Annotated in this window: 49 protein-coding genes, 1 tRNA gene and 2 pseudogenes; 34 read left to right on the top strand and 18 right to left on the bottom strand. The window is 36.9% G+C overall.

Annotated features, from left to right (window positions below; translation table 11 throughout):
* The 7 genes and pseudogenes from AC2HW8_RS09510 to AC2HW8_RS09480 all read left to right on the top strand — a co-directional run.
* Positions 1-399 (top strand): annotated as a pseudogene (locus tag AC2HW8_RS09510) (ABC transporter ATP-binding protein); the annotation flags it as partial.
* A gap of 298 nt (positions 400-697) precedes the next feature.
* Positions 698-1072, top strand: a complete 375-nt coding sequence (locus AC2HW8_RS09505) for a sigma factor-like helix-turn-helix DNA-binding protein (protein WP_484327491.1) — start codon at positions 698-700, stop codon at positions 1070-1072.
* Positions 1073-1317: 245 nt separating this feature from the next.
* A complete protein-coding gene (locus AC2HW8_RS09500) occupies positions 1318-1461 on the top strand; it encodes a hypothetical protein (RefSeq protein ID WP_484327490.1) in 144 nt (47 codons plus the stop codon).
* 134 nt (positions 1462-1595) lie between these two features.
* Positions 1596-1721: a DUF3789 domain-containing protein gene (locus AC2HW8_RS09495; RefSeq protein ID WP_301914162.1), complete on the top strand. Its 126-nt coding sequence runs from the start codon at positions 1596-1598 to the stop codon at positions 1719-1721.
* A gap of 15 nt (positions 1722-1736) precedes the next feature.
* Positions 1737-1919, top strand: coding sequence for a hypothetical protein (locus tag AC2HW8_RS09490; RefSeq protein ID WP_301914161.1), 183 nt, complete (start codon positions 1737-1739; stop codon positions 1917-1919).
* 91 nt (positions 1920-2010) lie between these two features.
* Complete coding sequence (locus AC2HW8_RS09485; protein ID WP_484327489.1) at positions 2011-3573, top strand: recombinase family protein; 1563 nt, start codon at positions 2011-2013, stop codon at positions 3571-3573.
* Between the two features lie 69 nt (positions 3574-3642).
* Positions 3643-4506 carry a BRO family protein gene (locus AC2HW8_RS09480; protein ID WP_101028650.1) on the top strand — a complete coding sequence of 288 codons (864 nt, stop codon included), beginning with the start codon at positions 3643-3645 and terminating at the stop codon, positions 4504-4506.
* A gap of 46 nt (positions 4507-4552) precedes the next feature.
* Here the strand turns inward: AC2HW8_RS09480 and AC2HW8_RS09475 are convergent, their stop codons facing one another.
* On the bottom strand, positions 4553-5491 hold the full coding sequence (locus AC2HW8_RS09475) for a tyrosine-type recombinase/integrase (protein WP_484327488.1): 939 nt from the start codon (positions 5489-5491) through the stop codon (positions 4553-4555).
* A 436-nt stretch (positions 5492-5927) separates the two neighbouring features.
* Between AC2HW8_RS09475 and AC2HW8_RS09470 the strand changes: the two genes are divergently transcribed.
* From AC2HW8_RS09470 to AC2HW8_RS09460, 3 genes are read left to right on the top strand one after another with little or no spacing between them, the layout of a single operon-like run.
* On the top strand, positions 5928-8444 hold the full coding sequence (locus AC2HW8_RS09470) for an AAA family ATPase (protein ID WP_484312869.1): 2517 nt from the start codon (positions 5928-5930) through the stop codon (positions 8442-8444).
* Complete coding sequence (gene mcrC / locus AC2HW8_RS09465; protein WP_101028643.1) at positions 8441-9460, top strand: 5-methylcytosine-specific restriction endonuclease system specificity protein McrC; 1020 nt, start codon at positions 8441-8443, stop codon at positions 9458-9460. The genes AC2HW8_RS09470 and mcrC overlap by 4 nt, the downstream gene beginning before the upstream one ends.
* Positions 9461-9473: 13 nt before the next feature.
* A complete protein-coding gene (locus AC2HW8_RS09460; protein WP_101028642.1) occupies positions 9474-10991 on the top strand; it encodes an RNA-directed DNA polymerase in 1518 nt (505 codons plus the stop codon).
* A 50-nt stretch (positions 10992-11041) separates the two neighbouring features.
* Here the strand turns inward: AC2HW8_RS09460 and AC2HW8_RS09455 are convergent, their stop codons facing one another.
* The 3 genes from AC2HW8_RS09455 to AC2HW8_RS09445 all read right to left on the bottom strand — a co-directional run bounded on the left by AC2HW8_RS09455 (position 11042) and on the right by AC2HW8_RS09445 (position 12025).
* Complete coding sequence (locus AC2HW8_RS09455; RefSeq protein WP_181980532.1) at positions 11042-11398, bottom strand: TnpV protein; 357 nt, start codon at positions 11396-11398, stop codon at positions 11042-11044.
* A gap of 139 nt (positions 11399-11537) precedes the next feature.
* Positions 11538-11720 (bottom strand): hypothetical protein, encoded by a 183-nt coding sequence (locus AC2HW8_RS09450; RefSeq protein WP_118102036.1) that lies wholly within the window; start codon positions 11718-11720, stop codon positions 11538-11540.
* Complete coding sequence (locus tag AC2HW8_RS09445) at positions 11717-12025, bottom strand: DUF6809 family protein (RefSeq protein WP_118102037.1); 309 nt, start codon at positions 12023-12025, stop codon at positions 11717-11719. Before AC2HW8_RS09445 ends, AC2HW8_RS09450 begins: the two co-directional genes overlap by 4 nt.
* A gap of 395 nt (positions 12026-12420) precedes the next feature.
* Here AC2HW8_RS09445 and AC2HW8_RS09440 point away from each other — a divergent pair.
* The 17 genes and pseudogenes from AC2HW8_RS09440 to AC2HW8_RS09360 form a co-directional block, all read left to right on the top strand.
* Positions 12421-12734, top strand: a pseudogene (locus AC2HW8_RS09440) (transposase); the annotation flags it as partial.
* A 47-nt stretch (positions 12735-12781) separates the two neighbouring features.
* Positions 12782-13327: a starch-binding protein gene (locus AC2HW8_RS09435; protein WP_484327487.1), complete on the top strand. Its 546-nt coding sequence runs from the start codon at positions 12782-12784 to the stop codon at positions 13325-13327.
* Between the two features lie 94 nt (positions 13328-13421).
* Positions 13422-14432, top strand: coding sequence for a leucine-rich repeat domain-containing protein (locus AC2HW8_RS09430; RefSeq protein WP_101070893.1), 1011 nt, complete (start codon positions 13422-13424; stop codon positions 14430-14432).
* Between the two features lie 97 nt (positions 14433-14529).
* Positions 14530-15345, top strand: a complete 816-nt coding sequence (locus tag AC2HW8_RS09425) for a leucine-rich repeat domain-containing protein (protein WP_484327486.1) — start codon at positions 14530-14532, stop codon at positions 15343-15345.
* Between the two features lie 613 nt (positions 15346-15958).
* A complete protein-coding gene (locus AC2HW8_RS09420; RefSeq protein ID WP_484327485.1) occupies positions 15959-17626 on the top strand; it encodes a histidine kinase N-terminal 7TM domain-containing protein in 1668 nt (555 codons plus the stop codon).
* The gene (locus AC2HW8_RS09415; protein WP_484327484.1) at positions 17623-18930 is read left to right on the top strand and encodes a hypothetical protein; all 1308 of its coding nucleotides are present in this window, start codon (positions 17623-17625) and stop codon (positions 18928-18930) included. Before AC2HW8_RS09420 ends, AC2HW8_RS09415 begins: the two co-directional genes overlap by 4 nt.
* The gene (locus AC2HW8_RS09410) at positions 18908-19546 is read left to right on the top strand and encodes a LuxR C-terminal-related transcriptional regulator (protein ID WP_484327483.1); all 639 of its coding nucleotides are present in this window, start codon (positions 18908-18910) and stop codon (positions 19544-19546) included. The genes AC2HW8_RS09415 and AC2HW8_RS09410 overlap by 23 nt, the downstream gene beginning before the upstream one ends.
* Positions 19547-19731: 185 nt before the next feature.
* Complete coding sequence (locus AC2HW8_RS09405; protein WP_021883621.1) at positions 19732-20133, top strand: hypothetical protein; 402 nt, start codon at positions 19732-19734, stop codon at positions 20131-20133.
* 191 nt (positions 20134-20324) lie between these two features.
* Positions 20325-20711, top strand: coding sequence for a hypothetical protein (locus AC2HW8_RS09400; protein ID WP_117967778.1), 387 nt, complete (start codon positions 20325-20327; stop codon positions 20709-20711).
* A 16-nt stretch (positions 20712-20727) separates the two neighbouring features.
* A complete protein-coding gene (locus tag AC2HW8_RS09395; RefSeq protein ID WP_015524285.1) occupies positions 20728-21312 on the top strand; it encodes a DUF6935 domain-containing protein in 585 nt (194 codons plus the stop codon).
* 13 nt (positions 21313-21325) lie between these two features.
* Positions 21326-22885: a dockerin type I repeat-containing protein gene (locus tag AC2HW8_RS09390; protein ID WP_484327482.1), complete on the top strand. Its 1560-nt coding sequence runs from the start codon at positions 21326-21328 to the stop codon at positions 22883-22885.
* Between the two features lie 12 nt (positions 22886-22897).
* Positions 22898-24031, top strand: coding sequence for a DUF4428 domain-containing protein (locus tag AC2HW8_RS09385; protein ID WP_484327481.1), 1134 nt, complete (start codon positions 22898-22900; stop codon positions 24029-24031).
* A gap of 74 nt (positions 24032-24105) precedes the next feature.
* The gene (locus AC2HW8_RS09380) at positions 24106-24465 is read left to right on the top strand and encodes a hypothetical protein (protein ID WP_147339878.1); all 360 of its coding nucleotides are present in this window, start codon (positions 24106-24108) and stop codon (positions 24463-24465) included.
* Between the two features lie 160 nt (positions 24466-24625).
* The gene (locus AC2HW8_RS09375; RefSeq protein WP_021883627.1) at positions 24626-25000 is read left to right on the top strand and encodes a DUF4186 domain-containing protein; all 375 of its coding nucleotides are present in this window, start codon (positions 24626-24628) and stop codon (positions 24998-25000) included.
* A 17-nt stretch (positions 25001-25017) separates the two neighbouring features.
* A complete protein-coding gene (gene recQ / locus AC2HW8_RS09370) occupies positions 25018-26823 on the top strand; it encodes a DNA helicase RecQ (protein WP_484327480.1) in 1806 nt (601 codons plus the stop codon).
* A 129-nt stretch (positions 26824-26952) separates the two neighbouring features.
* Entirely contained in the window at positions 26953-28068 is a 1116-nt protein-coding gene (locus AC2HW8_RS09365; RefSeq protein ID WP_484327479.1) for an Mbeg1-like protein, read from the top strand.
* 149 nt (positions 28069-28217) lie between these two features.
* Positions 28218-29156, top strand: a complete 939-nt coding sequence (locus AC2HW8_RS09360; protein WP_484327478.1) for a hypothetical protein — start codon at positions 28218-28220, stop codon at positions 29154-29156.
* Between the two features lie 247 nt (positions 29157-29403).
* Here the strand turns inward: AC2HW8_RS09360 and AC2HW8_RS09355 are convergent, their stop codons facing one another.
* From AC2HW8_RS09355 to AC2HW8_RS09340, 4 genes are all read right to left on the bottom strand, one after another.
* The gene (locus AC2HW8_RS09355) at positions 29404-30162 is read right to left on the bottom strand and encodes an exodeoxyribonuclease III (RefSeq protein WP_118102051.1); all 759 of its coding nucleotides are present in this window, start codon (positions 30160-30162) and stop codon (positions 29404-29406) included.
* Positions 30163-30226: 64 nt separating this feature from the next.
* The gene (gene rd, locus AC2HW8_RS09350) at positions 30227-30385 is read right to left on the bottom strand and encodes a rubredoxin (RefSeq protein ID WP_015524278.1); all 159 of its coding nucleotides are present in this window, start codon (positions 30383-30385) and stop codon (positions 30227-30229) included.
* Between the two features lie 97 nt (positions 30386-30482).
* Positions 30483-31022: an NADH peroxidase gene (locus AC2HW8_RS09345; RefSeq protein WP_015524277.1), complete on the bottom strand. Its 540-nt coding sequence runs from the start codon at positions 31020-31022 to the stop codon at positions 30483-30485.
* 25 nt (positions 31023-31047) lie between these two features.
* Positions 31048-31440, bottom strand: a complete 393-nt coding sequence (locus AC2HW8_RS09340) for a Fur family transcriptional regulator (protein WP_021883631.1) — start codon at positions 31438-31440, stop codon at positions 31048-31050.
* A 158-nt stretch (positions 31441-31598) separates the two neighbouring features.
* Here AC2HW8_RS09340 and AC2HW8_RS09335 point away from each other — a divergent pair, with 158 nt between their 5' ends.
* Positions 31599-32462, top strand: a complete 864-nt coding sequence (locus AC2HW8_RS09335; RefSeq protein ID WP_484327477.1) for a polysaccharide deacetylase family protein — start codon at positions 31599-31601, stop codon at positions 32460-32462.
* A 3-nt stretch (positions 32463-32465) separates the two neighbouring features.
* Here AC2HW8_RS09335 and AC2HW8_RS09330 read toward each other — a convergent pair whose 3' ends face one another.
* Positions 32466-34079 (bottom strand): O-antigen ligase family protein, encoded by a 1614-nt coding sequence (locus AC2HW8_RS09330; RefSeq protein ID WP_484327476.1) that lies wholly within the window; start codon positions 34077-34079, stop codon positions 32466-32468.
* Positions 34080-34385: 306 nt separating this feature from the next.
* Between AC2HW8_RS09330 and AC2HW8_RS09325 the strand changes: the two genes are divergently transcribed.
* On the top strand, positions 34386-35036 hold the full coding sequence (locus tag AC2HW8_RS09325; protein ID WP_015524274.1) for an HAD family hydrolase: 651 nt from the start codon (positions 34386-34388) through the stop codon (positions 35034-35036).
* A gap of 593 nt (positions 35037-35629) precedes the next feature.
* Positions 35630-37279, top strand: coding sequence for a sigma-70 family RNA polymerase sigma factor (locus AC2HW8_RS09320; protein WP_484327475.1), 1650 nt, complete (start codon positions 35630-35632; stop codon positions 37277-37279).
* A 335-nt stretch (positions 37280-37614) separates the two neighbouring features.
* On the opposite strand, the gene AC2HW8_RS09315 is transcribed toward AC2HW8_RS09320, so the two are convergent.
* The 6 genes from AC2HW8_RS09315 to AC2HW8_RS09290 form a co-directional block, all read right to left on the bottom strand.
* A complete protein-coding gene (locus AC2HW8_RS09315) occupies positions 37615-38274 on the bottom strand; it encodes a hypothetical protein (RefSeq protein ID WP_484327474.1) in 660 nt (219 codons plus the stop codon).
* A gap of 773 nt (positions 38275-39047) precedes the next feature.
* Positions 39048-40283, bottom strand: coding sequence for a tyrosine-type recombinase/integrase (locus AC2HW8_RS09310; protein ID WP_293642710.1), 1236 nt, complete (start codon positions 40281-40283; stop codon positions 39048-39050).
* 148 nt (positions 40284-40431) lie between these two features.
* Complete coding sequence (locus tag AC2HW8_RS09305) at positions 40432-40611, bottom strand: helix-turn-helix domain-containing protein (protein ID WP_415946969.1); 180 nt, start codon at positions 40609-40611, stop codon at positions 40432-40434.
* A gap of 21 nt (positions 40612-40632) precedes the next feature.
* A complete protein-coding gene (locus tag AC2HW8_RS09300) occupies positions 40633-41802 on the bottom strand; it encodes a Rep family protein (protein WP_484327473.1) in 1170 nt (389 codons plus the stop codon).
* Positions 41803-41941: 139 nt separating this feature from the next.
* A complete protein-coding gene (locus AC2HW8_RS09295) occupies positions 41942-43345 on the bottom strand; it encodes an FtsK/SpoIIIE domain-containing protein (RefSeq protein WP_484327472.1) in 1404 nt (467 codons plus the stop codon).
* The gene (locus AC2HW8_RS09290) at positions 43345-43689 is read right to left on the bottom strand and encodes a hypothetical protein (RefSeq protein ID WP_484327471.1); all 345 of its coding nucleotides are present in this window, start codon (positions 43687-43689) and stop codon (positions 43345-43347) included. Before AC2HW8_RS09290 ends, AC2HW8_RS09295 begins: the two co-directional genes overlap by 1 nt.
* Before the next feature lie 505 nt (positions 43690-44194).
* On the opposite strand from AC2HW8_RS09290, the gene AC2HW8_RS09285 reads away from it, so the two are divergent.
* From AC2HW8_RS09285 to AC2HW8_RS09270, 4 genes are all read left to right on the top strand, one after another.
* Positions 44195-44821 (top strand): hypothetical protein, encoded by a 627-nt coding sequence (locus tag AC2HW8_RS09285; protein WP_484327470.1) that lies wholly within the window; start codon positions 44195-44197, stop codon positions 44819-44821.
* A 172-nt stretch (positions 44822-44993) separates the two neighbouring features.
* A complete protein-coding gene (locus AC2HW8_RS09280) occupies positions 44994-46691 on the top strand; it encodes an Ig-like domain-containing protein (RefSeq protein ID WP_484327469.1) in 1698 nt (565 codons plus the stop codon).
* A gap of 107 nt (positions 46692-46798) precedes the next feature.
* Positions 46799-47050 carry a hypothetical protein gene (locus tag AC2HW8_RS09275; protein ID WP_484327468.1) on the top strand — a complete coding sequence of 84 codons (252 nt, stop codon included), beginning with the start codon at positions 46799-46801 and terminating at the stop codon, positions 47048-47050.
* Positions 47051-47071: 21 nt separating this feature from the next.
* On the top strand, positions 47072-47524 hold the full coding sequence (locus AC2HW8_RS09270) for a hypothetical protein (protein ID WP_484327467.1): 453 nt from the start codon (positions 47072-47074) through the stop codon (positions 47522-47524).
* Positions 47525-48494: 970 nt separating this feature from the next.
* Here AC2HW8_RS09270 and AC2HW8_RS09265 read toward each other — a convergent pair.
* The 3 genes from AC2HW8_RS09265 to AC2HW8_RS09255 all read right to left on the bottom strand — a co-directional run bounded on the left by AC2HW8_RS09265 (position 48495) and on the right by AC2HW8_RS09255 (position 50480).
* Positions 48495-48623 carry a hypothetical protein gene (locus AC2HW8_RS09265; protein ID WP_303693399.1) on the bottom strand — a complete coding sequence of 43 codons (129 nt, stop codon included), beginning with the start codon at positions 48621-48623 and terminating at the stop codon, positions 48495-48497.
* 282 nt (positions 48624-48905) lie between these two features.
* Positions 48906-49685, bottom strand: a complete 780-nt coding sequence (locus tag AC2HW8_RS09260; RefSeq protein ID WP_484327466.1) for a hypothetical protein — start codon at positions 49683-49685, stop codon at positions 48906-48908.
* A gap of 718 nt (positions 49686-50403) precedes the next feature.
* Positions 50404-50480: transfer RNA gene (locus tag AC2HW8_RS09255), tRNA-Pro, on the bottom strand.
* Positions 50481-50743 lie beyond the last annotated feature (263 nt).

The raw sequence follows: 50743 nt of genomic DNA, 5'->3' as shown, positions 1-50743 counted from the left end.
GAGCCGACAGCAGGGCTTGACCCGAAAGAGAGGATAAGAATCCGCAACTTTATAAGCGAAATTGCGGAGGATAAAATAGTATTGATTTCAACCCACGTTGTGTCGGACATTGAGTTTATTGCAAAGGAAATTATACTTTTAAAAAGTGGTCAGCTCGTGTCGCACGATACCTGTACCAACCTTACAAAAGAAATTGAAAATAAGGTATTTGAAGTCGAAATTAATAAGGAAGAACTTAAATATTTTCAAGATAATTACCGTGTGTCAAATCTCTATCATAACGACGAAAAAATCATTGTAAGATTAGTAACTGATATCCCACCTGAAAACTATAAAATACAATCCGTAAAAGCAACCCTTGAGGATTTGTATCTGTATGTGTTTGAGAACGGGAAATAACAAAAACAGAAAAAATAAGAAGATATTTAATATGTGCTTGTTAAATGCCGACAGGTTTTAGCTTTTAATGCTATTACCTGTCGGCATTTTTATGCTCTTTTTTGCATTGAAAGCAGAAAGGACTTTATTGTTATACAAGAGCAGGAGTCCTCCAGTCAATTTGATTTTTTAAATTCAGATTGATTGGAGGACAAAATATGGACAACAAACGTCCCAAAAGAAGAAAGGATAAGTATAATCCTTACACATTACATACAGAAAAGGGAAAGTACTATATCTCATTTACAGATGCTAAAAATTGATTCAAAAAGTTTTAATATCTAAGAAAATATTTGATAGTTTTAATAAATTTGAGCTTGAAGATATTTCTTGGATGAATGAATACGACAGGCATTATGAACACTCTGAAATATACGAAAGCACATTACACGAAAGAGGCGCTATAAATGTTGAATGTATGGAAGAATACTTGGATAATACTCAGAATATGGAAAATTTGCACATGGCGATAAAAAATTTGCCGGAAGTGCAGAAACGCAGACTGAAAAAGTATTATTTTGAAGAAAAAACTTTTGACGAAATAGCGTTTGAAGAAGGCTGTACTTATCAAAGTATTCAAAGATCCGTGTATCGCGCAGTGAAAAAAATTAAAAATATTTTAAAAAATTCATAAATTAGGGGTGTGTTTTAGCTTTTAAGTGAGGAAACAGGTGAAGGGATTATTTCTCTTTTGCCTGTTTTCTATACTCGCCAAAAATAGAGCAGGCATTGTTCTTTGAAAATAAAATATCAGCACATCAGATACATTCCTTCTGCTGTTCGAGCGGACAAGCTAAATGAGCGAACTTCTATACAGAACTTCAGGACTCAGACATTGAAAGGCAAATTCAATGAGGGCGATGACAGGCAGATGGTATAATGATACTTCCGTCAAGTCAAAAGTCGAGCGTGATAAAACCGTCGCAACCAAAGATGGCGGCTGTGGGAGATCCTCACGGTGGTGAAATTCCAATGGAGCTATATGCAAAGCCGTTTGATGTGTTCCTTGTCGCAGGGCATTGAGGATAAATAGCGACAATCGGATAGTGTGAAATTTAGAACTATCCAAAACGATTGATGTTATCCCGACAGCAGAAAATTAAAAATCTTCTGCTGTCGGGCGGTGAAAAATAAACTTTATGAAAGAGGTGTTTTAATTGGGATTTATTATAGGACTTTTTGTCGGTGCTTTTATAGGTGTAGTTTTTATGTGCTTGTGCAATGCAGCGGCAAAAGCTGATGAGCAGATGAAAGATCATATAAATGACAAAAACAAAAAATAAGGAACAGGTGATAATTTGAACGAAAACTATATAAAAGAAAATAACATTGATTCAGAACACAGAATAGAATCTGTTATAAACGACTGCAAGGTCACAATCTGCTTTTCTAAAAACAGAAACTTACTGGTTGAAAGAAATGTTCTGGAAAACCTTTTGGATACATTTGAGAACAGAATGAACGCACAGATTGGATGCTGAATTTCTTTAAGTTCATTTTCAGATTTCGCTGGATATTATAGAAATTATGTAGTATTGTTGGTTTGCAAAAATCGTATGAAAGGGTGATAAAATGAAAAGAGTATACTGCTTGTACAGAGTATCAACCAAAGGTCAGGTTGATAAAGATGATATTCCAATGCAGAAAACCTCGTGCAGAGAATTTGCAGAACGCAACGGCTGGACCATTCTGAAAGAGTTTCAGGAAAAAGGTGTGTCGGGATTCAAGGTTTCGGCAAGTGACCGAGATGCTATTCAGGATTTAAAAGCCGCCGCAGAAAAGAAAGAATTTGATGTACTCCTTGTCTTTATGTTTGACAGAATAGGCAGAATTGATGACGAAATCCCATTTGTCGTCGAATGGTTTATCAAACATGGTATAGAGATCTGGAGCGTTAATGAGGGCGAACAGCGTATGGATAATCATGTGGACAAGCTTATGAATTACATACGATTTTGGCAAGCCAACGGTGAGAGTCAGAAAACGTCAGCACGTGTTAAAACTCGCCTTAACCAAATGACGTTAGACGGCAAATTTACCGGAGGTGTTGCACCATTCGGTTACAAACTTATAAAAAGCGGTGAAGTCAATAAAAAGGGAAAAGAACTTATGGACATAGTCGTTGATGACGATGAAGCTACAATTGTCAAAATGATATTTAATATGACTGTTAAAGAGGGGTATGGTTCATATCGCATGGCTGATTATCTTAACAGTCACGGTATACGAACTCATAACAACAGTAAATTTCAATGCAACACAGTAAATCGTATTCTAAAAAATAAACTATATTGCGGTTATATGATATCAGGCGGTGTTGAATCCCCATACATAGAAAGACTTCACATCATTGATGAAAATGTATATGAACAAGCACAATTTATATTAAGTCAGCGTTCTAACAAAAATGAAGAGAAGAAACAAATTGCAAGAACTACAAAAGGCAGTACATTACTTTCCGGAAATATCTATTGCGCTCATTGCGGTCAGAAGATGGTATCAACAAGCTATATCGACCGATACGACAGGGCAGACGGCAGTCAGTACAGAGTTCGCAGACAGAGGTATATCTGTACGAACAAAGCAATGAAACGAGGTGCTTGTGACGGGCAGTCGGCTTATGTAGCGCACAGAATTGACGGTGCCGTGATTGCAACGCTGAGGGATTATCTCGCTAAAATCAAATCAACACCAAAAGATATAGCACTCGAAAAACGCTACAAATCCGAAATATCGGAGCATAGGAGGAAGCAGACAAAGCTTGAAAAAGAAATTGAAAAGCTTAAAAGACAGGTGGTTGAATTGTCCGCCGAAATAGGACGCTCTTTACTCGGCGAAAGCCGCTTTACTCCAGACATACTGTCAGCTTCTATTGATAATACAAACGATTTACTACATAAAAAAGAAATTGAATTTAGTGATATAAGGTACAAACTTGCCAATCAACAAAATGCGATGGACAAGCTTGATTTTTATTACTCACAGTTCAGAACTTGGGCAGACGAATTCGATAATTCAACAATGGAGCAGAAGAAAATGATAGCTTGCCAACTTATCAAAGAAGTAAAAGTATCACGAGGGTATGAAATTGAGATTATCTTCGACCTTAATTATGAACAATTCTTATCTCTATAAAGACTAATAGATTGAATTTATAAATTCAGTCTGCTATAATATTTTTAGCTTAGAAGTGGGTGAATATATATGAGTGAAGAAAACAAGATACAAATTTTTGAAGATAAAAAGATTCGTACTGCGTGGAATGAGTCGGAAGAAGAATGGTATTTTTCCATAGTTGATGTAATTTCAGTTCTGACTGACAGTAACGAACCTCGTCGTTACTGGAGTGATCTTAAGAGAAAACTTAAGGCTGAAGGAGCAAACCAGTTGTACGAAAATATCGTACAACTGAAAATGCAATCTCCTAAGGATGGTAAAAATTACAAAACAGATGTTGCAAATACAGAGCAACTTTTGAGAATAATTCAATCTATTCCGTCACCAAAAGCAGAACCATTTAAAATGTGGCTTGCAGAAGTTGGCAGAGAAAGAATAGATGAAACTATTGATCCCGAACTTACCATAGAGCGAGCTCTTGAAACATACCTGAAAAAAGGATATAGCAGAGAGTGGATAAATCAAAGACTTCAGGCTATACAGGTAAGAAAAGAGCTTACTGACGAATGGGATTCTCGTGGTGTAAAACAGGGGGTAGAATATGCAATTCTGACTGATGAAATCACAAAAGCTTGGTCAGGAATGACAACACGGCAGTATAAAAATCTAAAAGGATTGAAAAAGGAAAATTTGAGAGATAATATGAGTACGCTTGAGTTGGTACTAAATATGTTGGCGGAAGCTACTACAACCGAGATTTCCAAGGAGAAAAATCCTCAATCATTTTCTGAAAACAGAAGTGTTGCAAAGGAGGGCGGAGAAGTAGCCGGAAATGCACGAAAAGATATTGAGGAAAGAACAGGAAAACCTGTTATTACTTCAAAAAATGCTGTTGATTTTTCAAATCTCATTTCCGATGTAATAGAAAATGATTTTGATAAAAGTGAATAAAGTATTTTGATTGCCTTGTGAGTTAAAAAATCCCGCAAGGCTTTTATTATATCCCGATTTCAAGTTTGTTTCTCGGATGCTTGGAAGATAGAATATTTTTCTGTTTGTTAATACTGGTGTGAGTGTAAATTTGCGTTGTTGTAATCGAACTATGCCCAAGCATTTGCTGAATATATCTGATGTCAACATCTTCTTCAAGCAGGAGAGTTGCAAAAGAGTGTCGAAACATATGCGGAGTAATGTGCAGCGGCACTTTTGCTCCGATTGCATAGCTGTTAATCATATTGCGAACAGACTGCTCCGATAGACGATTGCCAAGCCTGTTTATAAAGAAAAATCTGTTGGTTGTTATTTCACATTCAAACGCGTCTTTATACCTTTTAAGCAGAGCCTGAACATTTTGATTGCAAATTTGAATCAGTCGTTCTTTTGAGCCTTTTCCGTAAATTTTGATTATGTAATCATTAAAATCAATTTGTTCAGTCGTGAGTGTACATAATTCAGAAATCCTCATTCCGGTGGCAAATAGTAACTCAAGTATGAGTGCATTCCGCAGAGCAACTTTTTTAGCATACTCAGTTTTCACTTTAGTAAGTTGTAGATAAGCAAACCTAATAATTTGCTCAATATTATTTATAGGAATAGTTTTAGGGAGAATAAACGGTTCTTTATACTTGATTTGTATCTTATGAAAAGGATTAATATCAATAAGTTCCTCAATTTCAAGATAGTGAAAAAACGCTTTTAGCGAAGCAATTTTACGCTTCACACTCTTGGGCTTGTACTTAAAATGCAGTAAATCAATGTATTGCTCAATGGATTTTTTGTTTGTCCATTCAATAGCAGATTCCATAGTAAATTCAAAATACTGCCTTAAATCAATGGTGTATGATTTTATCGTTTTTTGATCGAGATTTTTTCTTGAAAGGCAAAAGTTTAGATAATCAGTTGTTAGATTATTTGCTTGTGCATTTTTTATTTCCATCGCATATAGCTCCTTATATTTAATAAAATTATTATGCAATAGAAAACAAAGAAAGTCTATTCAAATGCCTAGATTTATTTTGCATAAAAGTATGTTTATAAAGCAGTGAACAAGATTCTATTATGCAAAATACATAAAAATACCGTGTGAAATTTTATAACTGATTTGCGTAAAAGTTATTTAAACATTTGTCAAATTATGTTATAATTAATACCATAAGGGTAATTATAAATATTTTTGTATTACGTACCCGAAATATAGATTTAGTTAAGGTTTAATACTTTTTTCTTAGAATGAGATTAAGCACTACATAGACATACACCAGTTGAATGTAAGCTGTGTAGCGTATTTTGTTAACAGAAATGTATTATTGACCTTACCTGAAAATAATGAATAAAGGATAACTTAGAATTATCAATCATCAAGGGGCTATAGTATGAGCGCTAAGAATCAATTTGATTGGATATCATTTTATGAGGAGTTTGCAGATAAGCTACTTGCATATAAGGACAATCGGCAGGAGCTGATTGAAAAAATAAAGCAGGTTTATGAGGTTACAGGGATAAAACTGCCGACTATTGATAGAGATAAAGGCGGAAATAATATCCTTGTTGATATTGATCCTTTTACAGTTTTTGGATTATTTAATAAACAACTAACTGAAAAGAACAGAATAAAACTTATTACTGAATTCAAGGAATTGTTTGACATAAAAGCTGATGTTCCTATGTCTTTTGACGGAATTCCTGTGTTAAGTCCACTAAAATCTACTTTTTTCTATTTTGTAGATAACAGAGGAGAATCAGATATACAAAACCTCTGGTCAATTTTTGAATTAGCGCTTACTCTGTCAAAAAACGATACAGAAGAAAACAGACAAGAGTTTATTTCTGTTTTTAATACAGTTAGGAAACAAAAAGGCGTAAAATGGAATTTGTCAATGGGCTTATACTGGATTCGTCCCAACAGATTTATAAATTTAGATTCACGCAATAGGTGGTTTATAAAGAATAATGACAGCTTACCTGAGTCAATTACAGCCACAGTAAAAAATCTGCGTGATACGCCGAAAGCAGAGATATACTTAAAACTTTGTGATGATTGCATTGCTTATATTCAATCTGACAAATGTTCCTATAAATCATTGGCAGATTTTTCTTGCAGTGCGTGGAGTGTATCTAAGCAAGATGATGAATATGAGAAACTTTCCGAGAAAAGCGATGCTAATTCCGGCGCAAAGTTCCTGCGTTGGTTCAAACCTCTTTTGCAGGCGCTCAAAGATTTAGGCGGTTCGGCTACTCCGAAAGAAGCACGAAATAAAATTATAGAAAACGAAAAGCTGACCGAGAAAGAAACAAGCGCTGTTGTTGGCAAAACGCAAACGCCTGAATTTAACAATGACGTTGCTTGGGCAAGGCAGTACCTTGTCAGAGGCGGTTATTTGGACAACAGCACGCGTGGCATTTGGAAACTTACCGAAAACGGCTGGACTGTTGATATGACAGATGAATTAGCATCAAAGATATTCAAAACGATTGTTAAAGAAAACCAGCAAGATAAAGAAGATAAAGGCTCAGCTCTTGCTGACGAAGATGTAAACACAAAGCGTTATTGGATTTACTCGCCCGGCAATAATGCTTCAAAGTGGAGTGAATGTACCGAGAAAGGAATTATGCTCATCGGTTGGGGTGAAATCGGTGATTTGACACTCTTCACTTCAAAATCGGAAATGAAATCTGCTATGCAGGACACCTACGGCGACAATAAGCCTTATCGCAATGCAGCTCTTGCTACTTGGCAGTTTGCCAATGAGATGAAACCGGGCGATATTGTTTTTGCTAAGCAAGGTATGTATAAAATAATCGGTCGTGGCGTTGTTGAGTCCGGTTATATATATGATGACAGTAGCGAAGATGAGTATAATAACACCCGTAAAGTAAAGTGGACAGACATCGGTGAATGGGAACATCCCGGTAAGGCAGTTATGAAAACGCTGACCGATATTACCCAATATACAGAATACGTTGAAAAGCTCAATGCAATGTTTGATACAGAAGATGATGACGATGATATTGACGTCGAGGAAGAACCGCTGAACACCTATACCAAAGAGAACTTCCTTGCAGACGTATATATCAGCGAAAAACAGTATGACACTTTAGAAGGACTGCTCCGAAAGAAATTGAATGTCATTTTGCAGGGCGCTCCGGGTGTCGGTAAAACATACGCCGCAAAGCGTCTTGCCTATTCAATGATGGGTGTTAAGGACCCCGAACGTGTGCAGCTTGTTCAATTTCATCAAAGCTATTCCTATGAGGATTTTGTCGAGGGCTTCCGCCCGTCAAGCACAGGAATGAATTTTGAAATTAAGAAGGGCGCATTTTATAACTTCTGCAAAAAAGCGTCCGATGATAAAGAAAACGAGTATTTCTTTATCATTGATGAAATCAATCGTGGCAATCTCAGTAAGATTTTCGGCGAGCTGTTTATGCTGATTGAAGCCGATAAGCGAGGTAATGATATTCAGTTGCTCTACTCTTCGGACAAGTTTTCCGTCCCGAAAAATGTTTACATTATCGGTATGATGAACACAGCTGACAGAAGCTTGGCGATGATTGACTATGCGCTCCGCAGGCGTTTTGCGTTCTATGAAATGAAGCCTGCGTTTGAATCCGAGGGCTTTAGAGAATATCAGTACGGATTAGAAAATGATAAATTCAACAAACTAATTGACTGCGTTATCAGCCTGAATCAGAAGATTGCCGACGACGAATCTCTCGGTGAGGGCTTCTGTATCGGTCACAGCTATTTCTGCGATATTGAGGAGATTAAGGAGAACACGCTGACCGATATTGTGGAGTTTGAAATTATCCCCTTGCTCAAAGAGTATTGGTTTGACGAGCCTTCAAAAGTGAAAGAATGGTCTGACCGTTTGAGGAGTGCTGTCAAGTGATTCCGATTCAAAATATCTACTATATGCTCTCCTACGCATTTCAGGTGCTTAATGAGCAAGGATATAAAAGTGTGGCGACAGAGCATTTTGAGAATGTGGCGGATTTATGCGCCGCAATACTGATTAAAGGCTTGTCAAAGCAGCTCAAGCGTGGTCTGATGAAGGACTATATCCCGAAGCGTGAACCGCTGACGGCACTGCGTGGTAAAATGGAAATTTCGGAAACACTGAAAACAAATTCCATTATCAAGCGGCAGGTTGTGTGCTCCTACGACGAGTTTTCCGAAAACGCCTATATGAACCGTATCATCAAGACGACAATGCTGCGCTTGATGGTAGCGGACGTTGACAAGAGCCGCAAAAAGGAAATGAAAAAGCTTTTGGTTTTCTTGGTTAATGTCGAACCGCTGCCGATTTACAGAATCAACTGGAATCTGCGCTATGACCGCAATAATCAGACGTACCGTATGTTGGTTTCGATTTGTTATTTGGTTTTGAAGGGCTTGTTGCAAACCCAGTCGGACGGCACGTCAAAGCTGATGGACTTTCTCGACGAGCAGCGTATGCACCGCTTGTATGAGAAGTTTATTCTGGAATATTTCCGCAAGGAGCACCCGGAACTGACCGTCGGCGCACCGCAAATCCCGTGGCAGCTCGACGACGATTTCAGCGATATGCTGCCGGTTATGAAATCGGATATTGTGCTCGAAAAAGACGATAACATTCTGATTATCGACGCTAAGTATTACGCCCATTCCACACAGCAACGGTTTAATAAGGCAACCGTCCATTCAGCAAACCTGTATCAGATTTTTACCTACGTCAAGAACAAGCAGGAAGAACTGAAGGACAGGCAAGTAACCGTTTCGGGAATGTTGCTCTACGCCAAAACAGACGAACAAATTGTCCCCGACAACACCTATCAAATGAGCGGCAACCAAATAAGCGTGAAAACGCTTGACTTGAATTGCGGGTTTGATGAGATTCGGGAGCAGTTGGATAAGCTGACGATTTAGAAAGGTAAAAAATATGCCATTCAATAGAGAAAGTTATAAACAGATAGCAACGCAGGGCTTTTTTTCTGAATATCTTCCGCCATGTTTTTTCTTGGATAAAAAGGTTTTAAATTATGTTCCACCCGAAAACTGTGATATAATACAACCATATTGTTTTACAATGAGCAAATATGATCAGGCTGATTCCAGAAGAAATATTTATATTCCTGAATTAGGATCATATCTTGTATTACACGAATATATGTGGAATAATAATTTGCTGAAAGAATTGATAGATTTTACAAAAAGTGAGGATTATTCTTTTTCTCCAGTTATTAATCAACAAGGTCAAATTTATAGATTTGAACAATCATATGGACAAACAGAGGAAGTATTAGAGGAATCTTTTGAAATATGTTCTGACTACATAGAAAACATATCAAAAAAAATAATAAAGGCAACTGGAGCAAAACTGATTCTAAAATTAGATATATCAAATTTTTATGGTGCCATTTATACACATTTAATTCCTACTATAATTATGGGATATGAATTAGCTGTTTCAGAATATCGTCAAAGCCAAAAAGGCGAAAATTTAAGTCCAACATATGAAAAATACTCCAAACTTGATAAATTAGTTCGTAGAATGAATTCAAATCAAACAAATGGATTATTAGCAGGTCCTTTTGTTTCTCGATTGATATCAGAAGCGCTGCTTACAAGAATAGATAAAGAAATAAAATCTGAAAACATCCGGTTTGTCAGATATGTTGATGATTATGAAATCTTTGTTTTTGATGATAATACTGAAACGACAAAAAGCAAAATTGATTTGATTCTTAGAAAATATAACCTAACTATTAATAACGAGAAAACAAGAGAAGAAAAATTCCCATATTATATTAATAAGAATCTTAATAAACTATTTACTGATCTACACATTGATGAATTTGATAATGAACATCTAATGGATATGTTTAACAGCTTTTTTACATTAGAAAACAAGGGAACAAAGGGAGCAATAAGATTTTTGTTAAAATCTTTAGAAAAAGATCCCATTGATATATCAAATTCAGAATTATACAAGGCATATCTGTTAACTATATTACAGAACAATAAACGCTCTTTAATTAAAGCTTGTCAGATTTTAATTGAGAAGAAATCCGAAAACTTTTGTATTAATGATAAAGATATTACGTTAATTAAAAAAATACTTCTACGCAGTTTGCGGCAAATAAATGATTTAGAAGTAATTTGGTTATTGTACCTATTAATTGAAATTGAGGGAATCGAAAGAGATGATGATATAATAATTCAGATATGTTCAAGCAAAAATGAATTAGCTCAAGTAATGCTATTAAGAAAAGGATTCATATCTCAGGATTTAAAGCAAACAATGAAATCATCCTCGACTTCTTGGATATTGAATTATGAATTGTTTTCTGAAAACATAATAACCGAAGATGAATTCAAAGAAAAACTTACAATTCACCAAAACTTGAATATGTATAACAAACTAAAACAAAAAGGAATCCATTTTTGCGAATTCTAGCAAACAAACTGGAACGGGAGAAGATGAAATTAATCATCTTCTCCCGTTGATTAAACAAGTATCAATTCATTATTGACAATTTCTTCTGCACGGTTGCGTATATTATTCATTCTCTTTACCCACAGCATTTGATTATCTGCTTTGAGTTGGTCGGTTATACCTTCCTTTTCGGCAAGCTGCTTTACTAACCGAAAGAACATATCCTCTGCCTGTTCGTCAATATCGGCGAGGTAGGCTGTGAGCTTGCAACTCGTCAGCAGGTTTGTATATAAGATGGGACGATGATGTTTGATATATTTCAAATGCCGCTTGCCCCAAATGCCAATTTTAACCTTTGGCTGTTCGGGCAATTTCAGGTCGGGTAAAAGGTAATCACCTTGCTGTGTATATGTAATCTTATTTGTCATAATTAATTCCTCCATAGTGGTCGAAAAAGTGTGTACAAAGTTCGATGTAAATTGCCAGTATTTATGCGATTCTTAGAGTGTTGAACTTAATGGGTTAAGGTATCATCATTACCAACCTCAAAATCCGCAAATATACCGTTTACGAGCTTTTGCTGACAACCTTCATTTTCTCGATTTTAGCGTTAGCCACCTTAACCAAAACTTCATCAATGAGGTCGGTGTATTTACCTTCGGATATTAGTCTATTCCTCAAATCATTTAGGCTTTTAATCACTAATCGCCTTTCTTCATAATTTAGATAGACGTGATACTTTGTATTCATTCTGCTTCCTCCTTCAAGAAATCAGTAAAGGAAGCTGTGTTGCTAACAAAGGTATCGTAAGTAAACTGAGCACCCAAACGAAAGCCAACAATAAAACTATCTAATTCCGATTCCCCTAAAACGATATTTGAAGCATTTGCATATGACAAAAAAGTTTTCTTATCATCTCCTGACAGGCTTTTCGTTAAGACTTCCTCTGCGTTAGCAAGAATAGTCATATATTTTTGAATATAACTGCCTTTTTGGTAACTGCGAGTTTGTGGATCAATATTCCCATAGAACAATTCTGAAATAATGTTTTTCATTTTGTAAAACCTCCGTTAATCTTGATTATATCCTACAAAATCAATCATTCCGACTGTTTTACATAAGACCTTCTTTATCTCTAATACCCCGTGGAATGTTTTTAGTGAACTGGGATTGTGCGAGTGCTGTTTAAGAACCAAATGTAGTATGCGAGGCAGTTACTTTCCCTCCTTACAAAGTAAGTTGGGGGAGCCAGAAAACGACAGGTTTTTACCTGTCGTTTTTTTAGTGAAATAAATCCTTACGGATTTGTGAAATATGCTTTGCGTGTGAAATATTCCTTCTGAATGTGAAATGCCTACGGCGTGAGCTGATTTATTTCGTTTCACTTTCTGTGTTAGCAGAAAATTTCACAATACGTTATGTAGTATTTCACCGTTTGCACAGCAAACAATTTCACGGAGCAGTTGATGTGTGGAAACGAAATTTCAACCATGTCAAGCAGCTTTTTGATTACGGCAGTTCCGTTCGTAAGGTTATGTGTACAACCAATGCGGTTGAAAGCATAAATTCAAGTTTCAGAAAAGTTACAAAAAAGGGTGCTTTTCCAAATGAAATGCACTACTCAAATTGCTCTATTTACGCACAACTAGGCTTTACAAAAAGTGGAATGGCAGTAAGGTTCAAAATTGGGCTATGGTCAGAAATCAACTGGCTGCGAATGAAAAAATCAGTGCCCGTATTAAAAAATACGAGCATATGATTTAAGGCATTAACATAATTTTTTATGATCTTTAAAAACTTACACACTTTTCTTGACAAAGCCTCATATCTATTATTATAATGATGATGACCATGAACTCCCATTCCCAGGAGAGAAAATGTCCCCGGATGGTGGTAATAACCGGTATGTTTACACAATTTACGGTGTGAACAATCCGAGAGCTATTTTTAATAATAACACTACTGATGCTGCAACCAGACAACAACATCCCGGTATCAATCAACCCGGAATTGAAATAACAGAAGATGAAATGTGGGTGGTAAATGAAACTGCATATAGCCAGAAACCACAGGGAATTACTGTTCATTTTTATCGTCCTTCTAATTGGGAATATTGGGACACAAGAATTTACTTCTATGAAGATAATGATATTCTGATGTCATGGCCTGGTACTCTCATGAATAGTCAAATGGATGATAATTGGTTATCCTATACGATCTATGGTGTGGAAAATCCGAAAGTAATGTTCAATGATTCGAAGAATAAACAGATACCTGGTGTATTGCAACCTGGGCATTTGGTTACACAAGATGTGTGGTTTAAGGATAATATTTGGACAACATATGAACCAGATTAACTGATTCATTATAAATTTCTAAAGATGAAGGAGCAATTATGTTTGCTCATTCATCTTTGAAATTAGTGCTACAAACTTTTGAAAGGTTTTATATATGAAAACAACTAGATTAATACGAGTAAATATAGTATTTGCAATATCTTTTTGTACAGTTTTTATTTTAATGTTTTCAAGTTGTAAAGAGCTATACCCTATAACAAAAACTGCTGAAGGATATACATTTGAAATTGATGAAAATCAAAACGCTACATTGATAAAAACCGATATATTGGCTGAAACCATTGAAATTCCTTCGGAAATTTCTTCATATAAAGTCAAAAAGCTAAGTTGTGTAGAAGAAGCTGCATTAGTTGGGGTGTCTCTTACAGGTGTATTTGAGGGAAATAATGTTGTAAAAGAAATTATAATACCTGAAGGAGTAGTGGAAACTTATGGCCCGGCTATAGCTAATTGCTATAATCTTGAAAAAATTACTATACCAGGCACAATGACGACATTTGACGTAGTGCGGTGTGATAATTTAAAGGAAGTGAACATTGTTGACGGAGATACTATTACCGAATCCTTTAGTTTCAGCGATTGTTCCGGGCTTGAAGAAATATACTTACCGAAGCAAATTAACAAAATCAGCACTAATGCTTTTGCTCGTTGCTATTCATTAAAAAATGTGAAGTTTTCAAAAAATGTTTATTGTATAGAGAGTGTGGCTTTCCAAGGATGTACTTCACTTACAAATATTGATTTACCCGACAAGCTATCAGAAATAGGTTCAAACGCTTTTCAATGTTGTACTTCTCTGCAAACTATTGATGTTCCGTCAAAGGTCAGGATTATTGAGAGCTGGACATTTGATGGTTGCAAATCTCTTGAAATAGTGAATTTGCCTGAGGACTTAATAAAAATAGGTGACGGAGCTTTTCGGGATTGCGTTTCTTTAGAGAGAATTAATGTCTATGATGAATGTGATTACATTGCGGACAACGCTTTTGATGGATGTGATAAACTTACAATCTGCGGAATGAAGGGTAGTTATGCAGAACAGTATGCAAAAAAACATAACATACCATTTGAAAAATTGGATACAACAATTCAGTCTGTAAATTAATAATTATCGGTTTGTTGATAATTAAAACTATATTTTTTACGAGAGAATTTTAATATGATGAAAAAAATATAAATTACCTATTGGGATATTGTGTGCAGTGATAGCGATACTTATATTGCTGCAAAGCTGTTCAAGTGAACATTGGTGGTTTGGGTACACATATGAAACCGATGGATATACAAATAAATCGGCAACAATTGTAAAGATAAACTACCCGTCAGAGAAAGTTGTAATTCCTTCAACAATATTTTTCCATAAAGTAAATGCTTTAGGCGGATATGTTACAGGATACAATTTGTGGGGAGCAGAAAGGAAAGGAATGTTTGAGGATAACGATATAGTAAAAGAGATTGTTGTTTCTGAAGGGATAGAGTATATATTTAACAGATGTTTTGACCATTGTATTTCATTAGAAAGCATACAACTCCCAAGTACTATAAAACAATTCTCTTTTACGAATTGTGAAAGTCTGAAAAATGTTAATTTTAATGGTGATGTAAAAGAAATTGAAAGTTTATCATTTTCAGGCTGTTCTTCATTAGAAACGCTTGTAATTCCGGATAATATTGCTGATCGTGGTATAGCATACGGTGCTTTTTCCGGTTGCACATCACTAAAAAGTATAAATATTCCCGATAATATTACTGCAATACAACGATATACATTTAGTAATTGCATATCCTTAAAACAGTTAGTTTTGTCTAAAAATATTAAGAGCATTGAATGGGGTGCTTTTGAAAATTGCACCTTGCTGGAGAAAATTATCATTTACGATAAGGCAGAACATATTGCGGATAATGCCTTTGAAGGTTGCGATAAGCTCACAATCTATGGAATAAAAGGCTCATATGCAGAACAATATGCAAATGAACACAATATACCTTTTGAAGAATTGAATAACATAGTTGACTGATTATATTTGCGGAGATTAAATAAAGTCAAATTTTAGAATTTAAATGCCGACAAGTTATAGCTTTTAATGCTATTACCTGTCGGCATTATTTTTTGCCCTTTTGCGTTGAAAGCAGAAAGGGCACTTATGATTTATAGAAACAGAAGTCCCCCAATCGACCTGAATTAAAAAATTCAGATTGATTGGAGGAAAAATTAATGGATGTAAATTGCAATAGCAAGTTGAAACAATTTTTTGAGAATAGTGTAAATCTAATTAGGGTACAAATTTTACTCGTGGACTGTGAAAAAACAGCATTGCAAAAAACAATATGGCACATAACCGTTATCACTTTCGGTTATGTGCCTTTTGTAGTTTAATAAGTTTGTTAAGAATACCACGATTGATTACAGTCAAAAACAAGGAAGATTTCAGTGTGTTAATTTCCAAAGTAAGTTCCACCATGAAAGTTACTTTGGAAATTAACTATTTACTTTTTTGTTTAAGTTTGCGGTAAATATGAATTGTATAATCCGTTTTATTGTGTTATTATGTAGTAAAATAGTGTGCAACATTGGTGTTTTGAAAAAATTATGTTGCTGAAATTAAACTTGAAATAACTGACGGGTGGCATATGGTTCGCAAAGTTGACAAAACAAAGCTTCTGACTGTTGTCGGGATAATTATATTCCTGTTTGGAGGTGCGGTGAGAATTTTTTCTCATCTTACTTCCTCGGCGGACAATTATATTGAAAATTTTGATGTTATTATCTTTTCCGGGCTTATTATAGGCTGGGGTGTGTCTGTTGCATATCGCATTGTTCAGAAGAATATACGAATCTGCCTTGTGATATCTGCGGCGCTTATGCTCTTGTGGATGGCTCTTCGTGCCATAAAATACAACAGTCCTGCCGACATCAACACATATGGACGGTATCTTTGGTATTCATATTACATAGCAATGGTGTTTTTGCCGCTTATGATGTTTTTTGCAATGCTGAATATCGGTAAGCCCGAAAATACAAATAACCGAAAATATCTTTTGATTATACCTGCCGCCGTTCTTGTGCTGCTTGTTATGACGAACGATTTTCATCAGCTTGCTTTTGTATTTGAACCCGATTTTCACAATTGGAACAAACAATACAGTTACGGTCCTGTTTACTATGTAATTGTAGTGTGGATTTTTATACTTGTACTTTCGTCAATTGTGCTTTCAATAAATAGATGCAGAATTTCCGCAACACGCAAAAAGCTGTGGATTCCGATTGTAATAATTCTTGTCGCAATAATTTACACACTCTGGAATAATCTGAATCACGGATATTCGGGACTTAGAATTTACAATGTTCCCGAGGTGTTCTGTTTTGCCTCAATTGCTCTATGGGAAAGCCTTATTCAGATAGGTCTTGTGCCGTCAAATACGGGTTACGGCGATTTTTTCAATGCGTCAAATCTTAACACTCTCATATTTGACAATGAGGGCAATGTGAAATACCGCTCAAAAAACGCAACAAATGTTTCAAAAGATGTTGTTCTGCAAAACGGTAACAGTGTTGTGATTGATGAAAATATAATTCTTAAAAAGCATAATATAAAAGGCGGTAAGGCAGTTTGGACGGAAGATATATCGGCAATTAACCGAATTAACAGAGAACTTTCGGAAGTAAAAGAGCAGATTTCGGAATACAATGTAATCTTAAAATCAGAGGCAGAGCTGAAAAAACGAAGAGCGGCAGTAACCGAACAGAACAAGCTCTATGACAGTATAACTGAATTTATCCGTCCTCAGCTTTGCGACCTTGAAAATATACTCAAAAACATTGAAAATAACAGCGGAGATATTTCGGTCAATTATGCCCGTGCCTGTGTTGTGAATGTTTACATCAAGAGAATAAGCGATCTGCTCATTATGGCAAAAAGCAGAAAAATGCTGAATGCTTTTGAGCTTGAAAACAGTATCCGAGAACTTGCCGAGTACATTTCTGTTTACGGAATTTCGTGTTCGTTTTTCAGTAATGTTTCGGGAGAAATTTCAGCCGAAAAAACTATTGCACTTTTTAAATTCATCGGGATTTTTATAAGGCATATAATGAACTGCACAGATGCGTTGCTGTTTAATTTAAAAGTCCATGAGAAATTTATTGATTTAAAAATCAACTGTGACAGCAAAAATGAAATGAAAATTCCCGATGATTTACTTGACGATATTATAAAACTCGGCGGAAATGTCACCACGGAATATGACGCTGACACGCTGTTTGTGTTTGTTCGTATGCAAAGCGGAGGTGATGACATATGACACCCATCCTTGAAATGCGTTCGTTTGTTTGTGTTATATTGATGAGTGTGCAATTTGTTGTTGCCTGTGCGGCAATATACAACGCAACGCAATCTTTTCTTTATAAAATCAGGTTGTGGAAACCGATTTCAGCGGTTATAATTGCAGTAATCTCTTTGACAATGTTTTTGGTAAGCACTCATGTCTTGAGTAAAATATATTATGATAACCAAATTAATAAAATGTCTGAATTTTTTGGCAGAATGCCGTTTGCTCTGTCTGTCGGCATAACGGCATATTGTGCTGTAATGTCTGTGTATATAACGATAAGGCTTCATCATTGCAGGAATACCGATATTACCGCAATGTCAATTAAAGAAAGCTTTGACGGCTTGCCGACAGGACTTTGCTATTTTGACGAAAACGGACTTGTTGTATTGAAAAATAACCTTATGGAAAGCATATGCCTTGAACTTACGGGTAAATCGCTTAATGTTGCAATGCCCTTCAGAGAGAAGATAAAAGAGGCTTCTCAATATGAAAATGACGGGGCATTTACAGTCAGATTAAAGGACGGCAGGGTTTTCAGCTTTTCGTTGTCGGAAACGGAAATTTTTTCAAAACCGTATTTTCAGCTTGCGGCAACCGATATAACAGAGTTTACAAAGCTTACATCAACCTTGGAATATGAAATAGGCGAGTTAAAAAAGGTTAATGCTCATCTGAAAAAATACAATGAAATGGTCTGTGACCTGACAAGAGAAGAAGAAATTCTTCGCACAAAAGAGATAATTCATGACAGGCTCGGCAGTACGCTGATAACAACAAGAAGATATCTTGAAAACGGCACTCTGTCTGAAAATAACAGTAAATTACTTGAAATGTGGAAAAACAATATTTCTGTTTTAAATACCGCAGAGAATGATTGCAAAGACGAAAACTTTGCTAAGGATATTGAAAATGCCGCAAAGCTTGTCGGAATAACGCTTGAAACAGTCGGAAATCTTCCGACAGATAACAATGCGGTTGCACGGGTTCTGACTTTTGCAACAATGCAATGCCTTAACAATGCCGCAAGACACGCAAAAGCAGATAAAATGATTCTTGAAAGTCTTGACGACGGTGAAAAATATATTTTTAAATTTGCAAATAACGGCAGAAAACCGCCTCGAAAAATCAATGAGGGCGGCGGACTTTCTTCCGTAAGAAAAAAAGCAGAGCAAATCGGCGGAAGCATGAAAATATCGACTTCCGAAATTTTTGTTCTTGAAATCACAATACCGAAAAGCGAGGTGCTGCAGTATGACAAGAGTGCTGATAGTTGAAGATCAGTCAATGCCGAGAACTTTATTTGAAATGTATGTAAACCAAAGCGAAAACTATACGCTTGCGGGCTCAATAAGTAATGCCGATATGACGGATTATCATTGTGAAAATTCCGATGTTGACTTGATTTTAATGGATATATGCACTTCAATGGGGGCAAACGGTCTTGAGGCGGCTGAAAGAATAAAAGCAAAGTTCCCGAAAATTAAGATAATCATTGTTACCTCAATGCCCGAATATTCCTATCTAAAGCGTGCCAAGGAAGCAGGAGTTGACAGCTTTTGGTACAAAGAGGTAAGTCCCGAGCCTATTATTGAACTTATGGACAGAACAATGAACGGTGAGCGTGTGTTTCCCGACACAACTCCCAAAATTAAATTCGGCAACGCAATGAGTACGGATTTTACCGAAAGGGAGCTTGAGGTTTTGCGTGAACTGACAAGCGGTGATACAAACACGGAAATTGCCAAAAGACTTTACATTGCTCCGGGTACTGTCAAGAACTATATACAGTATATGCTTGAAAAAACAGGCTTTAAGTCAAGAACAGAGCTTGCCGTAAAGGCAAGAGAGGCGGGACTTGTAATCCTTGACGATAGAGTTAACGACAAATAAATACTTTTTTCTGAATATGTGCCGTTTGGCACATATTTTTTTGCTGTTAAAACAGTATAATACAATTACAGGATATAAACTGCTCAGACGGTGAATATCTTTTGTGCAAAACGCTATCTTTGTCCGATTAATAATCAAAGACAAAGGTGCATAAAATTTATTATTTAATGACAGGAGGAAAAACTATGGAGGCAAAAGGTTCAACTTTTCTTAAAGTAACGGGAATCCTTATGATTGTATTCGGTGCTATTGCATTGATTGTGTCAATCATCGCCATTCTCGGTATCGCCGCACTTGCAGCTTTTAACGACGGTACATACGATATGACTATGCTTTATGTCGGCGGCGTTTTCGCACTTATCAGTGCGGTTGCTGAGTTTGTTGCAGGTATTATCGGCGTTATCAACGCAAAACTTCCGCACAAGGCAAATACATGTATTGTATGGGGCGTTGTTGTTGCTGTTATGTGTATTGCAGGCGAAATTATCAGCATGATAGGCGGATCACAGTTCAATGTATTCTCTCTTATCTGCGGTCTTGCTATCCCTGTACTTTACATTATAGGCGCTGTTAAGAACAAAGCATAATTATTTTATTATTTACCCCCCTTTTAATTACCCACCGTAAATATTTTTAGCACAAGGTCACAGCTGTCCGAACAATCGGGCGGCTGTGCTTTTTTGTTTATGTTGTGAAATATGCCGTTTGGCACATCCATATTCTATCGCAAAATTGTACAATATAAGTGAAAGATATAGGTGAAAAGGGGTGATGTCCGTTGAAGAAAATTTTGCTCAGTGTTCAGAATAATTTGCTCAGTGAGGCTATTCAAAATGCCCTTGTAAAGAAGGGAAGATTTTGTATTGAAAATGTTTCACCGAATCAAGACGGGAAAATTCTTGATTTGTGCATTGCAGAAAGAGTTGATGTTTTGCTTATGGATGTCACAAGACTTGCCGATTCAACTATTGAGAAACGGCTTGAGCTTTGTGGAAAAGTAAAGGAATATCTGCCAAGCTGTAAAACGGCTCTGCTCTGTGACGAACAGGCATATCCCGACCTTGCCGACAGGGTTAAACAGGCAAAACAATTCGGAAAAATAAGCTCGTTTTTTTATTCATCCGTAACGGCAGATTATCTTGCCGCCGCACTTGACGCACTTTAAAAAGGAGGTACTGTTTATGGGTATATTTGACAGCTTAAAAAATATGACAAATCAGGCTGTAAAAAACAATGTTTCAAAGGCCGTTTCGGGAGCGGTAAACAATGCGATGCACAAAAGCAAAACATTTGTATTTGCCGATTATCCGAAAAATGCAGATGAACTCAAAAAAATGCCGGAGCTTGACTTTTCGTCACCTCTTTCAACAGCGGCATTTGCTATGCTTGTGTTGCTTGAATATGACGAAAGTCCGGAAAACACAATAGAAATGCTTAATGTATTAAAAGGACCTCAGCCGATGAACGGGATGGATGTTCAGTTTTTGCGTGACAGAATCAAGGGCAGGGGATATATTCCTCGCTCATATTTTGAGGGTTCATCCGTGAAGAACGATTATACACCGAATGTTCCGTACAAAATAACCGTTTCCGAGTATGCATATACCTATCAGAGCGAGGGTTATGCAAAGGTTCAGGTTCAGTCGTCGGGAGCAGACTCACCTCGTCCGATTGAGCTTCGCAGAAAGGGCAATCAATGGTTCTTATGGCGTAATCTTGCACTCTCTGACATACGAACTCCGGCTTCGGTTGACCCTTGGGCATGAAGGAGGGATTTTTATGAAAATCAAGAAAAAAGTAAAGCGTATTTCGAGTGTTGTTTTATGCTTTCTCATGCTGTTGACAACACTTCCTATGACAGCCATAACCGCAAATGCGGCGGCTCAGGCTTATATCAAATATATCGACACCGAGGTTTACATAGGAGATGTCCTTAACATTATCGTGGGAGTAAACGGCGGCAGTACAGGCGAAACCTTTACCTATCAATGGCAGGCAAAATATCCGAGCCTAAACTGGGTTAACCTTTCCGATAAAACCGACAGACCCAACTCGAAATTTTCGGGTGTTTTTACAGACCATCTTAAATTTCAGACCTACGCAGAACTTGTAGGACCTGACTCAGGGTGGAAAGATGTTGTCTTTAGATGTAAAGTAACGGGCTCAAAAAGCGGTACTTTTTATTCGGGAAAATGTAACTTTCCGGGACTTCTTGAGAAGACAGAAATTCCTATAATTGGATTTTTAGGCTTGGAGAAACCTGAACAGCGGAAAATCCCCTCTACTACGGCAACTCCGATAAACAGCACTTACTACAGTTTTGATTATATTGAGTGGTATGAGTACAAAAACAACAAAGTTAGCAGAAAGCTCAACGACGGAGAAGCTTTTGACAGCGGTATGTATTGTTGTCAGCTATACTTTAATATGAACAAAGGATATGCGGTTGACAAAGACGCAGTATGCGGTTTGTACAATGGCGACAGTCAGGCGACAATTCTTCAGGATGAAACCACAGGTCAATATTATATTTGGGCATATTACAATGTTCCATATGAATCGCCATCATTTACACATCAGTTCCCTGAGGCAGAAATTATGATTATGAAAGGCAAAGAAGAAATTATATGGGTTGCTGCCAAAAATGCCGCAAGCTATCAGTGGCAGATGAAAGTAAAGAGAAGAACACCCACCGGTATAATAAGAATGTGGAAAAACATAGATGACGACTCATCTACATTAAACCAGTTTTCCTTCAAGGGTACAAAATCAAATACTTTGAGAATCAGACCGAATACGGATTTTGATGAAACTCAGTTCAGATGTGCTGTTACGGGTAAAAACGGTGATGTTATTTACAGTGAATCGGTTAAAGTGACGCAAGAGGTTAAGGCCAATATTATAATGAACCTCAAAACAGGCGGCTCACCGGATGATACTATTACTGTTAAGGTGGATAGATACACTTTTGACGGCGTTTATAAGGATAGCTTTGAAAATGATATGGAAAACAGTAATGTAAAACCCTTATATTTTGGTTTTCAAACATTCCCAGGCAAACATGTCATTACTGTAAGCAAACCGCAGTGTATTGCAAGGGTGTATGAGATATATCTGTATAAAGACGATATTAGTTTTGATGTAAACATTACAGTTCCGTATGATGTCAATATGGACGGTGTTATTAATGTTGTGGACGCAACCTTGGTTCAAAAATACATTGTCGGGCTTGAAGAATTTGACGATTACACTTTTAAAATTGCAGACACAAACGGTGACGGCACAATATCAGTTATTGATGCTACAAATATTCAGAAGAAAATCGTGAATCTTTTGTAAAGGAGAAAGTTTATGGGACTATTTGAAAAGAAATATTGTGACCTTTGCGGTGACAAGGTAAACGCCCTCACAAGGCAAAAGCTTTCAGACGGTTATCTTTGCAGCGACTGTAAGCACAAGCTCAGTTCGCTTTCATCAGGCTGGAAAAACAGAACATTAGCAGATGTTAAAGCTCATCTTGAACAGCGTGAACAGAACAGACAGAAATATTCGGCATTTGTTCAGTCGGCAAGTGCCGGTACAAACGAAAAGCTTGTTGTAGATTTTAATAACAGAAAATTCTATTTTACAATAGGCAGAGATTTCAAAAACAGCAATCCTGAAATTTTTGATTTTTCACAGCTGCAGGACTTTTGGCTTGAGCTTGGATATACAACTCTGCAGGATTCCGACCGTGACGGAATTCCTGATGAGTATGACCGCTATGATAACCGTCAGGGCAGGAACAGCGGTTTTAGCAGTCAGTTTGATACAACAAACTCATTTTCGGGGCAAAACGGTATGCTTGATGTTCCGCTTGCACTTCAGCCGTATGTTCGTGATACAAACACATCGTCATCACCGCAAAGAATATCTTCTTTAAAAGCAAAATTCATCGTAAATCATCCGTTCATAACCGATATATCAATGTATGTTGATTCGTCAATCGGTACTGTAAGGAATGAGCTTATGAGAGCGTTTGATGACGGAATGCAGTTAATGAGACTGTGTGAACAAATAAGGAACGGTATGCAGAACAATATGGGTTATCCGCAGAACGGAATGTCCATGCAGAACAATATGGGTTATCCGCAGAACGGAATGCCTATGCAGAACAATATGGGTTATCAGCAAGGCGGAATGCCCATGCAGAACAATATGGGTTATCAGCAAAGCGGAATGCCTATGCAGAACAATATGGGCTATCAGCAAAGCGGAATGCCTATGCAGAACAATATGGGCTATCAGCAGAACGGAATGCCCATGCAGAACAATATGGGCTATCAGCAGAACGGAATGCCTATGCAGAGCAACACAGTAAATCAGCAAGCTCCACAGCCGTTTACTCCGCAAAATGCTGCGGCAATTGTTTGCTCGGCTTGCGGATATAAGCCTGACGGCAATCCGCCGAAATTCTGTCCGTTCTGCGGGGCTGCCATGACATAACCGATATGACTTTACGGTCGTTATTTCATAATATTTCCAAACGAAAAATGCGTGTAAAAAAAGAAATTGTATCCGTGAGCTATTCAAAAAATCATTCAAATTTTGACTACTGCTGTTCTTTTTATGTGCGAAAAAAAGGTGTAAATTTCCTTTTTGACGCTATCTGCAAATGCGGTTATATCGCTTTTGAAAATGTTTTGATCGACGAAACGGATATGAGACTGCTGTGCGACACCGCCGAAGACGCATTGGAAATTCTGAAAAAATATAATCCAAAAAACAAAGGACTGACAGTCGATGACGCCACGGTTACAATCGTTGAAATCATATTTTCCGACAAAAACAGTATGTCGGTCAGTATGACGGAACAAACCTTGGATTCGCTCGAAAAAGCGTTCTTTGCCCTTGCTGAAAAATATTGCAAAGATGTTTAATATCTAAAAATAATTGAAAAGCAACCCTATGAAAACAACCCCACGGTAAAATAATCGTGGGGTTGTTTTTTTCTGTAACAGAAAATGAGTGCATTTTTTCTTGCCATTACCGTAGTAATTGTTTATAATTAAGTTATGACAATAAAAGAAGGCATAAACGATGCAAACGATAGATGAGGCACTAAACAAACTGAAAAAATCTGATTTTCGCAGTCGGTTTCATTTAAAGCAAAAGGACATTGACTATATTAATGAAAAGGGAATGAATAAAATCCGCTCCCATGCAGAAGATTTTGTCAGAACACGGCTTGCACCAAAATATATTCCGAATGACGGAAAGCAAACGCCTATGAGGGGACACCCTGTTTTTATCGCACAGCACGCCTGTGCCTGTTGTTGCAGAGGGTGTCTTAACAAGTGGTACAGAGTTGCAAAGGACAAACAGCTTAACGAGGTCGAACAGCAGAAAATTGTAAATCTGCTTATGGCTTGGATTGAAAGGGAATACAATGATTATAATTCCAATAAAGAATGATAGATAAGGGCAAAAAGATGAGTGATAAATTAAGCGTGTTAAAAGATTACTTCGGACACGATTCTTTCAGAGACGGACAGGAACAGATAGTTGACGCTTTGCTTGACGGCAGAGATGCACTTTGCATTATGCCCACAGGTGCGGGCAAGTCTATGTGCTATCAGATTCCCGCATTACTTTTTGACGGGGTGACAATTGTTGTGTCACCTCTGATTTCGCTTATGAAGGATCAGGTCGGCTCACTCGTTCAGTCGGGAGTTCCTGCGGCATATATAAACAGCTCGCTTTCATATCCGCAATTTCTGCGAGTGCTTTCAAATGTTGAACACGGAAAATACAAAATCATCTATGTTGCACCCGAAAGGCTGTTGACTGACGGATTTCTCGACACCTGTAAAAAGATAAAAATCTCAATGGTTGCAGTTGACGAGGCTCATTGCGTTTCACAATGGGGACAGGATTTCAGACCGAGTTACCTCAAAATTATTTCATTTGTTGAAAGCCTTGCAAATCGTCCGATTGTCGGAGCATTCACCGCAACGGCTACAAATGATGTAAAAGAAGATATAAAGAAAATTCTCAGGCTTGAAAATCCGTTTGAAATTACAACGGGATTTGACCGCCCAAACCTTTTCTTCGGTGTAATAAAGTCATCGTCAAAGGACGAAAAGCTTATTGACCTCATTCGGGAGCGTGGCGACAGGTCGGGAATTGTCTATTGTGCAACCCGAAAAAATGTTGAATCTGTCTGCGAATTGCTTTGCGATAACGGCTTTTCGGCGGCAAGATACCATGCAGGTCTTGATGAATACGAACGCAGGAAAAATCAGGAGGATTTTGTTTTTGACCGAAAAAATATTATGGTTGCAACCAATGCTTTCGGTATGGGAATTGACAAGTCAAATGTTACATATGTAATTCATTACAATATGCCGAAAAACATTGAAAGCTACTATCAAGAGGCAGGACGGGCAGGTCGTGACGGCGGTGAGGCTGATTGTATTTTGCTCTACAGTCCTAAGGATGTTCGTCTAAATCGCTTTATGATTGAAAATTCCGAGGGCAACGATGAACTTACAATTGAAGAAAACGAGCAAATTCGTGAGCGTGATTTTGAACGCTTAAAATATATGACCTTTTACAGCACAACAAACGATTGTCTGCGTGGATTTATTCTGCGGTATTTCGGCGGTGAAAAGAAGGCTTACTGCGGAAAATGCTCCAACTGTCTTTCAGTTCACAAGCTTGTTGATGTCACAATTGACGCTCAAAAAATTATGTCGTGTATTGCAAGAACAGGACAAAGGTACGGCAAAACCGTGATTTGTGATGTGTTAAGGGGCAGTAAAAGCGAGAAAATTCTAAAAGCTGAGCTTAACAATCAGTCAACCTACGGAATAATGAAAGAGGTTACGGCAAGGCATATTTTCGGCACAATTGACTTTCTTGCCGAAAAGGAGTATATTTCATCCGACAATGAAACCGAGGCCCTAAAACTTTTGCCAAAGAGCCGAGATGTGCTTTTCGGACGAGAACGGCTTGTGATGAAGAAAGTTGAAAACTCCGAAAAGGTTGTCAAAACGCACCGTCCCGAAGTGCCTGTCAATTCCGATTTACTTGATGCGCTCAAGGCTTTGCGAAAAGGCATTGCATCCAAAAAGAGCGTTCCTGCCTATGTTATTTTTACCGATGCAACGCTGATTGATATGTGCAAAAAATGCCCCGAAACACCAGATGAAATGCTTGAAGTTTCGGGTGTGGGCAGAACAAAGCTTGAAAAATTCGGAAAACAATTTCTTGAAGAAATCGCAAAATTCAGATAACTTCATATACTGTTAAAGGATGAACGAATTCGTTTGTCCTTTTCTTTTACAATTATCAAAATTGCATTGAAATAATTAGTACAAAGTGATACAATAATTACAGAGAAACAACAGATTGGAGGCATTTGTATGGCTGACATATTTGATTACATAAGCTGGCGCGGCGATTTGACATTTGAACAGGACGGTTTTAACGAGCTTGACGCACTTGTGCTTTCACGGCTTTCATATCTTCCTTTTGACGGTGCGGTATCGTCCTGTCTGTTTGATGAAATTACCCTTGAACAGGCGGCAATGCGTGTGTTTGCAACCGATGATTACGAGAAAAATCTATTGTGGAAGGGTGACGCCGACCTTTTGAAAGCAACGGCAGAGAGCAAGAGATTCGGCAAAATTCTTGTTTCGGGGTATGTAAACGAGGTTGAGTCCGATGTGAGTATGCAGTTTTCCGCAATCACTTTTGAATTTCTCAAAAAGAATTATTTTATTTCATACAGAGGAACGGACTTTTCTCTTGTCGGCTGGCAGGAGGACTTCAATATGTTCTTCACATTTCCGTTGCCGTCACAGAAAAAGGCTCTTGATTATTTTGAAAAGGCAGTCCGTATGCTCAACGGAAAATTCATTCTGGGCGGTCACTCAAAGGGCGGAAATCTTGCGGTTTATGCCGGTGCTTTTACCGATGAAAATTCAAGAAATCACATTGATTATATTTACAATTTTGACGGACCGGGGTTTTCTCTTGACAAAATCAGGGACAGCGGATTTTATGAAGTCGATGACAGAATCTACACCTTCGTTCCGCAGTCAAGCATTTTCGGCATGATGTTTGAGCATGAGGAGAGCTATACAATTGTAAAGAGCAATCAAAAAGGTTTTCTCCAACACGATGTCTATTCGTGGGAGATTGAGCAGAACAGCCTTGTCAGGCTGAAAAGCACTACAAATTTCAGCGTTTTCTTTGACCACACGCTGAAAGAATTTGTTGAATCGCTGACAATTGCTCAAAGACGGGAGTTCACAAAAGAGGTTTTTGCCCTTTTGTCGCTGACCGAAACCGCAACCTTTAATGAGATGCTGAAAAATCCGCTTAAAAACACGGGAACAATCCTAAAATCCTTTGCAGGTCTTGATAGCAAAACGAGAAATATGCTTTTGAAAACAATCTTCGCATTCGTTAAAAGTGCAAAAAACAATTTTTCCGACATAACAGGCGGTCAGAAATCAATTGAAATAACGACATAATATCATATAATATTATAAATACTCCTCAGATACTTGATTGCATCTGAGGAGTTTGCTATAATTATATGGTAAGAAAAAGTGTATTGATTTTTTCGACTGTTACAGAGAATAAGAGTTCTTCACAAATTTACATAAAAGGATAATGACATATGAAAACGACTAACAACATTAAGAGAACAATGACAATTGCAATTGCAGCGGCAATGATTACAGCAACAGCAATGCTTTCGGGTTGCGGTTGTGACGATAGTAATGCAATAAATAAGACTGCAACAACAGTTCAGACTACAAGCGTAGAAGAAACAACAGTATCGGAAACAGCACCGACTCTTTCTGAAACAGATAAAGCAATTACCGATGCAGGACTCAAAGTAGGTGCTGACGGCAAAATTACTGATAAGAATGGCAAAGAAGTGAAAGTTGATAGGGACGGTAAGGTTGAGGTTAAAAACGAAAAGGGTGAAACCGTCAAGGTAGATTCTTCTGAAGTGAAAAAGGCAAATCAGAACAAGGTAAAGGTTGACAGCTATCCGACAAACTCATCTTCTCAGAAGAAGGACACAAGCACATCAGGCAAGAATAACAATTCTTCCTCAAAGTCAAATACTTCAAAATCTGACAGCAAAAAGGACACTTCATCTAAGAGCGACAGCTCAAAGCAGGAGAGTTCAAAATCTGAATCATCCAAAACACCGCAGAGCAGTTCATCAAGTTCAAAACCTGACTCATCTAAGAATGAATCTTCAAAGCCGACTCCTAAGCCTCAGCATACACACAGTTGGACAAACATTACCGAAAAGGTAAAAGTTGTTGACAAGAAAGCATATACCTACGAGGAACCAGTGTATGAAGAACACGACAGAACTATTTGCAATGACTGCGGTGCAGACTTGACAAATATGAGCGAATCGGAATTAACTCACCATTGTGGTAACCATTTACTTAATGGGGGTAAAGGCTCTTATCGTAATGAATGGGTTAATGTACAGGTCGGTACTAAAACGGTAACCGTTCCGGAAAAGAGTCATTACGAAAACAAGGTAATCGGCAGAAAATGTTCGGGTTGCGGTAAAGCAGAATACTATTGATTCTAAAAAAGGGTTGTTGCCTACAAATGGTAACAACCTTTTGTGTTTACTATAAAGAAATAACCGCCCTGTAATCGTAATACAGAGCGGTTATTAAAAATAAAAATCGTTCAAGCGAAACAGCTAAAGCTGTTTCCTTACTTGTATATTAACATAATAATTATGTCAACTGTCAGGGTACCAATCGGTACTCTATTTTTTTACTCAGAAAACATATGAAAGCGGAGTGTTCAATAAGCTCTGCTTTTTAAATGTCAATCGTCAGTTCAACGGGACAATGGTCAGAACCTAAAATTTCGGTATGGATTTTTGCACCGTCAAGCTTGCTTTCAAGAGCTTTTGAAACGATAAAATAGTCAATACGCCAGCCCGCATTTTTTTCACGAGCCTTGAATCTGTATGACCACCACGAATACACGCCCTCTGTATCGGGATAGAAATAGCGGTAGGTGTCGATAAAGCCGTCATCGAGCAACGCTGTCATCTTTGAACGCTCTTCATCGGTAAAACCTGCATTTTTACGGTTGGTTTTCGGATTTTTCAAATCAATTTCTTTGTGTGCAACATTCAAATCACCGCACATAATAACCGGCTTTTTTTCTTCAAGTTTTTTCAGATATGCCTTGAAATCATCTTCCCATTTCATTCGGTAATCAAGCCTTTTTAGCTCGCTTTGCGAGTTTGGAGTGTAGCAGGTGACAACAAAACAATTGTCAAATTCTGCCGTGATAACTCTGCCCTCGTGGTCGTGTTCGTCAATGCCGATTCCGTAACTTACATTTAACGGCTCTTCCTTTGTGAACATAGCCGTTCCCGAATAGCCTTTTTTGTCGGCATAGCACCAATACTGATGATATCCTTCAAGCAAGAGGTCAATCTGTCCCTCTTGAAGTTTTGTTTCCTGAAGACAGAAAATATCTGCGTCAACATCTTTAAAAAAGTCCTCAAAGCCCTTTGTAACACAGGCACGAAGTCCGTTTACATTCCACGAAATCAATTTTTTCATAATTTACTCCCGTACACACAAAAGGGAGCAAGCATTGCCTGCTCCCAAATTGCCAATTTGTTAATTATTCTTCTGCGGAAAATTCGTCTTTGCCTACACCACAGAGAGGGCATACCCAATCCTCGGGTACATCTTCCCATGCTGTGCCTGCATCAACGCCGTTGTCGGGATCGCCGATTTCAGGATCGTAAACATATCCGCAAACATCGCATACATATTTCATACTATCAAATCTCCTGTTCAAAGTCTGTTGTGTAATCGGTTAGTTGTTGGTCATACGATTATCAAGCTGACTTTTTTGATTTTTTATTTTTTAATGATTACTTAAAGTATCTGTTAAGAAGACCTCTAAAGCCTGCGCCGTGTCTTGCTTCATCCTTTGCCATCTCGTGAACCGTGTCATGAATAGCGTCAAGGTTCTGAGCCTTTGCACGCTTTGCAAGGTCGAACTTACCTTCGCAAGCACCTGTTTCTGCATCTACACGCATCTGAAGATTCTTCTTTGTGCTGTCTGTAAGAACTTCGCCTAAAAGCTCTGCAAACTTGGCAGCGTGTTCAGCCTCTTCAAAAGCATACTTTGTAAATGCGGCAGAAACCTCGGGATAGCCTTCTCTGTCTGCAACTCTTGCCATTGCAAGATACATACCGACTTCGCTGCATTCTCCCTCAAAGTTAGCTCTGAGATCCTTGAGAATATCTTCGCTTACGCCCTGAGCAACGCCAACCTCGTGAACTGTTGCGAAAGACGCCTCCTCGTCCATCTGCTTAAATTTTTCCTTCGGTGCCTTACAAACAGGGCAAGCCTCGGGAGCTTCGGGACCTTCATAAACATAACCGCATACTGTGCAATACCATTTCATAATTACTTCTCCTTTGTAATAAATATTAGTGTACTTCTGCCGAACATTTAGGACATATGCCGTAGTAGATAACAAATCTGTTTTCTACCTTAAATCCCTCTTCGGCAAGCTGTGACTCAAGGTCATCAGCATTTTGATTGTCTTCAACATCAATAACTGCTTTGCATTTGTTGCATACAAAGTGGGGGTGCGGCTCTGTGTTGCCGTCAATACGCTCCTCACCGTTTACATTGCATATAACGCTGACCTTTCCTTCATCCTTAAAAAGAGCAATGTTTCTGTAAACCGTGCCAAGACTAAGGTCGGGAATTTCGGGCTTTAATTTATCATAAACCCAGCGTGCGCTCGGATGAGTGTCCGTACCGCACACAGCGTTGTAAATTGCATTGCGTTTTGAGCTGAAATTTCTTTTTGCCATAATTCATAAATCCTTATGCAATATTAGTCAGTACCGATTGACCAAAATCAGTAATCAGTATTAACTTTGGCTATATTCTATCACGCAGATGTTTAATTATATTTACAATAAAGAATTATAGATAAAAAATCTTGCACAAAGAATTGGGAGGAAATATAGTGAAATCAAACAAAACAGTAAAAATTATCATTTTTACGGCTCTCTTCCTGTCTGCGGTAATTTTAATATCGGTAATGACAGGTGCAGTAAAAGAAACAACGGCTGATACCGACAGCGTAAAACTGCCCGTAATAATGTATCACTCACTTTTAAAGGACGAAAAACTGCAAAATGACTACACTGTTTCACCGACTCTTTTTGAAAACGATTTAAATTATCTTGCCGAAAACGGCTACACAACCGTTGTTGTAAAAGACCTTACCGATTATGTTTACGGCAAAAAATCATTGCCCGAAAAATGCATTATGCTGACCTTTGACGACGGCTATTATAATAATTATTATTATGCACTCCCTTTGCTTGAAAAATACAACTGCAAGGCGGTCATATCTCCGATTGCGTCAGTGTCCGAAAAATTCACCGAAACCAAGGATATTTCCGTGACCTACGGTCATATAACTTTTGACGATATGAAAGAAATGTCCGATTCGGGCTATGTTGAAATTCAGAATCATTCGTACGATATGCATTCTTTGAAATCACGAAAGGGTGTTTTGCCAAAAGCGGGGGAGAGTGACGAAGCATATAAATCTATTCTTACGGAAGATGTTGTCAAAGCTCAAGGCTTGCTTGAAAATGCAACAGGAAAAAAACCGACCTGCTTTGTATATCCGTTCGGTGCAAAAAATGACCTGACCGAAAAGCTGATAAAAGAAATGGGCTTTTCGTGTACACTAACCTGTACGGAAAAGCCCAATATAATTACTAAAAATCCCGACAGCCTCTACGAGCTGGGACGATACCGCCGTGACCGCAACGAGTCAATGCAGAATCTTCTTATCCGAATTGAAACGCAGTCATAATATTTATACGGCAGATACGGCAGATTTTTCAGCCTTGGCGTTTCTTACAAAAGCCTCGCACAAAGCTATGAAGATGAAAAACAGCGGAGTTGTAATCGGCTGATAAAGGTTTACAACAGACTGAACAGCATAGCAGATAACAGCCGAAACGCACGCAATCAGCATCGGATTTTCCTTTGCATACTTAACTGCGTTCTTAATCGTACCGCACACAATGGCAAGATAGGAAAGAAGTCCCGTAATTCCGATTGTGATAAGGTAGTTTAGATATTCGTTATGGGCGGCATTTGTTGAGCTGTCACCGTATTTTGAAAGGTCATCAAAGTACGGACTGAATGCGGAGTAGAACATATCCGGACCTACGCCGAACAGCTTTTCAATAAATGAAGCGTCGCCGAAAATCCATATCGACCTTACCCACATAAAGCCTCTGTGCGTACCCCATATATCGTTAAAGCGGATAATTCTTTCAAAACTGCCGAGGTCGGTTTTGGTGTCAATACAGCTGAAATATACCATAATTCCTATCATGGCAACAGCACAAAATCCGAATACAACGGCAAGAGCAATCGGCACGGCTTTTGAAATTGTGATGTTTGGTTTTTTGTAATCAATAAGATACAAAATCCCTGTAATAAGGGCACAAGCTGCAAGCAATATCCAGCCGATGCCTGAGAAAACGAAAATTTCCTGAAATTTATCAAAGCCCTTGCTTTTGTCGTCAAAGCAGAGCGAGAACAATCTGAGCAGTTTTGCAAACAACAGCATAACAGTTGCCGAAAGGAAAAATCTTTTCAGTCTGACAAGGCTGTTTGAAAACCATACAAGGTAAATAATCATAAATACAGCCATGCCGAGAATGCCGGAATCGCTGTCGGCAGTCATAAGAGCCGCAAAGCCAAATCCTGTTGCAATAAGATAAATTGCCCTGAGCAAGGTTTTCTCCGTGATAACCGACATTGCAATCATAACAGGCATAGCGATGCAGATGTAGCTTGAAAGCAGATTTTTGTTGCCGATTGTTGAAGTGAAGTCGGTAATAGTCTGTTGGTCGGTGAGAAGAGTAAACATCCCGAGAGGATCAATATAGAATGAGTTAAGCACCGCAAGTGCATAAACTATCATTGAACCGAACGCAAGCGCAACGAATATGTATTCAAAATATTTAAAGCACCTTGTAATCATAAAATATGCTGCGGTGTAAAATGCCATAAGCACAAGTCCGTTGTTTCGTCCCTGAGTACCCATAAGTGCATCCAAAGGGTTTGCAGACAACAGCGTTGAAATGACATTTATCCCGAGGAATACAATAAATGCCCAGTCTATAAACGAAAGCTCTTCATACAAATGCTTTGGTTTAGGCTTTTCAAGCTTTGAGTCTTCCGGCGGTTTATCAACGCTTGCGGTCATAATAATAAGAAATTCCGCAATAACGAGAATACCCGTCAATATAATGAAAAAGTAATACTTGTCATGCCTGATGTTAAAATATGCGTCCGTGAAAAACAACGGAAAAAGCGTGAACATAATAAGCAGATAATAGTTTGTGAGCGCCTGCTGTACCGAATATTTTTCTTTTGGTTTGGCAGGCGGATTTTTATGCTTTGCAGAAGTCATAATAAAATAACCTTTCAATATAATGTACTTCAATTTTATAACGCACACACGATGTTGTCAAGAAATAAAGTAAGTTGAAAGCTCTGGTTTTCGACTTGTTTCGATTGGCATATGCTTGCAAAAGAACAATAATTGCATATTTTTCGGCACTTTTATTCCTAAATTAATACTTGTGGAAAAATTAGTATTGTATTTATCTCCGTAAAATGGTATAATTCCCCTTGAGATGTATTTCCATATTTGCAGGACAAAGACTTTTGTAAAAAATTGTTTATGAATTTATCTATTTGCAGATTGGGTGGTTTTATGAAAAAATTAGTTGTTTTTGGCTTTGACGGCACTCTTGCCGACACAGCCCCCGGAATTTTATATTGTTTCAATACAACAGCAGTTGCAATGGGCTATGAGCCTGTCGAACACAGCGCACTCTACGGAGTAATTGGCGCACCGCTTGAATACGGATTTAAAACGCTCTTTAATATGAGTGATGACGAAATTGAATATGCCGTAAAGAATTACAGCAAGCTTTATTCCCAGAAAGGAAAAGAGATGTTCACCGTCTATGACGGAATTTATGACGCTCTTCGTGAACTCAAGAAAAGCGGTTTTAAGCTTGCAATAGCAACTCAAAAGCACAGAATGTTCACGACGGATATTCTTGAAACCTACGAGGCGTCGGATGTTTTCGACGCAGTATGTGCAACAGATGTCGGTACAAACCTCACAAAGAGTCATCTGCTTTTGCAGGCGTGTGAGCAGACAGGAGTTTCCGTTGAAGAAAGTATCCTTGTCGGCGACAGCACAATCGAGGCAAAGGGTGCAGAAGAAATAGGTATGGACTTCCTCGCTGTGCTATACGGCTGGGGCTTTAAAACCAAGGAAGAGACCGAAGAGTACAAGTGCGTCGGTACAGTGTCATCTCCGGCAGAAATCTCTCAAAAAGTCATGGCACTCTGATTACGGTTAGTGCGTGTAAAGCAGTGCATAAATAGGATTAAAATTGTAAATTTTCCAAAAACAAATCGGGCAGTCATAACGATTGCCTGATTTTTTTATGCAAATTTAATTCTGTATAATAACAATGATACAACGACATACTTTTGCTTGTAAACGAGATGTTTGATAAACAGAAATATGATAGTACGGAATTGATATTGTTAAATTCTTTTACATAAATTTTAAAAGTTAATTTAAAATAATATTGAATTTTCACATATTGTATGCTAAAATAAAAATGCCAAACAAAAATTTAATTTCAAGTTCACCTAAGTGTGTATTTTTTATTTCGGTAAAAAATGCAGGCTCTATTTCAGCATACTTGTAGTAAGCGTTGAATTTGTTTGGCGACAAAAGGGCTATGTGTTTTTCGGGTGCGTAGCTTGTCTATGCACCTTTTTTATTAGAAAAACGGTGATGTTTTAAATTTTTTCAAAGTTTTTAAACTTTTTTTAAAAATTTTCAAAAAATTTTTCGAAAAAATGAACCTTTTTGCCGTTCAAAGTATCTAATATATAGGAACGCAAAAAAATTACAAAAAAGGAGGAAATATTATGAAGAAAATCAAAGAGCTTGTATCAAGTGCAAAGAGCGGAAATAAAAAGTCATTTGATAAGCTGTATGAGCTTACACATAATGATGTGTGGTACAACTGCCTTTCTTTGCTCAAAGATGAAGAAAACGCAAAAGACATAATGCAGGAAACCTACATCACCGCATTCTTAAAACTTGATACACTCAAAGATGAAGAAAAATTTTGCGGTTGGCTCACGGCAATAGCAACAAACAAAAGCAAAAATAAATTGAAAGGAAAGGTGGAATATCAGATAGATGATGAAGTTCTGATTACAGAAGCAGAAACAGACGAGTTAATGCTCCCCGAGGAGTACATAACCAAAACAGAAAAAAGAAAAGTACTGTTACAGATTATGGAAGACACACTTTCATTCAATCAGTATCAGACTGTTTTAATGTTTTATTTTGATGAAATGTCAATTTCTGAAATTGCACAGGGACTTGAAATTTCAGAGGGAACGGTAAAATCTCGCCTTAACTCTTCAAGAGCAAAGATGAAAACTGCAATTGAAGATTACGAAAAAAAGAGCGGTGACAAGCTTCACGGCGTTGTTGTTGTACCTTTCTTTACAACTATTTTCAAGGAAGAAGCAAAGAGCCTTGCAGTACCGAACATTACAATCAAGCTCCCGAACGGACAGACACTTGCAACCTCTGCAACAAAAGGCATTGCAACAGGTGCAAAGTCAACAGTTTCATCTATCGTAAAGGCAACAGCAACTGCGACAGTAAAAACAAAGGTAATTGCCGTTGTCTGCGGTGCTACAATACTTGCAGGCATATCAGCAGTCGGCATAAGCATTCTTGCAGGCTGTAACGCTGAGAAAGAACCGACAGAACCGTCAGTAATATCTTCAACCGTACAGACATCAACTGTTCCAACAACTGTACCGAAAACTACAGTTCCAAAGGCAGTTAAAGATTTGGTAGACAAGGGTGAAATCAAAGTCGACAAGGACGGCAACATCACAGACAAGAATGGTAAGAAAGTTGAAGTAAAAGACGGCAAAGTAAAAGTAAAAACCGATGACGGTAAGACAGTTACAGTTAAGGTTGACGATGTAAAAACTACAGTATCTAACAAAAACAACAGCAACAAGGGTAACACCGAAAAGAAAGAAGATACAAAGTCAAATACATCTTCAAAGACAAATACATCTGATAACGACAAGAAGCCAGCTAAGCCAAGCAACTCTTCAAGTAATAATCAGAAGCCAGCTACTTCTTCAAGTAACAACAAGAAGCCAGCGTCAAATACTGAAACGACAGCAGCTAAGAAGTATAAGTACTATAAGCATCACGATGCTGTGACAAAATTTCACGATAAGGAATGGATTGTAACAGGTACTCACGAGGAGCCAGTATATGGTTGGGTAGGTTACAATGTATGCAATGACTGCGGTATGAAGTTAGCAGATGCTAACTCAAGAAGAGAGCATCTTACTTGGGAAGTAAGAGAAAATGGTGGCAGAGGTTCTTATCATTATGAAGAAGAATATGTACAGACAGGCACAAAAACAGTAGAAGACGGTCATTGGAGAGAAGCTTATACAGAAACAATCACCCCAGCTTACGACGAGGAAGTATCTGAAAATGATCACTGGGATAAAAAAGTTCCTATCAACTAAGTGTGTTGGTATTAATTCGACAGCAAGTATAAATCCTTAAAATAATTATTAGGAAGAGAGGGTTCTTTATGAACCCTCTTTTTCTATGCTAAAAATAAATATTATACTAAAGAAAGTATTCAATTTAATTATAATATATGGTATAATATAATAAAATAAAAGGAAAGGTTGTAGAGTATATGGATTATATTAATTGCTTGCTGTTATTATTCATCTATTTCGTAGTGATAGAATTTTCATATGCAATGGATTTAGTTTCATGGTACAAGAGAGGTAAACATAGTGTACCTTTTTGTATATTTATGATTGTGGGTGGAATATCACTTGTATCAGTATTATTTTACATGGGGTACACTTTTGATTAGAGAAGTTAGCTTTTTTCGATATGTTTTAATCTTTTGAGAATTTATATAGGTATTTGTATTTAATATTTTGTTTATTTGATTTGCTTTAAAACGCTTTTGAAGTATTTTATTAATTAAAAGAGCAATGAGTGCAAATAAAAACCAAAGAAGAATAATAATGACTAAAAGATTAATGTCACTTTTAAAAAACATAATTAATATTAATAGTATTGTTACCGATATTATTAATATAATTACTACACTATGATTTTGCATAAAGATGTCTTTGGCAGTATGTGTGAAAGTTAATAAAGAGTTTATTCGTTTACAATAATTATCTATATGAAAGTTAGTATTCGGAAGATTATAGTTATACAAGATAGCTTGTATTTTAGCATTAATTATAGCTAAGGCTTTCATGCTATTTTCATAATCGTGGTAGCTATTTATGTGTTCTCTTGTTTTTAAGTGGTTACTAATTTCTTTAAAATCCTTTATATAGGTTATTAGAAGATTCTTATCCTTATCACAGATAATTTCCTTTTCGTTAATAATATGTTCTAAACTATTTATAATAGAGCAAGCCTGCTTAACGCAATCAATCTCAAAGATGTAATAATACTCTTTATAGGGTATATCTTTAATGTTCATAGATTTGTACTCCTTTGGGGTGTTTAGTTAAATAGTATCACTAAGTAGGGTAGAAATCAAGGTTCGTGTTTATTTGATATGCCTTTATGGAAAAACCAAGGGTATTAATAGTGTAAAAATAATTACTTATTTAAAAATAGAAAGGTTGTAGAGTATATGGATATTGGAGTACTACTATTTATCTGTTTGGTAGTAGTAGGTTTACTGGTTGTGATTTATATGTGGTACACTTTTTAATAGAAAAGTAATCATATTTAAAATAGAAAAGAGGTATTAAGATGACAATATGCAGTTTTGTAGGTGATGAAGCATAATGTTAATTGAGAACAAAAATATAGAGGATTGTTATGGTATGGGAATGCTCTGTAATCAACAAAATAAAAAAAGAGGTTAAGCATTAGAAAAAATTGCTTAACCTCTTTGTTGTTTTAATAATAGAAAAATCTTTGTGCTACGGTGTAATAAAATTTAAAAATATATTATCTTGTTTCCTTGAAAATCAGCAGGCAAACTAAAATGACAGTAAGTTTGACAGTAAGTTTGACTGCATTTTATTTTGTTTTAACTTAATTCAAAATTACTCAACTGAATTTTTAAAATCTCAAAAACCCAGTGTTTAAGCCACTTTTAAGGCATTTTAAGTAATTTTGGCAAAAAATAAAAGGCGGTTAAAAAACCACCTTTTTTGGTCGAGGTGAGCATACTTAGTGGCTTAAACACTGGCTTTTCAGCGTAAGGTGGTACTTTGTATGGTAATTCGGCAAGTTTGAAATTTAGTGAATTGAAAGACCGTTGTCTCTCATGTAGTCATTAGCTATTGCAATTTTTTCATTGCTGAACTCCTGAAACACATCACAATATGTATCCAAGGTAATGGAAATATCTTTGTGTCCGAGAAGGCTTTGAAGAACCTTTGCAGACATACCTGATTCAATACATCTTGTTGCATATGTGTGTCTCAATGAATGAAGTGAAACCTTTCCGTCAATGGAATCATCAAGAATATGGTGTTTTTTGATGACGTTAGCAAACTGACTATTCACCTGATTTGTAGTAACATACTTACCATTTGATGAAGTAAACAACAATCCTTCACGCTGGTCGTCAATATACTCTCTAAGGAAATAAGCAATTTCATCGCTGATAGGAATTTTTCTCATGCCGGCTTTGGTTTTAGTGCAGTTACTAAGAACGGTTTTGCCGTTCTTACCTCTGCTGACTGTTTTCCCAATGGTGATTCTATTGTTGATAAGGTCAATATCATTAACCTCAAGAGCATTGATTTCGCCCATGCGCATGCCTGTGAACATTGAAAGAATCATCTGTTCCGAATAGAGAATATCATTGCTTGTAAGAATGTCAGTCAATTTTTTCTGTTCTTTAACAGTAAGAGCACGTACCTTTTCAAACTTCTGATTTGATTTAGGTTTTTTAACATCATCCATAGGATTTTTGGTGATGATTTTCTTTTTGACAGCTTCTCTGAAAATGCAACCCAGCATAAGAAATACCTTATTGATAACTGACTGTGAGTAGTGAGTTATTGAAACAAGAAAGTCATAAATATCATCTTCGGTAGTTTTCTGAATAGGTATACTGTAGAGAGGTGACAACAATTTGAGTGTTTCACACTTTCTGTCATATGTAGTAGGTTTGATATGATTCAGCTGATATTCTCTATCAATGATTTTGTAACCCATGTCATAGACTGTAATCTTATTTTTGACATTATAGACACCCTGCTGTGCAAGAAACTTTTCTTTGTCCATCTTGCGGATTACTTCAAGTTCGGAATCTGCATAAACTGTTCTGCGCTTCTTGCCATCATCAGTTTCAATATTGAACTGTGCTACAAACTTATCGTGGCTATCATCATAATAGTGTGAACCTTCACCATAGGCAAGATGCTGTGTGCACTTATGATTGTTTTTAACAGTGTTGTTTGACTTATTGCTTTTGCCTTTTTTATGGTTCTTAGTTTTGTTATCCGTAATCATATTATCAATCATTTTAATTTTCTCCTCTTAATTTAATTTGATAATATGAACACAAAAGCTTTATTGATACACAAGCTATTTTATATCGAAAATGCCTTTGTGTCAATAATTAGCTTCTGTGTTCTTTGCTTTTATTTGAATTTATATTTTATTTTTAAACTTATGTCCTTCTTTTTTGTGTCCACTCGTGGAATGCCGTTGCTTCTACTTTAAGAGACTTTCCAATCTTAATAGCAGGAAAATCTTTTCTGCTCATAATCTTTCGTGCAGTTGGCAAAGAACATTCAAGGTAATTTGCAACATCCTTTGCTGAAAGAAAACTTAATGTAGTCATTTCCATCTCGTTATCGCCCCTTTCTGATTAAAATTTAATTCTATTATAAATATCTTCTGAAGATATCGGGCTTCCAAAGTTATTGTTTGTGACAGCAAAAGGATTTGCTCTGATTGAGTTATTGTCTGTAAGAAGGTTTCCTGTTTGACTGTCATAATATTCTCTGTGAATGTCAGATGAATTAACGTTGATAATTACGCTTATTCTTCTGAGTAACTGATTAAAACTGTCAATAAAATCGAAATATGTGATAGTATTGTGAAAAAGTTTATCGTAAAACTCTTTAGGAGTGAACGGTGATGTAATAATAATCAAATCTGCGGCAATTGCCTTGTCTCTGTATCTTGACGGTGCATTCATATCAAAGCCATAAGGGTCGAGCAACCTTAACATATCTCTGTAAGTGAGTCCGTCGTCAGGTCTCAATTCATCAAGAATTATCGTATGTTCTCCGTTGTAGTTTTGAAATAAGTCACGACTTGAACCGCTGATAAACCACGGGTTACCTTTGTCGGTCGCAATTTTTTTGGCAAGTCTTGTCTTGCCCAAACCTGACTGACCGTAAATCCAAATAACAATTAAGGGAACGTTACCGTCAATCATTTTCTTTCTGAATTTTTTTGATTCATCCGTAAGTCGCTTTGCATAAATGTCATCAATCTGCCTTTTGTAGCGAGCATATAAAGCGCCTGTTAATGAATCTTCGAGTTCTTCCCTTGTGATTTTTCCGTTGTACAAATCATCTAACTTTTCAGTCATTTTGATTTTCTTCGCATTGTTTTTTGCGTTCTGTTCGTAGATTTCAAGTTCTTTCGGATAATCGAAGTTAGCACTAACATCTATTGGATTGTACTGGTATTTGTCAGAACTATCTTTTGTCCTGTGTACAAGATAAGCAAAACCGTTTGCCGCTTTGCCATCCCATTTTGCAATCTGCTGTGGCTGAATACCAAGAGTCTTTGCAACATTTGAGATACTGCGTGCATTTAAAAATGAGAGCATTATATGTACATGAGGTTCAGCTATTTTGCTTGTACTTTCGTCAAAATCCTTATCATGCACTATCAGGGCAAAACGCTTTGGTTTAAGTGTACCTTCAATGAGGTCATACAATTTGTCAACATCTCCACCGTTTGGAAGGTATTTTAACTGTTGTACAGCCATCATATTTTTTGACTTAATTTGATTGCTTTTCAACTAAATTTCCACCTTTAATTTTTTAATGCTCAAGTGCGTTTTGGCACTTGGCACTTTAAGTATTGCCGTTGTAAACAAGCCCTACAACGGCAATACTTAGGCTGTATTTAATGATTGACTTGCTGGCACCACAACCGTGTTAACCACGGTTGTGGTGCTTTCCTTTCTTGTAATACAAGGAAAGTTGCCTGCCAAGTTGCTTGTACACGTCAAAATCCATAATAGGAAAGTGCACAGGCTGAACATTATCATTTACGCCGTCAGGACTTGAAAACCAAGCATCGCCTGCTTTATAAGTCTGACCGTCCTGAAACTTTTCAAGCTGTACATTGTCCCAAAGAAGTTTTCCCTCGGTCAAGGTAGGCTTAAAAAGTATTTTTGTCTGCATTGCAGAGCGGAGCATTGACGGAAGACCGCCTTCCTGAACACTTGCTTCTGCAATGCTGACAATGACAAAACACCCAGCAGATGCACCCATGGTAACAATTCTTTTGAGAAGGTTATCAAAAGCTTCAAGACTGTAATCAGGGGCATTCTTTAACGGCTTTTTTGGAAGAATTGAACGCAATGCAACATACTCGTCAATGAACAGGAACGAGCAGTGCATTCCTGCTTCCCACCACTTGACAGCGTTGCCTGTCTTTTCTGACAAATCATTAAGATAGGCTTGTCTTTTGGTGATAGTTTCCGAAAAATGTTTTATAGCTTTCAGAATGTTTTTTGCTTCACCGTCATTATCAAGTGTATAAGTGCGCGGAAGTCGTGACAATTCAGCCATTTTAGGGTCAATTATCATGATTTCACTACCGAAATTGTCTCTGCCTAATACCAATGCTTGTAAAATAATGGAAATTACACCCGTTGTTTTACCGCTTCGTGTTTTGCCTGCTACGAGTATTGAACCACATGATTTAAGGTCAATCAAAGTACCTTTCTGCACTCTGATACGATTTTTACTGATTTCAGAAGGCTTCATATCATTGATACTACGGAAATAAAAATTTCTGTCAACGCTTATGTCTCTTATAGTGTATTCAACATAAGTTCCGTATCTATCGGTAGCGGCATCAATAACAACAAAGTTTTTAAACCTTTTGTTAAGAGCCGCCGATACATATGAACCTGCTTCCATAAGTTTCGTAATGTTCACACCGTTTGGAATAACCCTTATATGGTACAAGTCGTAGGTGAATTTTTCACATGTGAATTTTGGCAATTTTTCGCCTTCTTTGAGATTCAGAGGATTACCGTTTCTGTAATAACAGAAAGCATTTCTGACTTTACGGTTTATAACTCTTGTTTCGTCTATGAAGTCGAAAAATAAAGATGTGAATGAAACCATAAAGAACAAAAAAGCGGTTGCGGCACTTATGACACCAACAACTAATGGCACTATCATTGCTTTTGTACCGTGAATGAATGGAATATTCATTCCTAAGCCAAAAACAATAGTCATCAATGTTGCTATCGCACCGACTGTAATAAATTTTACAGTCGGTGCGCAGTAAGAAATTCGTGCCGCTTTTGTACTGAAAGTCTGCATTATTTAGACACTTCTTTCTTAATAATTGTAACATCATCGCAAGTGATGCTAAGCATATTATTGTATTCTCCATAAACCTTTGCTACAGGGTTTACAGGAGCAACATAAGCCTCCTCAGGAATAACAATATCCTTCGGGACTTTAAAAGTCAGCTTTTCGTAACGATTGCTGCCTTCTTTGCCATGGTAATCTGTACCGTCTTTAATGATAATACAGTTTACTTTTGTACCACGGTGTTCTTTGGTGTTGTAATCATTCCAAGGAACACAATTGATACATTTAATCACTTTGTTACCAAAAAATTCTTTTGCATCAAATTTCTGAAAGAGCTGCAAAAAGTGCATCGAAATTCACTCCCTTCTTAATTGAAAAAAAGGAAAAAAATATGAATTATTTTTTACGAAAAAATAATCGACACCTCGAAAATCCGCTCAAATAAAGGGATTTCGAGCGATGGCTTAAAATTAGGAAAATTAAATCAACAATCTTAAAGATGATTTATTTTTGTTCAAAAATAAATTCATAAAATCTTACCCATTTTTCAATGTATTTTGTCAAAATTTTTCCTTTCGACACCTATATAGTACCACAACACACAAAATATAACAATGGTAATTTATTTTGACTAATAAATTTTTGCTTTTTAAAAAATATCGAAAAAAGTTAAATATAAGGGTTGATTTATGAATATTTAGGCGTATAATAGAAGTAGAAACAGATAAAAAAACGTGTGCGAAAATAGGAATTTTTATTTTGCAAAAAATATTTTTTAAAAAATTTTTTTGCAAATTCAAAAAAATTTCATGTATTCATTGTATAACTAAAAATCTAACAAAAAGGAGTCTTCAAATGAACAGAAAATCAGATAAAATTGGCGCAGATAAAATCGCCAATATATACTTCAAAGTAAGATATAAGTTAAATTTTCCAGATGAGTTTAATAGATATTCTAAAAATTCAAGAGGTAAATATAATTACACTTCATCTCTTGACAGATTCAAAGAAAGTCTTCGTCACAAAATCAAAGTTTTAAAGGACAGAAATATTTTTAATGATATTGATAACGAAAATCCAACTACTGAGAACCATGACAAAAAGGTTACTATTGAGGAGTTTGACAGTAAGTGCGGATATTATTTGCTTAAATATTTTAAGAAGTACCATTCTGACAAATTTAAGTATATGACTGAGGAATCCGTTAGTAAGTTTAATGATGATTTTAGAAGTCTTGAAAACATTGCTAAGATTAATGAACTGCATAGTAAATTTGATGAGATAATTTCAATGTATAATCAGAGAGAACCTGAGTTAAACGAATTTATCGGCAAACACCTTTCTGATTTCAAGTATAATGAGTACATTGATAAGATGAACGCTTTTATTAGTAATTTGGATGTTCTTGTTAAGGAAGAAGAAAAGTTGAAACGAAACTATAATAAATACATTTCTAAAACTAATTCTGATACACAAACATAAAAATGACCGCTTGTTTAGGCATACTAAGCAGGCGGTTATTCTTTTATTCAACAAAAAGTCATCACAAATGAGGAGAAATTACCTGCATATTGTTGACTAATTATAATTAAAGATATAAAATTTAGTTACAGATGTAAGTATCATCAAAACATACTTTTTAGGAGGCATAATAATGAAATCAAAAAGAATAATACCGTTATTGCTTTCTGCAATAATGACGGTAGGCACGGCAACAGCAGTTCCGTTTACGGCAAGCGCTGTTGAAACGAATGCCCCTGTTGTTTCGGCACAGTCAGCAAAGACAAGTCTTGCAACCCCGAAAATCTCAAAGGCTGAAAGTATAAACGGCGGTGTAAAAATAAGCTGGGGCAAGGTGAACGGTGCTGAAAAGTACAGAATTTACTACAAGGGCAGTAAAGGTTGGACAAGAATGGTCGATACAACTTCAACCTCATATATCGATAAGGATGTTTCATCAGGCAAAAATTACACCTACACAGTAAGATGCATCAACTCATCTGCAACTAAGTTCACAAGCGGATATAACGGCAAAGGCAAGTCAATTAAATATATTGCCGCTCCTGAAATTTCAAAGCTTGAAAGTGTAAACGGCGGTGTAAAGATATGCTGGAACAAATCAAACGGTGCTGAAAAGTATAGAATTTACTACAAGGGTAGTAAGGGTTGGACAAGAATGGTCGATACAACTTCAACCTCATATATCGATAAGGATGTTTCATCAGGCAAAAATTACACCTACACGGTAAGGTGCATCAACTCATCTGCAACTAAGTTCACAAGCGGATATGATTCAAAGGGCAAATCAGTAAAATATATTTCAGCTCCGAAGATTACCAAAGCCGAGAGCGTAGACGGCGGTGTAAAAATCAGTTGGGATAAAGTAAACGGTGCTGAAAAGTACAGAGTTTACTACAAGAGCCGTAAAGGTTGGACACGAATGGTCGATACAACTTCAACCTCGTATATTGACAAAGATGTTTCATCAGGCAAGACATATACCTACACAGTAAGATGTATCAATTCATCAGCTAACAAATTCACAAGCGGATATGATTCAAAGGGTGTCACCGTAACAACCCCTGTAAAGCCCTCTGTTAAGCTTGACAAGACAAACCTTACTCTCACTAAGGGTAAGACATATACGCTCAAGACAACCGTTACAGGTACAAATAAGGCTGTATCATGGTCGTCATCGAACTCAAGCGTTGCTTCCGTTGATAAGAATGGCAAGGTCACAGCTAAGACTAAGGGTACTGCCACAATCACAGCTAAGGTTGACGGTGCATCAGCATCTTGCAAAGTAACCGTTAACGAACTTGCCAAAACAACTATTAAGCTTGATAAGACTAAAGTGACACTCGGTGCAGGCGAACCTTGTACACTTAAAGCTACGGTAAGCCCGTCACAGAAAGTGACATGGACATCGTCAAATCCTAAGCTTGTAAAGGTTGACTCAAACGGCAAACTCACTGTTACAAAAGCTCTCTATGACATCGAGGACTACTGGGCTGATGTAAAAATTACCGCTAAAGCAAACGGTGTCTCGGCAACATGCATTGTATCAGCTGACGGATACAGAACATATCACAAGTACGCAATCGTGCCTGTATATAAACCGACAGACTTAGATGTATGCAAAGGCTGCGGCAGGTTAATCAAATACAATGCCGCTCCCGGAACAAAATATGAAACTGAAGACGGTCGTAAAGGAATTTTTATCACAAAAAGCGACCATGATGAGCACCGCAATGCACACGCACGCAATGGCGAACCCGGCGGTTGGTACAGCGAAGTTGTAATGCTTAAAGTCGGCGAACGCGTACAGCGTGAAGGCTGGTATGTCGATTAAAAACCCGTAACAAACATGGCTGACAAAAGCTGTGACATAAATACAAAAAAGACCTCGTGAAAATATCCACGGGGTCTTTTCATTATGTGAAAGGAGACTCACACACTATGTTATTACACGAAAAATACAAACCCTATGAATTTATTAACTTAGACCGTTTTGAAAAAATCAAAATCGAAAAAGCTGACGGGAATGTAGCAACACATTACAACATCGTAGGCGTAAACAAATTCAGCAACATTACTTCAGTTGAAACAGTGCTTGCGACTTTCTATTCGGAAACAGAAGCTCAGGATGCACTGAACACCATCATGCAAGGTTATATAGATGACGCAAAAATCATCAATATTAAATATTGACGAATAAAGGAGAATAACCAAATGCTTGACTTTTTTACAGACCTTTATTACTACAAAAAAGCCTATCTCATAGGCGAAGACTGCCTCGGTCATGCAGTAAACAAAATTACAAAGCCGTATGAAGACAGAACAAAAACCATTGATTCTGTCAAAGAGTTAATAGACTTGCTCACTGAAGCGAAAGCCGCCATTCTCAAACACATCCCTGAGAATGTTCTCAGCGAGAGCGAATGGACGGGAATAGATTATGTAGATTATGACAGATACACGAGACGAAATTACGGCAATGTATTTTTCAACGAAATCCCTAATGACAATCTCACAGACACAGCTCTCAAAAGATATTTTGAAATCAGTAATCTCAAAGGCTGGATTAAGTCGGAGAACGGCTATCCCAATGCCTATATGGTAACGCTGTATAATTTCAATAACTACGAGGTTATGTTTGAAAACGAGAAAGGAAATAATGTATGAAAATTTTTTTGCATTCTGTTGCATATTCTCAAAAAATAAATACCCCTTAATTATTTCAAAAATCATTTTTGTAAATAAAAGACCTCAAAATCATGTCTTGTCACAAAAACACAAAAAATTTCAAAAAGTATATATACCTACTTTATAATACACCACATAGTAAAACACGTAAAAATACACTGTTAAAATTACACAAATAATTAAGGTGTATTTTATTATATATAAAATTTTTTCTTATATTAACTTAAATTTTTTTGTGTTTTTGTGACAAAATCCCAATAGCCCCTTATTTAAGCCATTTTCTTTGTCACACTTTTTTTTCAACTTTGTGCCAATATTTTTTATAAATATTCAAAACACCAGTATTTAAGCCATTTTCTTTGTCACAAAAAATTTCAAATATTTGTGACAAAACCGCTGAAATCACTCAAATCACACCCTCTTTTCACTGTATTATTCCTATTAAGAATAATTCTTGCTGTATTACTCTGAAAAAATAAGTCAAATTTCTGCCCATTTTCGTCCCATCAAAGGACATTTTGTAACCTAAAAATGTCCCGATAACTCAGCTTCAAAAATATAGTCCATTTTATTATAAATATTAAAAATCAAGGCAAAAACACGTTTTAATTCTCTAAAAGAATCAAAACACAGAAAAACACAAATTTTGTCACAAATATTTGTGACATAAAAAATGGCTTGTACGCTGGCTTTTCGAGCCAACCCCAATTTCTTGTCACAAATATTAAAATTTTTTGTGACAAAATCACGGGACAATTTGATATAGCAAAAAGGTCACAAGTGGGCTTTTTTTGTCCAAAAATGGGTTTAAAAATTGCACAATTAAATTGTAAAAATGTAAATTCAGCGTATAATTATTCACAATTTCGCAAATAAAAAAAGCTATCTGATAACGAATATCATATAGCTTAGTTTCTGTATATGCTGTAGAATGAAAACTTTGATTTAATTACTTACTCATCTGTTCTGCAAGGTGCAGAGGGTGACATATGTACGGAAGACCGTCCTGACCTTTCACATCTTTGTGTGCTTTAAAAGCAAGTTTAATTGCTTTTTTAGTAAGTTTAGTATAAATCAAAATGTCTGTCCCCTTTCTATTTAGTTGGTATCTCGCTGCCTGTATAGGCAGTTAATCGGTATAGTCTTTTTGTGTAATTAACGAAGAAATTATTTTTAAAATCATTTCAGTTAATTATTACGGCTATTTATTTGCTGAGTTATGCCCATTTGTGGGATGTAAATGGGATTCGCAGAGTAAGTGTCGGTGCAAAAGACTATACCCATTTAATTATAGCATAGCTATATATTTAATTCAAGATAGAAAAAATTTACCCGATGGGTTTTCCATCGGGTAAAAGTCTTAATACGTTTCTTTCTTACCGCAGGTTGTGCAGTGTCTGCCTGTTGTGACAGTTTGAGTTACGTCTTTTGTTACGGCAGGTGTTGTCTTGGTGTAATGGTCTGTGTGCTCTGAGTAAGAACCTGCGCCACCGTTGTAAGCGTGATTGAGAATATGACTGTCGATGTCAGCGTCAATTTGAGAGCTGGTGTAGGAGTCTGTTTCTTCAGTAACAGTCCATTTTTTACCACAATCATTACAAGAATAGTTTATACGCCAATAAGTAACTGTTTTTGCAGGTGTCACTGTGACTGTTTTGGTTACTTTTTTAGTGTCATTCACCCATGTGTGAGTATGCTGTGTCGGTTTAGCGGCAGGTTTCTCAGTAGGCTTAGGCTTAGGTTTCTGCGTTGGCTTGGGCGACGGTTTGTCAGGCTTTGAAGTCTGAGATGAGTCAGACTTGTCAGGCTTCGAGGTTTGTGACGAATCACTCTTAGATGATTCAGTCTTGGATGACTCTTGAGGGTCATTCTTCGATGAGTTATTTTCGGACGAGGACGAACTCTGTTCGTGCGATGAATTACTCGTGCTGCTGCTTGCAGCAGGGTTGGTTTCGTTTGGTTTCTTGTTGTCGGTTGTACCTTCGGTACTGCCGACAGTACTGTCAGATGCATGTGTGCTCTCAGTGACGGACTGTGTAGGTGTATTTACTGTGATAGTTCCGTCATCGCCGCAGCCTGTGGCAATGACACTGCAGATGACAGCGCAAAGAACGATTGGAATGATTGATTTATGTTTCATATAGTTAGTCTCCTTTGCTTTAACGATGTATCAGCTATGAATTGTCATGTTGATATGAATTGCTTGCTATCACCTCGCAAAAGTAAATTTAATCATGCTTTGTGAAAGAAACAAATTCAGCACACAAGCTACATATTAGCTTTAAAAAATGCTTGCAGATTTTTTAAAACTAATATGAAATATAAAAGTATTGTTTTAAAAAAAGGTGCAGAACAAGAGCCTGCACCGAAAAACACAAAGCCCTGATTGTTGCGACACAAACTTCACTCCCAACAATGGTATGCGAAAAAGAGCCTGCATTTTTACCTAATTAAAAATGCAAACCACCGTGGGATAATGTATTCAGTTTGTGTCGCAACTATATGATATCACATAAATATATATTTTGCAATAATATAGAATATTTTGACAATAAAAAAAGACTAAGCCTGTATGACTTAATCCTAAAAAATGAATTTGTTAAGTTGTGTTCAATAAAGACTTTTGTGTTCAAAAAAATTTTTTTGAAAAATTCTAAAATTCACCTGATTTTTAACCAATCCAAAAATCATGGTGGTATTTAATATGGTAATTCAGGTGGTAATTGCCGTTTTTTTAACTTAACTCAAACATATCTCAAATTATCGTAAAATTACCAAAAACCGCATAGGAATGGGAAGAAAAGTAACTTTGAGTAAAGTTGAGAAAAAATAAAAGGTGGTTAAAAAACCACCTCTTTTGGTCGAGGTGACAGGACTTGAACCTGCGGCATCTTGGTCCCAAACCAAGCACTCTACCAAACTGAGCTACACCTCGAAATGTTGTTTAATAACAACAGCTTAATTATTATATACCATATTTTCGGATTTGTCAACATAATTTTCGTTTTTTATTCAAAATTAATTCAAATATTTTGAAAATCACCATAAAACAGACCGAAAATGCGATACAAAACAGCCGTCCCTACATAAGAAACGGCTGTTGGTGCAGGTAACTTGCAAGGGGGATAGGAATGGGGAAAATAGGGGATTTTGTTAGCTATATGTAAGCTACAGAACATAATTATGAACAATTCAGGA

It is taken from the genome of Ruminococcoides sp. (assembly GCF_057037865.1).
The sequence above is the reverse complement of the archived record's forward strand: the minus strand, read 5'-3'. Positions and strand labels throughout refer to the sequence as shown.

Coding starts and splice junctions, on each gene's coding strand:
- AC2HW8_RS09285 (WP_484327470.1), top strand. CDS start 44,195: ATGAACAGAAAATCAGATAAAATTGGCGCAGATAAAATCGCCAATATA.
- AC2HW8_RS09345 (WP_015524277.1), bottom strand. CDS start 31,022: ATGAAATGGTATTGCACAGTATGCGGTTATGTTTATGAAGGTCCCGAA.
- AC2HW8_RS09375 (WP_021883627.1), top strand. CDS start 24,626: ATGCAAACGATAGATGAGGCACTAAACAAACTGAAAAAATCTGATTTT.
- AC2HW8_RS09330 (WP_484327476.1), bottom strand. CDS start 34,079: ATGACTTCTGCAAAGCATAAAAATCCGCCTGCCAAACCAAAAGAAAAA.
- AC2HW8_RS09305 (WP_415946969.1), bottom strand. CDS start 40,611: ATGGAAATGACTACATTAAGTTTTCTTTCAGCAAAGGATGTTGCAAAT.
- AC2HW8_RS09290 (WP_484327471.1), bottom strand. CDS start 43,689: ATGCACTTTTTGCAGCTCTTTCAGAAATTTGATGCAAAAGAATTTTTT.
- AC2HW8_RS09450 (WP_118102036.1), bottom strand. CDS start 11,720: ATGAATACAAAGTATCACGTCTATCTAAATTATGAAGAAAGGCGATTA.
- AC2HW8_RS09275 (WP_484327468.1), top strand. CDS start 46,799: ATGTTATTACACGAAAAATACAAACCCTATGAATTTATTAACTTAGAC.
- AC2HW8_RS09470 (WP_484312869.1), top strand. CDS start 5,928: ATGAGCGCTAAGAATCAATTTGATTGGATATCATTTTATGAGGAGTTT.
- AC2HW8_RS09365 (WP_484327479.1), top strand. CDS start 26,953: ATGGCTGACATATTTGATTACATAAGCTGGCGCGGCGATTTGACATTT.
- AC2HW8_RS09405 (WP_021883621.1), top strand. CDS start 19,732: ATGGAGGCAAAAGGTTCAACTTTTCTTAAAGTAACGGGAATCCTTATG.
- AC2HW8_RS09485 (WP_484327489.1), top strand. CDS start 2,011: ATGAAAAGAGTATACTGCTTGTACAGAGTATCAACCAAAGGTCAGGTT.
- AC2HW8_RS09325 (WP_015524274.1), top strand. CDS start 34,386: ATGAAAAAATTAGTTGTTTTTGGCTTTGACGGCACTCTTGCCGACACA.
- AC2HW8_RS09460 (WP_101028642.1), top strand. CDS start 9,474: ATGCCATTCAATAGAGAAAGTTATAAACAGATAGCAACGCAGGGCTTT.
- AC2HW8_RS09395 (WP_015524285.1), top strand. CDS start 20,728: ATGGGTATATTTGACAGCTTAAAAAATATGACAAATCAGGCTGTAAAA.
- AC2HW8_RS09500 (WP_484327490.1), top strand. CDS start 1,318: ATGATACTTCCGTCAAGTCAAAAGTCGAGCGTGATAAAACCGTCGCAA.
- recQ (WP_484327480.1), top strand. CDS start 25,018: ATGAGTGATAAATTAAGCGTGTTAAAAGATTACTTCGGACACGATTCT.
- AC2HW8_RS09475 (WP_484327488.1), bottom strand. CDS start 5,491: ATGGAAATAAAAAATGCACAAGCAAATAATCTAACAACTGATTATCTA.
- AC2HW8_RS09270 (WP_484327467.1), top strand. CDS start 47,072: ATGCTTGACTTTTTTACAGACCTTTATTACTACAAAAAAGCCTATCTC.
- AC2HW8_RS09445 (WP_118102037.1), bottom strand. CDS start 12,025: ATGAAAAACATTATTTCAGAATTGTTCTATGGGAATATTGATCCACAA.
- AC2HW8_RS09455 (WP_181980532.1), bottom strand. CDS start 11,398: ATGACAAATAAGATTACATATACACAGCAAGGTGATTACCTTTTACCC.
- AC2HW8_RS09295 (WP_484327472.1), bottom strand. CDS start 43,345: ATGCAGACTTTCAGTACAAAAGCGGCACGAATTTCTTACTGCGCACCG.
- AC2HW8_RS09430 (WP_101070893.1), top strand. CDS start 13,422: ATGAAAACAACTAGATTAATACGAGTAAATATAGTATTTGCAATATCT.
- AC2HW8_RS09410 (WP_484327483.1), top strand. CDS start 18,908: ATGACAAGAGTGCTGATAGTTGAAGATCAGTCAATGCCGAGAACTTTA.
- AC2HW8_RS09480 (WP_101028650.1), top strand. CDS start 3,643: ATGAGTGAAGAAAACAAGATACAAATTTTTGAAGATAAAAAGATTCGT.
- AC2HW8_RS09355 (WP_118102051.1), bottom strand. CDS start 30,162: ATGAAAAAATTGATTTCGTGGAATGTAAACGGACTTCGTGCCTGTGTT.
- AC2HW8_RS09340 (WP_021883631.1), bottom strand. CDS start 31,440: ATGGCAAAAAGAAATTTCAGCTCAAAACGCAATGCAATTTACAACGCT.
- AC2HW8_RS09260 (WP_484327466.1), bottom strand. CDS start 49,685: ATGAAACATAAATCAATCATTCCAATCGTTCTTTGCGCTGTCATCTGC.
- AC2HW8_RS09385 (WP_484327481.1), top strand. CDS start 22,898: ATGGGACTATTTGAAAAGAAATATTGTGACCTTTGCGGTGACAAGGTA.
- rd (WP_015524278.1), bottom strand. CDS start 30,385: ATGAAATATGTATGCGATGTTTGCGGATATGTTTACGATCCTGAAATC.
- AC2HW8_RS09280 (WP_484327469.1), top strand. CDS start 44,994: ATGAAATCAAAAAGAATAATACCGTTATTGCTTTCTGCAATAATGACG.
- AC2HW8_RS09390 (WP_484327482.1), top strand. CDS start 21,326: ATGAAAATCAAGAAAAAAGTAAAGCGTATTTCGAGTGTTGTTTTATGC.
- AC2HW8_RS09360 (WP_484327478.1), top strand. CDS start 28,218: ATGAAAACGACTAACAACATTAAGAGAACAATGACAATTGCAATTGCA.
- AC2HW8_RS09415 (WP_484327484.1), top strand. CDS start 17,623: ATGACACCCATCCTTGAAATGCGTTCGTTTGTTTGTGTTATATTGATG.
- AC2HW8_RS09420 (WP_484327485.1), top strand. CDS start 15,959: ATGGTTCGCAAAGTTGACAAAACAAAGCTTCTGACTGTTGTCGGGATA.
- AC2HW8_RS09310 (WP_293642710.1), bottom strand. CDS start 40,283: ATGATTGATAATATGATTACGGATAACAAAACTAAGAACCATAAAAAA.
- AC2HW8_RS09320 (WP_484327475.1), top strand. CDS start 35,630: ATGAAGAAAATCAAAGAGCTTGTATCAAGTGCAAAGAGCGGAAATAAA.
- AC2HW8_RS09315 (WP_484327474.1), bottom strand. CDS start 38,274: ATGAACATTAAAGATATACCCTATAAAGAGTATTATTACATCTTTGAG.